Source organism: Leptospira borgpetersenii serovar Javanica, from assembly GCF_003046425.1.
Taxonomy (GTDB): Bacteria; Spirochaetota; Leptospiria; order Leptospirales; family Leptospiraceae; genus Leptospira; species Leptospira borgpetersenii.
Genome location: NZ_QAJG01000008.1, coordinates 1 through 57,671, shown reverse-complemented (window position 1 = coordinate 57,671; position 57,671 = coordinate 1). Strand labels below are relative to the sequence as shown.

The following is a 57,671-nucleotide window of genomic DNA, read 5'->3' as shown; positions in this document are numbered from 1 at the left end:
ACATCGTGAATTTATGATCCTTGATCTTCCAACGGCAGATGATCATTTCGCTAGAACCCGATATGACATTAGCCGAAATCGAATTTGTAAGCGCTTCGTCCGCTGCCAACTCGATATCAATGACGGCTTTATTTGAAAAAGAATTTTCTAAAAGGGAATTTTTCAAAGCCGATCGAAGTTCTCTGATACTAGTTAAATCGGTTGGAAGAAACATAACGTAAGAACCTTCATTATGTTTTACTAGCAATAATTTTTTGGAATCCTTCATCTCTGTTTCCGTTACGTCCCGACGATTAACAACTTAAAAGTGGGCAATTTGAACGAAATATCGGATTTTCAAGTCGACAACGGAATTCCCGCTTCTTTGGCGGTTTTTTCAATTCTCTGGAGGAGCTTTTCTTTCCCTAAAAGAGGAAATAAAATCGGTAGCTCCAACCCGACCGATTTTCCGGTAGTCGCCACCCGGATCGGCATATAGAGAGTTTTTCCTTTTTGCCCGGTAACTTCTCCGACTTTGGACATTAGGTCCTTATAATTCTCATCGGTCTTCGGATCGGAATTCTTCAGTATTCCGTAGAATTCCTTTACTACTTTCGGACCGTCCCCGTCTTTCATAAACCCGGTCGCTTCCTGCGATTGGATTTTGAGGTCCGTTACAAAGAATTCCGCAATGTAATCCGGGGCCTGAGCCAGGTTGTCCAGATATACTCTTATAGATTCGATTATAGAAGTAAGCGCGGGGCTATTTATATTTTTCACCTCCTCAGGAATATCCTTTCTATCTTTCAAGAACGGTAATAGACTTTCTAATACTTTGGAAATTTTCAAATCCCTGATCGTTCGATTCGATAACCAATTGAGTTTCGATTTCGGGTTCATTGCTTCCGCAATTTGAGTTAAGTCCGAAAAGTTCGTTACGACTTCGTCTTCTCCACCTTTCGGTTTTTTGAATACATCAAATGTGGAAGGGGATTTGGAACAGCGATGTACATCGAAAATTTTTTCGAGTTCGCCTTCAGGAAGAAATTCCCTTCCGTCGGAGGAAGTCCATCCGAGAAGAGCCATGTAATTTCGAAATGTTTCCGGAAGATATCCTAAATCTCTAAACGCGAGAATCGAAGTCGCACCTGCTCTTTTGGAAAGTTTTTTTCCGTCCATTCCTACAATTTCGGATGCATGTGCAAACTCGGGAATTTCATAACCTAAAGCTTCGTACAATAAGATTTGTCTAGGAGTGTTGGAAAGGTGGCCCACCCCACGAATCACATGAGTAATCTTCATGAGAGCGTCGTCAACTACGACCGCATAGTTGTAGGAAGGAAATCCGTCCGACTTAACGATGATAAAATCTCCGATTAACTTGGTTTCAAATTTTACTTTTCCTTGAATGACGTCGTCAACGATGAGAGTTTTAGAAGGGGTTTTGAATCGAATCGAATACGGAATTTTTTGTTTGAGTTTTTCCTCCACTTCCTCGTCGGACATGTTTGCGTGTAGTCCGTCGTAGACGTAAGGAACTCCCATTGCCTCAGCTTGTTTCTTTTTTGCCTCCAATTCTTCTTGTGTACAAAAACAACGATAGGCCTTTTTTTCTTTCAGAAGTTTTTCCGTATATTCTTTGTATATGTCGAGACGTTGGCTCTGAATATAAGGACCGTATTCTCCTCCTATCTCCGGACCCTCGTCCCAACGGACTCCCAACCATTTCAAAGATTCTAATATAATTTTGAAAGAATCTTCGGTGGATCTGTTTTGATCCGTGTCTTCGATTCTTAAGATGAATTTACCACCTTGGGATTTTGCGTATAAATAATTGAAAAGGGCGGTTCTCGCTCCGCCTACGTGTAAAAATCCGCTAGGAGACGGTGCAAACCGGGTACGAACTTCTCTATTTTGATTCATGGGAATTGGTTTTTCTCGTTAGAAATTTTTATGATAGGATAATTTTTGAAATTAGCCGTTGTGGTAAATGGTTTATTTACGGTCAGGTCGTAAAATGAAACGGATTTTTTGACTTCATTCTCTCTAAAAGTCATCAAGTCGATTTCGGAAGGAAAATCCAAACAGTAATATTCCGTAGAAACTTCCGTTTTTCGAAGTGGAAGAATTGGAATCATCCCGGTCAGTTTGATCGCCGGAGGATACTCGAGCGAATCGTAGTCGTAATTTCCGGAAGAAGTTACGGTTCCATTTGCGGAAATAAATTCGGTCTGCATAACCTTAAAAAGGATTCCTCTTGGGCTATGTTTCCATTTCAGCGTTCCAATTCCGGGAACAATTCTAATTTCTTCGGCTTCTCTCAGTTTTCCTTCGTCGCTGATTACAAATTCTTTTTTTACACCATTGAGAATTTCCTTTCTTGGTTCCAAAATGGGACTTTCGGACATTGAAGAAGTTTCAAGACGTTTGATTACAGAGACGGGGGAAAATTCGATTTTCCGATTATCGTTTGAATCTCGCGTCGTTGTCCCTCTCCATTCCGAGACTTCTAAGAGAATTTTTCCCGATTGTTCACTCTTTCGGGATAATTCCAGATATTTTAGATTTCCTTGAATCATCTCGTTCTTTCCGAGTTGAGATCTCAAAATGACGTAACGAGCTTGAAAACTGGACGGTTCGTAGTATAACGAAACAAATGGAGAGACCGTAAAGAAAATTTGTGACGCGTAATTTTCGAAAAGAGGTTTTGAATCCCTCCGTAAAATTTCCTGGATATTTCCGCATTGAAACAAAAAGAAAGAAACATGTATGATAAGAATATGGATGTTAAAAATCCCGAATCGAACCGGAATTGGCTGCAAAATCCTGAATACGGTTTTCATTGTATTGTAAATCTTGATTTTTTAAAAAATCTGCAAGGAAAAACTCAAAAGTAAAACTTTCTTTACAAAAATCAAGGGTCTGGTAATGCAAAAGCGAATTGTTCAAATATTCGCTTCGAAAATACTGTAATTAAATCCGGTCATTTTTTTGCAGTTGACAGGATAGTCTTCTAGAATTTCGTTGGCCAAAACCGTATGAAGAATTCCAATCCACCAAAATTAAAGGACTCGTTTCCCAAACGCCCTTTTGAAGATCAAGTTAATGACGATCAGAGAAAATATTCGCGTTATGTATGCGATTCTCGGGCGATTCCACACGAAATCGACGGTCTAAAACCCGTTCAGAGAAGAATTCTTTGGGCGATGTGGAACTCGGACGCAAGAAACCGTTATACGAAAACCGTAAAAGTTGCCGGCCTTGCAATGGGGTATCATCCTCACGGAGATAAATCAATCCAAGACGCACTTTCACAAATGGCCCAGGACTTTACCTTCGCCAATAATATTCCGCTCGTTTCGGGAGAAGGAACTTTCGGTGACGTTTTGGATCCGAGCGCGATTGCCTCCCCTCGTTATACGGAAGTGAAATTATCCGACTTTGTAAAAGATTTGGGATTCTTTGAAAGTTTGCCGGACATCGATTATGTTAAGAACTATGACGAGACGGAAGACGAACCGATTCATTTTGTAGGAAAAGTCCCGATCGTTCTTTTGAACAACATCCAAGGGATTGCGACCGGATTTCGTTGTTTTATTCCGGGTCATAGACTTGCGGACATCGTCAAGTCTCAGATCAATTATCTCAAAACCAAAAAACCTCTTTCTTTAAAACCTTGGTACAAAGACTTCAACGGTGAAGTGAAAATGGCCGAAACCGAAACAGGTAATATCACTATGTCCACGACGTTCGCATTCAAGTGGGAAAGTGATATTCTTTATCTCACCGATTCTCCGATGAATTGGAACCGAGAGAAGGTCATCTCTTTGCTCGATGATATTTTGGAGAGAAAAGATTCTTGGTTGAAGGAATACGTGGATTATTCCAGCCAGACTTTTAGAATCGAACTTCAATATAAGAAGGGGGAGAAGCCAAGCCAAAAGGAAATCATGGCGCTCTTCAATAAGGAAGACATTCAAACTCTTGCGATGAACGTCATTACGTATGACGGTAAACTAAAGAACTTTAAACCCGAAGAAATCATTAAACGTTTCTGCGACTTCCGCAAAACCCACCTTATTCGTAGATTCAAACGTTTATCCGGTCTGGAAGAAGAAAAGATCGAAAGAAACTCGGAATTGATCCGTTTTATTAAAGAGAAATGGAACGAGAAAGTAATCGGAATCAAATCCAAAAAAGACTTTGAAGACAAACTTAAAGCTTCTAAATTCAAGTATTTCGAGTGGTTGTCCACGATTCCGGTCTACAGAATGACCATTGAAGAAGTTAAAAAATGCGAAGAAGCGATCATAGAAGCAAAAACTACCCTGGCCCGTTATCAAGGTCTGGTCAAAGAGGATAAAAAACTGACCGAGTTTATGGTCACCGAGTTAGAAGAACTTCAAAATAAATGGGATAAAGTATGAGTGCCGATAAAACCAAAGTAAAAGAAAAATCATCCCAAGAAAGAAATTTTAAAAAGTTATCCAACGTGGAACATGTCCGGATGAGAACCGGTATGTGGTTGGGTCAAAATTCCGCTTCCACGTTCGAACAACATTTTTTTCGTAAAAATAACGAAGGAAAATACGAGATCGTTCACGAAGAGCTCGAAGATGTTCCGGCAAAACTGAAATGCCTGGACGAAGCTTGTATGAACGCAGTGGACGAATATCGTAAAAATCAAAAGGATAAAACGATTCCTGAAAAGGATAAAATGTCCAAATTAATCGTTCAACTTTCCTCCGACCGGAAATGTGTGACTATTACCGATAACGGACGAGGAATTCCCGCCGCAAACGCGGAAGGTGTTTACCTCCATTTGATGTACGGAGAAAATTTCGACGATCATGTAAAACAGGATCACGTTGCGGGTCAAAACGGCGTGGGGATCTCCCTTGTGAGAATGGTCTCCAACTACTTCAAAGTGAAAACCGTAAACAACGGAAGTTCTTTTAAGAAATTGTTCACCGTTCACGACGACGTGAAAAAACAAATTCGTTCCTACAAACTTTCCAAAGAGGATATCGAGCGCGTCTTTCTCTACTTCGACGAACACGGAAAGTTCACCGACTGCAACCTTCTTACCAAGGATCAAATCGACAAACTCAATCCTCTATTAAAGAAAACAAATATGCAGGAATCAATCGAAAAGGCTTCCAAAGAGGATCACGGAACTTCGGTAGAGTTCGAACTCAATCCTAAATACTTCAATAATCTAGATATTTCGTTTAACGTGGATCTGATGAAACAGTATCTGCAGGATATCGCGATGACCAATCCGGGTTTGGAAGTCCAGTTCGTTTTTAAAGGTAAAAAAGAGAAGTATAAATTCAAGAAGGGTCTGGACGAGATTTTTTCCCATTCGGATCTTGTTTATTACAAAATGGATTATACCGCACCTGGCTCCGCTTCTCAACTTCATTTGGAAACTTATCTGGTAATCGGGCAAAACAAAAATCTCACTTGGGTAAATTCCATCTTTGCACCGCAGGGGGGTTCTGCGATAGAATATCTGGAAAACAGAATCTGCGACGAGGTTCGTAAAAAAAGTCAGATCGTGGCTCTTGAGAAAAAACTCAAAACCAGCTCCACTCGTAACGACGTGAGAAACTGCTTTCACATGTATGTGAATGCAAGACTCCTAAATCCTCGCTTTAAATCTCAGGACAAGTCTTATCTCATCAACGACCTGAATGAGGATATCCGCAACGCCGTGGATAAACATCTTGAAAAGTTCATCAAAAAGACGGGGCTTCTGGAAGAGATAAAACTTCAGATGGAAAAACGAACTCAACTCAAGGCCTTTGAAGACGCTCAAAAAGGTCTTAAAAAAGCGAGCCGCATGAACATTCCAAAACTCATGCCTCCGACCGGAAAACCTGGAGATCCAGGAAGGGTATTGTTCGTTGCGGAAGGGGATTCCGCAATCGCAGGTCTTCGTCCTGCAAGAAACCCGAAGCTGCACGGCTTATTTCCTCTAAGAGGAAAGCCGCTCAACTGTAAAGGTTTAAGCATTGCAAAGGCAATCGCAAACGAAGAATTAAAAAATATCGTCGCGATCGTCGGCCTACCATTGGATCAGAAAGTAAAATCCGTAGACGAACTAAACTACGATAAGGTCAGCATCATCACCGATGCCGACTTCGACGGATATGCGATCCGATCCTTGATGCTTTCCTTCTTTTACGAATACTGGCCTGAACTTTTCGAGCTTGGTTTTATTCATATTTCCAGCGCTCCTCTTTACGAAGTGGACGTGAAATTCGGAGATAAGAAGAAAGAAACCGTGTTCTGCATCGACGATAAGGATTACGAAGATCTAATCAAGCGTGTGGAAAAAAACGGAGGAGAAATTACTCGCAAAAAACGAAATAAAGGACTCGGAGAAACGGGTAAAGAAGCGATGAAGTTTGCAGTCGATGAGTGTATGACTAAGATCACGATCGGAAATAAAAAAGACGCTTCTAAAATTCAGAATCTCTGGTTCCACAAGGACTTTGCGGAACAAAGAAGGGATGCCATCTCCGAATACGCGATGAGTGTGATCGAAGACTAACGTTCGCATTATCTTCGAATTTTATAGAAATTTTCAGAAGAGCAATTTTCTCCTCAACAAGAATTCATTATGCTCCTTTGTATATTAGAGTTGTTGGAAAATTCCATAGTTCAGTTTAGAACTTGTCCCAAAACATCGGGCGTAGGAACTCCTACGAGAATGTTCCAACGATAAAATTCGTTAAAAAATCCATAAATCACCGATCTGCGGGAATTCTCACGCTCTATTACGAGTTTATGAAATGATTGTGCTGATTTCTTTTCAAGTTTTGGGACAAGTTCTTAACAAAACTGCTTCAATCGATCGCTTTCATGAAATAGAAACAGATGGAGAATTAATTTTTCAACAACTCATTCCTATTCGGAAGATTTTATCTCTGCAAGGCCAATTCAATAATCCCTTCGATAAATAATAATGTCACGAAAGGCCGGTCTCAAAATCTAAAGCCGTAGGAATTCTTAGAACTTTAAACGACAGGAAAAGCAGTCGAATGACTTGACGACCTTTTCGCATTTCCCAGTAATACAAACATGATCCGAAAAATTATTGTCTTACTTTTAATTGTTTTGAATTTAAATTGCCTAACTTTCGCTTATATGAAATCGGCAAATAATAACGGCTCAGATAAAGCGTATTTTCCATACTCAGGGACCTTTGCCAACGTTGGGATTGTTTTACTTTGGCCATTTTTAATCTTTACGCCCGTACCTGGTAAGTTTCCAGAGCAAGGAAATTTGGGTATTTTTGAATATTGGCTTGTTCGTGTACTCGATTTACCACTTTGTCTGATTGCGGATACGGTTCTGTTACCGGGAACACTTCCATATTACATATATGTAAAGTCCGGGAGACCTTGGTCCAGTGGTTGGTATCATGACAAATTCGAAGGAAGTGTAAAATCTTTCCGAGATCAAAATCCGTCTTACAGTGCTTTGAAATCGATTCTTGCCAGCAACGATTTAGCAGCTCTTCAAAAATTTTTAAAATTATACGATGTTGTCGCCCTTGAAAAAAAGATCAATTTCCTGCAACAAAAAGATTTACTCCCTTATGAACATTCATGGACATACGATTTCTATTCTCATAAAATCGGAATCATAGACTACACTGCCGCTCTTTTTTCTACACAAACGACTTATCGAAAGATCGTTCCTAAGACTTTTAATCCACGAGATCGACTTGAAGTTGTATATACTCTTTATGAGGAATTTCGAAAAGATCCTATATTAGAAAAAAGATACTATGACACGGTTTGGAAAGCTTGCTTTTCTTCGGGAGTAATGATTGAAAATCCTAACGTATTGAAAAAAGTGATTTTGGAATTTTCGGAAAAAAAAAGAAATCTCTGATTTGTTCGAATCCATTGCTCAAGAATATTCAGAAAAAAAATACAAACACTTCCAAGATCCCTTTGATGATCCCTATTACTTTCTCAATAAAACGGAAACTCAAAAATTTTCGGAATTTTGGTACAGTCGAGTCGAACTTTTGACGGAAATCAATGACCTCCTTCGAAAAAATCTGGAACTGCAAAAAGAATGGAAACGCACGGCGTGGCTCTCCGCCATTTCTTCCGGAGTTATCGCCTATCGTCCTCCCTTACTGGAAAGAGCGTTTCGAGAGTTTCCAACGGAAACCGCAAAGTCGGCCCTAAATTTATTCGTGGCCGCACACAAAAGTAAAAATCGCCGATCCGTAGATATCATTACTCAAAATCTTAAGGATGCTAAAATATTTCCTTTAGATCGATTGCACGAGACAAACATAAAGAATATATTAAAATATCCTAATTTATTGGAAAAACTACTTCAGATCGGTTGGGATCCAAATCAAATTTTGGAACGTCCAGAACTGAAATTCAGTAAAGGAATAAGAGACCCGGAATTTTTCAAAGTCAAAGAGGAAACCTCTCTCCTCATCCTTTCAATACAAAACGATCTCATTCCGATGGAAACGATTCGGATTTTATTGAAATATGGCGCTAAACTTGATTTAGGAGTAAAACAATACGATCATTATAAACAAGAATACCGTTTGGTTCATCCGAAGGATGGAGATGGCATCGAAAAAAAACTAGAAAGAGCCAACAATTTCGATGATACACAAAAGGCTCTCAAACAGAAAACCCTAACAGAAGCACCTTTAAAAGAATTTCATACAAAATATCCTATTTATTCCGTTCTTAAATCTTATGCGGAAAACCAAAATGTTCAAGGCTTTCAAAAAATATTAGCCGGGATTGATCCTGTTCCCATGGAAAAAGAAATGTATAAACTCCAAAAAGAATATTTTGTGCCTATGGAAATTCCTAGAGTGAACAGGGACGGCTATGAAAAAACGAGTCTTTTAAGAATTATATCTTCTCTCGCAAAAGTACATTTGGAATACGAAGAGTGGCCACAGTGTCAGACGTCGGGAAAATACGCGGAAGCGGTCGAAATCCAAAAGACATATTACAGTGCAATCCGAAACGACGAAGATTTGAAACGATTCTTTTTAGAAAACTTAGAAAGAAGGGGGAGCTTTTGGGAAAAGCCGATTTTTTCCGAACAGATGCCGAAACTTTTATCGGGAGATGGAGTGGATTGGTCTCGATTCGAATTAGAGAATTTAGTACAACATTCAGACGCACTGGATTCTTTGATGAAACAGGATTCTAAAATGGAAACCGGTCTGAAACAGAAAATAATGGCCGTTTCTCTAGTTTGTGGAAAACCAAAGTCATCGGAAGTCGCTTTGAAATACTTTTCGGAAAAGGATTATCAAAATTTTTCGAGCGAGTACGTAAACTTTCTGCTTTACGATTCTAGAATTTTAGAATTATTTTTAAAGAAAGGAATGAATCCGAATTCTCTCGGTAAAAAAGAACACACTGTTCCTTCCGGCTGCCCATTGCTCCTGACAGCTCTGGCATCGCGCAATTCTTGGGATGGAAGGGAAAGATTGGTTCAATTGCTTCTGAAGTATGGAGCAAATCCAAATTTTCCCACGGAAATAATCTCCCGGAAAACTCAAAAAACCGTTTCAATCTATCCTCTAAATTTTATCTCAGGTTCCGATCGTATCACTAACAGGCTTCTCCAAATTCTAAAAACTTCCGGAGCCGATAAAAATCTACTTACACCCGATTCGAAAGAAATAGAAATTGAGACGTATGTATGTCAACAGCGATGATTTAAAATGAAATCATATCTACTTAACGCAAAGTTGATGATTCGTTTTTTTAAAGTCGATTTTTCCGGAAAAAAATCAGCGGGACTCTCACAGACAATGTTTCTCTATATTTATTTTGCGACTTTAAGGTGTTTTTTGTGAGCAGTTTTGTATGAATTCCCACATTCGAACAGCAATGGTTTTAATAACGACAACTTTGATTTCCTGGAAGCTTCCGCATTTCTTAATTTTTAGACAGACACTAGTTTTTTTACACCGAGCCCATATCGTTGTAAAAAGGAGCCTTTATATTCATGAACCCATGGAACATTCCAAAATTTGCATGGACCCTATTTTTGTTCGGATTCGGTTGTGCAACCAACTACAACAATTTTGATAAACGAATCTACATAGTTGAAGGATTAAAAAAACAGAATATTCAAGAGGAAAAAATTCCAGAAAAACGAAAACATACTAACGTTCTCAATTCATCAATTGTAACGATCAAAGAGGGAGTTGGAATTTTAGAACTAGTTATAGATAAAACTCGATTTACAGAGGTGGAATCTAAATTTGGAAATCAGTATGCCAGGAACCACTTCAATTTTGAAGACGTAGAAATACACTATGAATCTCTGGGACTTTCCTTTATTTTCGACGATTACAGAGAAAACATACGCCAAATAGGAATACAACCTCCCTTTTTGGCAATTACCTCCAAAGGAATCGTATTAGGAAAAAGTACATTACAAGAAGTGATAGATGTCTATGGAAAAGCGGCGGATATATCGGGAGAATATGCGAAATGGGGCGTTGAGAAAGAACTTTATTTATGCATAAGATACGGATTCAAACATTCTTTTCGTGGGATCAAATTTTGTGTGGAAAAGAATCCCTCTATTCCGGAATACGATCCAGCTAACAAAACGTTCTATCTAAAACAAAAGATTCAAAAAATCTATCTTTTTTAAGAATCAAAATAACGGCAGAAGCTCTAACTCGAAATACAAATTTTCCATCAGAAAAAATCGTGTAGAAAATCTTCTTTTCATGTTCGTTTGTACGCCCGATAAGACAACAAAGTAATCCGCTTCCTCTTAACCTTGAATATTTTAAACTGAAGCGATAAAAGAAGACACGCTTCATTCAAATCTGATTGACAGCACGAATCGCAGACGAAAGCGCACCTTCCACTGTTCCATTCAAATCCGCAGTATGTTCCCCCGCAAAGAATATTCGATCCACCGGTTTCAACAAAGAGATGATCGATCCATAACTTCCGGGCGGAAAAGTCGCGATACCGGTCGGAACATATTTGGATTGGGAAGTTTCGCTACTTTGAATCCGAAGGACCTGTAAATCTTTATTTTGTCCCAAACATTCCAGCGCAAGACGTATGTATTCGACTTTCATCGCATCGGTTGAAGAAGCTAAAACGTCGTATCGATCTCCGATAGAAATCATTCCGAGAACCTTATCTTCCGAGTTCGTTTTCGTTCCGGCGTCGTAGATAAAACCTGCGGCGGAATCCGAATACGCCGAAAAATTTCCTTTTGTCCAAGGAGCCTCCCGAAGCATTAAAAAAGTCTTATAAATTCTGGAATATCGAATTCGTAACGCGGATAGTTTCTTTTCCTTATCCAATTCAGGCTCCCACTGAATTGACGTTAGTTGATTTGCAGGCAAAGTCGAAATGCAAGCGCTCCCTTCTATCCGTTTTCCGGACGCCGTAGTCACGGTCACTTTACCTTCTCCCTGAGAAACGGAAACAACAGGATCCATAAAAGTTACTTCCGTATTTTCCAAAGACAACACAAGCGCCTTCGTTAAAGATTCCATTCCACCTTCCACTCTGGTATCGTATTTCGGAAAGTTAGCCAGATCGGATAAAACCTTTTGCGCCGATAAAGAACGAAGTGAATCTCCATAATATAAGGAATATTTAAAATTCAGAAGTTTTAAATCCTCGGAAGTCATCCCTTGATAAGTTAGAAAATTATAAAAGCTGATCCGATCCAATTCCTGTTGTTGCGAAGAATTGATCTTTGCATTCATCTGAACGAGTTTATTTAAAATTTCTTGGGACTTAAGCGATATATCCCAGGTTCCGAATTTACGATACGATCCGAAAAACAAATCGGACTGAACCTCAAAATCGGTCGTTTTTAGACCCAACTCCCGAATTAAACTCTTAGCCGTTTTGTGTTCGGCCTGAATCCATTCAGCACCTAAATCCAAAAAATTTCCGCTTACATCGGCAACCGTTCTGATTCTCCCCCCCAATCGATCCGTCGCCTCAATGAGTTGGACTTTGATTCCCGTTTTACCCAAGAGATAAGAAGTGTACAAACCGGCAATTCCACCCCCTAATACGATTACTGTTTTCCGAGGAGACATGCCTTGAGCGCGTAATTTTATCCCTGAAAAGCCGGAAATACCCGCCGCGGTCAAAAGTTTGATAAACTCAGATCTACTTAGTTTCATTGGATTGTCCGATTTAAATTTGGAAAGGTTGTGTTCCATTTTTTATTTTCGGTTAAAAATTGGTTTTGTAGAAAAGATTTTGAAAGTACTTTCTTGAAATCCCTTTTCACTCAAACTCTCAGAAAAATCCTTGCTTGGAAAAAGCTTCTATTTTTACTTATCCATAAGCTTTCAGGGAGGAAGTTGGGTGAAATTCCCACGCTGACCCGCAACTGTGAATTCGATTTCAAATTGAAATCGAAAAGCCAGATCTTCCCCGCAAACAAAGTCCTCGAGGTAGGGACAGTTTGGAACTCGCCTTTGCATATTTTATGCGCCGCGATGGGGCCCCGAAAGACGAACGTCGGAAGGGGTCCGAGCGGAAATATCCATTAAAAAATCCATTTTCGCTTAGAACCGATTCTAAATCGAATTCTTAATATTCCAAATTTAGAATCCGTATCCCTCTTCTACAAAAAAATTTAGAGGTAACAACATGAAATTTAGAGCAAGCTGGAAACTTTTAACAACGATCATCCTTATTTCAGGAATGATGAACTGTTCGGAATCGAAGAACGATAAGAATACGGATGACATATTGCTTCTTCTCGGAATTTCGATTCAAAATTATTGGGAAATAGAAGGAACCTGGAACTACTTCAACGGAACGAAAGACTACCCCGGCGGCGCTTTTACCGATAACGGAACCGTATTGCAAGGTCAGTATACCATTTCCCGAACCAAAATAACTCGAGAAGTAAAGGACTCCGGTTTCGGAGCAAGCAAACTAATCGGGGATGTTTTCGAAATAGATCGGTCCAAACAAGTAGTTTACGTCCAATTTACCCAGGATTCCTCTTTTTCAAAAGGAAAGTTTTCTTGGTATCGCTGGACTTCGAAAGATGGCTACGTCTATATCTGTCCCGATCTTTCCGGAGTAAACAATCAAAACACATTAGAACAAGCTAAAGCGGATAACTTGGATTCTTTTTCGAATACAAACAACATCAATTCCGGATGCGGCTTGAACAGCGGATTTGATCCCGCTCCTTGGAGTCGTTTAGAAATTAAAACGAACTAAAACTTTAAGAAAAATGCGAGCGATTCAAATCGCTCGCATAAATTAAATATAAGTCCATCTTTTAAATTATGAAAAAAAACATCTTTATTTACAGTTTTCTAATTCTGCTTTTTTCTTTTTATTCATGTAAGGAAAACTCATCCGAAGACCTTAATTCGCTCGTGAGCTTGTTGGTTTTGGCGCAGACACAACAAACCCACGATTCAAGACCTTGCAAAGACAGGTTTGCAATCGATCGAGCAGGCATATACAACGCAACGGAAATCGTAAGCGATCCCGCAAATACCGGCACCGGATTTCAAGATTCTATCTGTGCGGTTGACGGGGTCTTAGGACTTGGAAATTTTAACGGTTCTCTCGATGTATTTACCTTGGATAACAACGGCCCAGGAGCCTCTTTGATTTTGGGTTGGAACGGTAAAAAAGTTCAGAATACGATCGGTATGGATTTTATCGTTTTTGAAAATCCGTTTCAAGTTGGAGGAAGTCCGAACTCGGTTTTTTTAGAACCGATTATCGTCGAAGTCGGGAACGATCGAAACAATTGGTGCGGGTGGAATCCAACTTATACGCAAGGCGGAGTGTTTTCCAATAATCCGACACATTGGTTACGATTTGCGGGATTGAAATATGTGGATTATAACCAAATTACAAATCCGATGAACTCCGTTTCTTTGTTCAATTTGGAGGGAGGAGGAGATGGATTCGATTTAGGAGATGTTAATTTTGGAAATTCAGGATCAGGCTGCAGCATAGCCTTAAGAAATGAACTTCAAGCTAACGGATTCTTATATATAAAGCTAACTTCCGCAAAGGCGATTCTGGCTGTACTCCCGATTCCAGGCGCCAATGAAAATCCGGATATCGACGGTGTGATCGCCAAACAATTATCCCCATAGCATTAGGAGAATTGAATGCAACAACTCGATCAAACTCTAAAAAGAATCAAATCCAAACTATCAACGAAACATACTGTTTCCATACTCGGAGTGATCCTTTCCGGAATTTCCAGGTTTTTACCTCACCCACCTAACTTCACTTTGGTGGGTGCAATGACTGTTTATTCCGGAGCGAGAATTCAAGGATGGAAGTCGTTCGCTTATCCGATGTTTATGGTACTTGTTACCGATTTTATTCTTTCCGGAATTCACGGATTCGATTGGTTCTACGAAGGCCTTCCCTTTGTATATTGCTCTCTTTTGATGAACATTTTGTTAGGAAAAATTTTTCTAACAAACAATAATAAGCTTATCTCCGTATTCGGCGTATCGTTACTTGCGAGCGTGCAATTTTTTGTCCTTTCGAATTTTTCGGTCTGGGCCTTTTCTTCTCTCTATCCTAAAACCTCGGAAGGTTTATTGACTTGTTATATTGCCGCCATTCCCTATTTCGGCGGTACTCTGCTCGGAGATTTGATTTATACCTCGATTCTTTTCGGGATTTTAGACCGAGTCGAATTAAAAGTGAAAGCGAATTTTATAAAAAACGAAACAAAGGAGGAACTTTCCGTTTGAATCCAAATGAACTAATCGTAAAATTACAAAGTAAAATCGATCTAAAAACAAAACCTCCCGGTTCTTTAGGAACTTTAGAGTCTCTCGCTCTTCAAATCGGTTTAATTCAAAACACTGATTCACCCGAGTTAAAAAGTCCTCATATCCTGGTTTTTGCCGGAGATCATGGTCTTGCCAATTCTGGAGTCAGCGCTTATCCGAAAGAAGTCACTTATCAAATGGTATTCAATTTTTTGAATGGAGGTGCGGCAATCAACGCATTCTGCAAACAGAATTCTATCCGACTCAAAGTGGTGGATGCAGGCGTGGATTTCTCGTTTTCGGATGATTCCACTTTTCTTCATCCCGATTTTATCGATGCCAAAGTAGGATTTGGAACAAAGAACATCCTAATGGAATCGGCAATGACAAAAGAAGAATGTAATCAAGCTTTGGAAAAAGGAGCTTTTATTTCCACAAAAAAGGTATCAAGTAATTGTAATGTAATCGGATTCGGAGAAATGGGAATCGGAAATACTTCTTCCGCGAGTCTTATCACCGCAAGCGTTTTGAAAAAAGATTTAAGAGAAGTTACCGGAAAAGGAACAGGACTAAACGACCAAAAATTTCAGAAAAAGATCACGATTTTGGAAGAATGTCTTCACAAACATCAATCTTCGCTACGAACTCCCTTCGAAGTCTTACAAACCTTCGGAGGATTCGAAATCGCGATGATGATCGGGGCGATGATCGATTCTGCGAAAAAAGGAAGAATTATCCTAGTCGACGGTTTTATCGCTACGTCAGCGTTTTTAATCGCTCACAAAATGGAGCCTACAATCTTAAAAAACGCAGTCTTCTGTCACAAATCGGTAGAACCCGGTCACATACATTTATTAGAAGAATGGAATGCAAAACCTCTTCTTGATTTGGGACTCCGACTTGGGGAAGGAACCGGATGTGCGATCGCGTTTCCGATTCTATTATCCGCGATCACTTTCTTAAACGATATGGCTTCCTTTGAATCCGCAAAAGTAGACCAAAAACTTTGATTCTCTCTATAATCCGAGAGGAGTGGAATCGTTTCTGCGCCTCTTGGACGTTCAGTACAAGACTTCCCATTCCTCCTTTTTACGTTTATTCCGAATCTACCGCTTCTAGGTCTACACGTTATTTTCCTTTGGTAGGTTGGATCGTTTCGGTCGGGACATCCTTTTGTACGTATTTTCTTTCCTGGATTTTACCCGTTGAAATTTCTGTGGTTTTCGGAATGATTTTGGGTATTTTGAGCACGGGCGGTCTTCACGAAGACGGATTCGCAGATGTTTGTGACGCGTTCGGCGGAGGTTGGAATAAGGAAAAAATTTTAGAGATCATGAAAGACAGCAGAATCGGGACCTTCGGAGCCTTAGGATTATTTCTTGCATTGATCCTGAAATATCTTTTACTCGTAAAACTTTTTCAAGTTTCTCCCCGGATCTTCCTATTCACATCTTGGTTTGCACACGGAGCCAGTCGGTGGCTTGCTTTGGTGCTAATGATGTTGATTCCTTATGTGGGGAATAACAACCTATCCAAGTCCAAGCCGATGGTAAAAAATTTATCCCTTTTCGATTTCGTTCTTTCCACGTTCTTCGGATGTTTTCCTGCAGTTTACTTCGCATTCCGATACCAAAATCTGATTTCGAATATCCTTTTAGGTTTCGTTTTTGCATTCTTATTCGTTCTTTATTTTCGAAACTACTTTAAGAAATGGATCGAGGGTTTTACGGGAGATTGTCTCGGATTCACACAACAAGGAACCGAACTTCTCTTTTATTTGGGAATGACGGTTTCATGGAGCTTTATTTAATTCGACACACAACTCCGGATGTTCCGCAAGGAACTTGTTACGGTCGTACGAACGTTTCTTTAGCCGCGGACTTTGAGTACGAGTTTCGTTCCATTCTTGGAAAATTAGACGTGGCTTTTGATCGACTTTATTCCAGTCCGAGTTTTCGCTGCAAACATCTGGCAGAATTCCTAAGACAAAAAAAATCAACAGAATTAGAATATTCTAATTTATTGACGGAATTGGATTTTGGAGAATGGGAAGGAAAACTCTGGTCTGAAATTCCGGAGAAAGAATCAGACTTTTGGACAAAGGATTTTGTGAATGTTCGAACTCCTGGCGGGGAAAATTATTCGGAACTCTACGAACGGGTCGAAAAATTTTTGGAAGAGGTTCTCAATTCTTTTTCAAACGAAAAAATCGGAATCATAACCCATGCAGGCGTTATTCGAGCCGTTCTTTGCAAACTTTTAGAGATCCCCTTGGAACGGGGATTTTTTTTCGATTTGAAATACGGGTCTCTAAATAAGATTTTCGTAGAAAAAAAAGGGAAACAATTCCTTTCCCGATTGATCTTTTGGAATGTTTGATCCTTTCCTATTATAGCTTTTCGGAGAAAGTCCGATAAAAACCCTAACATGCGATTTTTTTCAAAAGGCGCTTTCGATTTATTTCTTGAGACTCATTCCAACGCTCAAGGTATTTCATATATTAAATTTACGAACCGAAAAATCGGACATCGCATATACTCACAAAAAATCTTAAATCTTATCGGGCTTATCCTTTTTTTTCTATTAACGGGAACGCACATCGCTTCCGAAAACCACGAACGGTCTAAACTGTTTATCGTAGACGCCTCCGGATCGATGAACGAATATCTGGGGATTTATCAAAAAATTCATTTAGCAAAAAAACACGTTAGTCGCTATATTTCTACTCTTCCTACAGAAACGGAAATAGGATTTATAGCGTACGGCAATCGAATTCCGGGTTGTTCTTCCTCCCGTTTATACGAACCCTTACAAAGGGAAAATCACGACACGTTCAAAAATCGTCTTTTCAGCTTAACACCTTCGGGTGCAACTCCTCTCGCGGAATCGATTCGAATTGCGGGAAACTTGATTTCGCAAAGAAAAAAAGAAACCGAAATCATCCTAATCACGGACGGAGTGGAAAGTTGTTACGGCGATCCCAAAAAAGAACTCCAAGCGTTAAAACAACAAGGCATCTATTTTAAATTTCATATCCTCGGCTTAGGTTTGAAGCCTGATGAAGAACGAAAGATGAAAATTCTCGCCGAAGAAGGGGACGGAAAATATTTCGGAATCGAAGACGATTCTTCTTTTTATACGGCTCTTGATTCCCTTAAAAATCAAACCGTTCCCATCATTGAAAAAAACCGTAAGGATTCACTCCGAGAACCTAACGGCGATTTAATGGTTTGGTTTGAAAAAATCCGTAAAAATCAAGAATCCGATTCTAAAATTACCTACACGATCGACTTCGGCTTTAAAACTAGGAACAATCCTAAAAATTGCGTTGTGTTTAATCTAAAACAGAAAGGAAATTCTTCCCGTCAAAGTTTAGGCCCGAAAAGAATCCTATCTCCCGAAAATCTAATCTTCAGTGAAAGTTCCTGCTTTGATGTTTCCGAAAGTAAAGGAACAATTACAATTGAAATTCCAAAACGAACTTCTTTAATCGGAGTTTTGGAACTTTGGGACATGGTCGGAATACCTTCCCCCCTTGGAATTTCGAACGAAGAGGAATTTCATTAGACGTTACAGGTTTAGATCGAATTCGGCAGGAAAGCTGACCTTATATTTGAGTTTGATCTCTTGTTTTTGACTCGGTCTCAAATCCAGTTTCCATTCAAGAATTCCGGAATCTTTTCTCACTTCCGCATAACCTGGAGTCGTAACAGAATCGATGGAAACCTTTACGTTTTCTACTCCGGAAACCGGAATCGATTCTTGAAAGGAAATCGTTCTGGATTCTTTTCCGAAATTTTCAAGCTCTACTCGAATTAGCTTTTCAACAACCTTCGTCCCTGAAAGAATTCCCTCTTTGGTTTGATTCGATTCCTTTCTGTAAATCGCTCGCACTTCGTTTTCAGAACCGAAAGATATTTCCGCCTTTTCTCCAGGGCTGATATAACCGAAGCCGGACTTTCCCACCATGCCCGCTTGACGAAACACAGCCGTTTCTCCGGGAATAATGGGAAACCCGGAAATATTTTTAAAACTTCCTTTAATGAGCGGATAATGTTTTAAAGCGGGAACATATAAAGCCGTAAATGTGGCGTCCGTCGTGAAAGATACCAAGGACAACTTTTTGGACTCTTTCCGAGAAAAAAGAGTAATCGGCTTTGAGTAACGGAATAGAAACCCGCTTCCCGATTCTTCGCTATTTCCGGTTGTGGGATCAGTTCCGGCTTCGGGAGATTCCATTTCCGATACAATATTAGATTCTTCCGTAATACTTTGGCTTTGAAAAGTGACAAGCCCGTCCTTATCCGTTTTCTTTTTTTGATCGTATACTCTTTGACTGGAAAGACGCGGTCTCCTTCCGCTTATGTCAGGGCTGGAAGTAGATAATAAAAGATTAATATTATTCCAATCCTCCCCGCTCTCCTGATTGATCTCCGCAAGATATTCAAACTCGATTTTTTCTCTTCCGTCCATACGAACCGAGTAGAAAGGCTTCCAAGAAACTCCTCCCGTCCGGTACGTTAGATTTAGTTTTACTTCTTTTTTTTCGGCTTCGGTAAAACTCACGAGAATTTTCGTAATTCTAGAGGATTTTTCAGATAAGGAAAGAATCACACTCAATTTGTCTTGCAGTTCGGAAAGTTTTTTTCGAAGATCCTTGATGGTACGACCGACTTCCTGATCGGAACTCAACACAACCTGAATCGCTTGTCGATTTCCGGAAAGAGTCTGAAACCACTTTTTGGCATCTACCTCGTTCTTTTTGTAGAACAGATTTTTGGAAATCATCTCGGTTAGTTTCGATCTTGTATCCACAAGAATCCTTCTCAAATTTCCGAGGTTGGAATTCCTACTTTCATAATCTTCTATTTCCCTTTCCAAAACGCGAATCTTCTTCTGTAACTCCAAAACATCTTTGTTGTGAATTACAACTCCCGTCTCAATCCAAGTACTAGAACCTACTACGGAAGCTCCCGCTGTTTCCACTGATGCAACCAAGGATTCGTCTTGGAGTGCAACCGGTAAGTTTCGAATCATAAGTTCGTTGATTCCCGGCTCCAAATTGATCTTACCGCTTCTTAAAACTCCTGCGGAAGATTCATATAAAGTTACATCTTGCACTTTCAATTCCACTTCTCTTGCATTCAAAGGAAAAATTATAAGAACGGAGAAACAGAAAAACAAAGAAGACGACCACAATCTAAAATCGAAAATTTCGAATCGGAGTGTTTTGTGAAACAGAATTCTGTATTTTAAGTTACTCATCTCAGTATCCTCCAGAGCCCGGAGTCCGGATTAGTCGATTTTCGGCCGGATGGCTCACGGAATATTCAAATTCTATAATTTTCTTTCCTCCGGGAGGTAGTTCCATCTTGTAAGTCAAAATCCCTTCTTCGTTTTTAGAAGGAGGATCTTTTCCGAATTCGAATTTAATTTCCACACTGTCGTCGACTGTATACGGAACACGGTCGATGAGCGTAAGAATCGTGTTTCTTTTTTTACGGTTTTTGATTTCGATACTTATCTTGTATTTGATTTTTGTTCGGGAGGAAATGACTCCCTCTTTTTGTTCAAAAGAAGTTTCCCTTCGGTTCACAAGAATATCCCGGTCTTGACCGAGTTCCATTCGAATCGTTTCCCCCGGTTTGCTCGTATTGAGGACCGTGTTCCCCAAGAGAGTATTTCCGGAAAAAACCTCCATCGGCCCCGCAAGCAAAGGTTCTCCTTCCGAGTTCGACGCTTCCACGGTAAGATAAGCCCCCGGGCCGGCAAGAGGCGAAGCAAAATAACCTGGAGTCAATGAGAGCGATTTCTTCTTTAAAAAAACCTTATTGAAAGACCTATCGGACGGGATTGTTTCCGAAATTCCGGAAACGTATTGATAATCGAATCCTTCCAGAGAGGAAGGGGGAATCAAACCGCCCGGAATTTTTTGGGAAGAAAGAATCAAACTTCCCTTACGAATCAATTCTTCTGTATATGTTTCGATTGAATTCAACTCCTTACGGGAGAAATCCGAAAGTTTCGAGAATTTTTTAAGAGCTTCTTGTCCGTAATAGTTTGCCTGGTCGTATCGGCCGCCATTGAAATTATCCTGTTGATTGGCTAAATCCGTCTTAAGCTGATTCAGATTATCTTCCGTGCGGAGAGAATTTGCTCGATTGGAATAATTTTCCTGAATGATCTGACGGGATTGTTCCATAGGAGCCGCAGCGGACTTATCAGAAATGTTGCCGTGAATGTTAATTCCAGACTTGGAAGTTGAACGTTTGCTCTTTTTTCTTGGAGCCTCCGCTTCCTTTAGTTTTTCCGGGGCGGCCTTACCGGAAGAAGGAGAAATATCTTGAGCGGCATAACTTTCAACATCCTCTTTGTAGACTTGTTTAGAGTCTTCTATCGAAGTTTGTGTTTGAATTCTCCACTCTCTTACGATCGGAAGATCTATATCCAAATCAGGATTGGAAGCCGTAAAAAAAAGTTTCACCTTTTCCCAATCTTCTCCCGTATCGTTTCGAACAAGGGCAAACCAACTCAAATAACCGCTTCTGGATTCTTCCGTAAGTTGAAGGGAATATCTCGGAAACCAACTCGCGCCCGAAATCAAGTATTTATATTCGATCGAAGTTTCCGTATCCTCCGATGTTTCGACCTCGAGATAAATTTCTTTTTTTTGTTTCGTTTCCAATCGACCGAAATGATCCAAACTAGCGTCTACGACCAAACGTTCTTCCCGGATCTGATCTAAGGCTTCCAATTTCTTCCGACGTAGCAAAGACAACTGATTGAGATATTCTTGATATTGTTTTTGAAATCCGGATAGGAATTCCGGATCTGCAATTTCCTCTTGAGGAGCTGGATCTCTTTTGATCACCGGAGAGATTTTTACGATCGTCTTTTCTTCTTCGAGTAACTCCTGGATTTCCGAACTCAAAAATTCTATCTGATCATTGAGTATATCCTGTCTTCTTAAAAGAGAAGCGATCTCCTTTGTTCTCGCTTTTCTCTCTACTCGAATCCTACCTCGGATACCGCGAATCTTAATTTTCTTGGAAGAATCCGGAAAACGAACCGAAATCGTTCTTTCCGAAACTCGGTCCGGGATTTCTCCAAGATAAATTTCCGAACTTCCAGCTTTGATTTTAGTTCGAAGATTTCTTGTAACGTACGCAAAACTGGAATATAAAACTACGGATTGAATTCGGGAAGGATCCGTTTTCTCGATCGCGGCTGAAATTCGTTCGCCGTCTGTGTTTTGATCCCTGACTTCCGGCTCGTCTTGGCTTTTCGCAGGAGAAGCCGCCAAGGTTAAAAAAATCAGGACCAGATTTAGAAATAATTTTTTTTCAATTCGCAACGGTAGAATAGATTGTCGCATATGATTTAAATTTCCGGAAAGCCAGGCTTCTTATCCACGAAAAAGAAACATTGATTCCGAATTGGGTCAACCCTTTTCCCAAACAGTTAAGAGCCGGTCTCAAAACCTTAGGAATGTAGGAGCTATTACAATTTTAAACGACGAGAGAAAACCGCCAATGCGACGGTTTCTGTGGAAACTTTCACGTTTTTTAAAAACTTGCCGGATCGTCTAGAGATATTTTTCTTCAGGTTTTGAGACCGGCTCTAAGACGAGTTTTAACAGAATAAGGTCATCAACCCCGACACTGCGGAATAATTTGAATGGGAGTATTTGTTGACTTTTACTGTCGATGATTTGCAGTTACTACGTCGAAGATCATCCGCTTTCAGAGACGGTTTACAAATCTAAATAGTTAAGACTAAATACATAAGAAAAACATAAACTAAAATTTAGATCGGAACCCGTATCATTTTAAAGGTATATCTTAATTTTCGGAGCAGAATCCGATGATTTTGCACTTTTAGAAAAGGTATTTTCGAAATATATTTTCATGAGATCCGCAAAACGAAGATATCCGATAAACTGATTCTCCTCGACGATCGCGATTTTATCCAGATCCCGATCGATCAAGATCTTTAAAAGAGTGGCTAGGGAGTCTTCCAGCTTTCCAAACGGAGCCGAAACATCCGTAACATCTCCAACAGTAATTAAATTGCTGATGACGTCTCTGGATTCAAGAGTATGTCTTGCTTTTCGAAGAGATAAAATTCCCAGATATCGATTTTCCCGATCGAGAACCACGTAGTCGCTCGCTTGAATTTTTAACGCCTCTTCCTCAAGTTCAGAAAGCAAAAAATGATCCCGAGTTACCGCAATTGTTCGCAACCGATTTGTACAAGTTTTGACTTGAATTTCTTCCAAAAAGTCTCGGTTCATATCCCAAAAATGTGCGGGAGATTGAAATCTTGTTTCTTTCTGTGCACGATATAAACTCAATTTGTGACTTAACACAAACGTTAAAATCGAAACTACCATCAAAGGGGGAAGCAACATGTAGCTCCCGATCATTTCACAGATCATAATCATTCCCGCAATTGGAGCACTTGCAACACCCGCGTAAAAGGCCCCCATTCCCACCAAAATAAACGACGTAACGGAAAGATCGGGATAAACGAAAATCTTTGCAAAAGTTCCGACTCCTCCGCCTAACATTCCTCCGATAAAAAGAGAAGGCCCGAACATTCCCGCAGAACCTCCGGTTCCGACGGTAAACGAAGTGGTAAGAATTTTCACTCCCGCTAAAATAAAAAACAACGCGATCAACCAAAGCCCTGAACTTTGAAACATCGACGAAAAGATTCCCGATACTCCGACGGGATCCTTTCCGTCCAATGCAACTTGAAGAATTCCCGCTCCGGTTCCGATCGTCTCCGGTAAAAAAAGCCCGACGGTTCCCACAAATATTCCGCCTAACGCAGGTTTCAAAACCGGAGAAATCTTGAGATGCGCGGAAAAGTTCTGTACCTTTCTAAAAATCCGAATGAATATATCCCCGCACAGAAAACAAAGAACTCCCAGACCTAAATAAAAAATCAGATCGGTATACCTCAAAAATTCAGTGCCGGTAACTCGATACACCGTATTAAAACCGTTCAGGCCGGAATACACTAAGTAAGCAGAAACCGAAGAAATAATACAGGGAATCAAAGAATCACTTTCGATATCCTCCCGATAGATCATTTCCACCGACGTCAACGCCCCCCCCAACGGAGCATGAAAGATCGCGCCTAAACCTCCCGCCGTCCCGGCAAGTAAAAGTGTTCGTCTCGCTCTTGCTCCGGCTTTCAAAAGAGTAGCAAGTAAGGATCCGAAACCCGCTCCGATTTGTGAGATCGGACCTTCTTTTCCGCCGCTCCCTCCACTTGCTAGTGTAAAAACAGTCGCGATGGACTTGACGAGTGAAACGACGGGATTCATTCTTCCTTCCTGATTGTGAAAGGAATCGATCATCGCATCCGAACCCGTCCCCCCCGATTCGGGTGAAAAACGGTTTACGATCCAACCGGTAAGTAATCCTCCGATGATTGGAAGAAAAAACAAAACCCAAGGTCTATATTCATCCGAAAAAGGAATCCCCCAATGTAATGTGTCGTTGGAATCGATGAGAAATTCTCCGGAAGCATGTGGAAGCGAAAGACCTGCCGCACGATCTAAAAATAAGTATTCGCATACGGCAAGAATTCTTGAAAATAAAAAGGCCCCCAACCCAGAAACGATTCCGGTAAGAATACAATAAAGGTATAAGGATCTTCTGCCGCTGATTCGAAAAATGGGTTGTTTTACTTTTTCCATCTTCATAACTGCGTCGGTCATTCTCAAAGAAATTTAAAGTTTTGATCTTATTTTTAGGACCAACTCTAAAATTTCTAGAACTTCAAAATCCTACTTTGTCTCAAAACGTTATTTCAAGATATTATAGGCTATTTTTAAACGGGTTCTAATATTTAAAAGTATAAGACAATTCGAACAAACGATTATGAGTCGTGGTATCTTCCACCGAGCCGGTCATCCTATACAATCTTGGAATCACAATCGCGGCGATTACGACACCGCCGTATTTGGATTCAAAAACGTTTCCGCTAGGACCTTCTTTACCCAAAAGATTGTCCATCATGCTCTTTTTATGATTGTTGTTCATCGCGAAATAATATGCAAGTCCTCCGATCAACAAATCAGTAAGAATATAAAAAGAGGCCCTTGTTAACGTATCCCCTGGAGTATAAATCGGAGATTTTCGAGAATTGTAAAAAACGGATAACGCAGGGGAGATCAAATTTAATCCTTGAGATACGAAATGGGATTTCTTCTCCAACCTTTCGATTCTTTCATCACGTATGGTTCCGGAAGTCGAGCCGATTCCGGTTGCGTCTTTCTTCTGTAACTCTTCTTTAAAATAATCTCGAAACGCCTTTTCCATTCCATATTTCGGAGCTTCGATTCTCATAATGCTCACGTTATCACGTTTTGCAAATTCCCCCAAATAGATATCGAACGAATATTTGGAATACCAAGGATTCGTATAATGATATTTGAATCCCTTTGTCTTCTTGCTGAATTTTACGGAACCTTCTGCAAGCTTGTTCAATGCGGCCGAGATTTTTATGTTGTTTTCTTCGATATTTCCCTCGAGTTCCATCACCTCGGACGCGAAAACAGAACGAAACGTTAGGAAAAACGGAATCAAAATAAGAAGGAGTCTGGGACAGCGGTTCACTGAAGTTCCCCTCCTTTGATATAAGCGATCAATAACATAATAGAGTTGTAACTAACGTGTGCCGAGATGGAATACCAGATATTTCCCGTTCTCAGATAAAAAAGCCCGAAAAACATTCCGACAAAACTGAGTAGAATCGGAACGCTGATGGAAGATTGTTCGCCGTAATGTACCAAACCAAAAACGACGGATGTAAAAAGAAGACCGGGTATTTCCAATCCTCTTCCTTGGAATTGTTTCAGGCAAAATCCCCGAAAAAAAACTTCCTCCACAATTCCCGTGACCAGACCAACGCTATAAAGAGACCAGAGTAACAAAGACCGGTTTCCTTTCATTTCCTTAAAAAGCGCCTCTTGAAATTCATTCGGAGTTTGTTTACCGAAAATCTTAGTTAGAAAAAAACCGAAGACGATCACAAATAGAAAAACTAAGGCCCCAAGTCCTGCACCGGTGAACATCGTCTTGAGATCAAAAGAATCGCTGAGATCTGTGAATTCCGCCTTAAAAAATCGAGCCAAAATAAAATAAGCGGGAAGAATAAAACAAAGTGCCCAGATCAATCGATCCACAATCAAAAGCCAGGGTTTCTCTCTTACCATCACCTCGATATAACGCCGATAAATTCGTTTGTTATCGGTTTGGATTTCTTTCTGAAATTTTTCAGTCGTCTGTTTATAAATTTCCGCTCTCGTATTACCGTCCAAATACGGAAAATCACTCGGAAGTTCTTCGGAAATCAAAACTGTAAGAACGATCGAAGTGGCAATTAAAGGAAGAAGAACATACGTTCCAAGAATCAGAACGAGAAATTGTTGAAACGCTATCAAAATCGGTTCGAACGGTTTCTTTTGCGGATTGTCGATATTTTCTAAGGATTCCATTGGATCGGGAGTCTTGGTTACAAACATTTCTGTTTCTTTTTTTGCGTCATTGTTTTTTTAGAATCAGCCGATTCTACACGTATAAGACCATGAAACGCTCTTTCCAGTATCCAATCGGGTTCGTTACCTTGTTTTTAACCGTTGTTTTTTTTAAAAGTCCGGTCGACTCCCGCCAAAAATCGGAACTTCTAAAAAATTTAGATTACAACAATCAATCGATAAAAAGGCTCCGAGAGGACGTCAAAAACAATCTAAAAGTATCCGTCTCCAATCTGGAAAAGTCGGAACTCACTTCCCTTGAATTTTATCGATACATCGTAAGGAAAGAAGACAATTTCTTTAAAATTATGGCTCGAACCGGAATGGACATCGATACGATTTCATCGGTCAATTGCCTTTCCTCTCCCTATGATATCTATCCCGGGATGGAACTTTTAATTCCCAACATGCGAGGAATTTACGATCTGGAGGAAAAGGAGAATTCTTCTTCGGTTCAAAAAAAACTTTCTAAGAAATACAACCTCGTGCAGAAGTTCATCTTTTTCGATGAGAATAAAGGACTTTGGTTTATTCCCGGAAAAGGACTTCCGAAAGAAGAAAAATCTTTCTTTTACGGAATGGCTTTTAATCGTCCTTTGGGCGAAGCAGGAATCGTATCCTCTCGTTTTGGAAAAAGAAAAGATCCATTTACCAGAAAAGAAACCTTTCACGGCGGATTGGACATCGCTGCCGAAGAAGGAACTCCGGTTTATGCTTCTGCAGATGGAGAAGTTTACTTTTCCGATAAAAAAGGAGGATATGGAAATTTGATCGTTCTAGGTCATAAACTCGGATACGAAACCTTATACGGACATCTAAGCTCCATTTCTGTACGTCCCGGCGAAAAAGTCAGCAAAGGTCAAAAAATCGGAGAAGTAGGCCAAACCGGAAGAGCAACGGGAAATCATTTGCATTTTGAAGTCAGAAGATTCAATCAAAGACAAAAACCTGTGTTTAGGGATCATGTTTAAAAAAATTTTTCACTTTTTTTCAGTACTGATATTTCTTTCTCTATTTTTCTTGGGTTTTTTATTTTTACGTTCGAATAAAAGTACCAACGAATATCTTTCCGATTCTCCCTTTGATCCCGGAAAAAATAATTTTCTCTTGGAATCGGAGTGGATCCATAAGGAAACTTTAAACCAACCTTACGGAATTGCAATTGATACCTCCGGTTTTGTTTATACCGGAACCGCAGATTACAAAATTGTACGAATCCGTACCAATGAAAAGGTAGAAACATTTGCGATCCTCGAGGGAAGGCCGTTGGGAATGGTTTTTGACTCAAATGGAAATCTCTTGGTTTGTGTGGAAGAAATCGGAATTGTAGAGATCAATAAAAGTGGTTCTCAAAGAATTCTGATTTCTAAACTTCCGGACGGTTCCCCGCTTCGATTTCCACACGGAATCGATGTGACTAAAAACGGGAAAATTTATTTCACCGTTTCCAGTCGATCTTACTCTTTCAAAGAATCATTTTTAGAGGAGCTCTCCTCCAAATCAGATGGAATGATTTTAACGGCGGATAAAGATATTAATTCATTAGAAATTTTGAATGAAAGTCTGTTTTATCCCACGGGGATCGCGTTATCATCCAACGAACAATTTTTACTCGTATCGGAACCGTTTCGTCACAGGATTTCTTCTATCCCATTGTCGGGCCAAAAAAAAGGTGTGGAAAAATTTTTTCTCACGAACATCCCGGGACTTCCGGCTTTGATTACCGGAAACTCCGGTTCTTTTTGGATTGGAGTTCCTTATTTTAGAAACGAGGTTTTGGATAAGATTCAGGAGTATCCCGGAATTAAAAATTTACTGACGGGCCTACCGAATTTTCTTTTTGCTAGAAATACACCCAGAGGTTTGATATTCGGGTTAAACGATTTCGGAGATATTACGGCCAATTATCAGGATTTTTCGGGTTCTTCCGTTACGGGAATTACGGCGGTTTTAAAACACGCGGGAAATATCTATCTCGTTTCTTCGACCACCGGTAAAATCGCTAAAATGAAACCGATAGTCGAAGAAATTCAATTTTTCTAATATTCTAATCCTTACATAGATCCCAATACTTCTCTGAATCTTTCGAGAGGGAATCTATTTACGAAATCTCCGAATTTCTCATCGGAGTCTCCTTCTTCTTTCCAGAGTACGAAAACTTTTTCCAATTGAGCTGGAATATCCGCAAGAGCGACTTTCTTAGCCACATATTCGCCGACCTTGGTTCCTTCGGAATCCGCCCCGAAAAATAATGAGTATTTTCCTCCAGCTTGCTGACCTACGATTCCCACTTCCGCAGAATAAGGTCTTGCACATCCGTTCGGACATCCGGTCATACGAACCACAGGAGCTCTATCGCCGAGCCCGAGTTTATCCAAAACGTTTTGGATTCCGTTCAGAACTTCGGGAAAAGAACGTTCCGATTCCGTCAACGCAAGCGCACAAGTCGGAAGCGCCGGACAAGCAAGTGCGCGATCATAAAGAGGGGAAGGGCTTTTCCAAGGTACATTCAATTCTTGTAATCTTTTTTCGATCTTTTCACGATCCGATTTTTGGATTCCGATGAGAATCAAATCCTGATCCGCCGTGATCTGAACGTGTAATTTGTAAATACCGATGATTTCTCTCAGGGCGGACTTCAAAGGTCTTCCGGGAAAATCCTTGATTCTTCCTGCAAGAGTATGAAACCCGAGAGAAAGGGTTCCGTCTTCTCTTTCATTCCAACCCAAATAAGAAGGAGTCTTCCAACTTGGAAGGGATTTATCCGTATCCAATTTTACATTGGAACGGGATTCCACTTCCGATCTAAACCAATCCACTCCCTTTTCTGCGAGAACATATTTCAAACGAGCGTGTTTCCGATTAGTTCTATCTCCGAAATCTCTATGAGCTGTTACGATCGCTTCCGCAACCGGGATCAATGCACTTTCGGGAATCCATCCAAGAAGGCTTGCGGCACGTGCGAAGGTTTCCGGTTTATTATGAGTCATTCCGAAACCTCCTCCGGCAAACACGAAATAACCGTCAATCTTTCCATTTACGGAAAGAGTCGCCGCAAACCCCATATCATTTGCATAGATGTCCACGGTGTTGTTTCCCGCAAGAGTAACGGCAATTTTAAACTTTCTAGGAAGATACGTTTTTCCGTAGATCGTCTCTTCCTCGTCTTTGTTGAGTTGTTTGTCGCCTAACCATACTTCGGCATAAGCGTTTGTTTTGTACTTAAAGTGATCGGATAAAATCTGAGAAACCCCGTCGAGAAGCTGAAGTTCTTTTTTTCCAAGAGGATTTACGGCTTGAGTCACGTTACGCACAACGTCTCCGCACGCTCCCATACTTGAGAGATTTACTTCGTGAATCGCTTTCATTACGTCGCGGAGATGAAAAATCCTTAATGTATGAAGCTGAACCGATTGTCTCGTTGTTAAACGAATCGCTCCACCTCCAAATTTATCCCCCAATTCATCCCAAACTAAGTATTGCTCGGGAGTAAGTCTCCCTCCGGGAATTCTCCCACGAATCATAAAGCTGGTAGGAGCTTCGAGATCGTTTCCGCTTTCGTCTTTTTTGCGGTCCCTATCTTTTTGCTGGTAAAGTCCGTGGAATTTAAGTAATTGTTTCTCGTCTTCCTCGTAGGAATCAATGTTTCGGTCTAAACCTTCCGCGATTTTTCCTCTCAGATTCCTTGAGTTCAATTTAATTTCTTCGACTGGTGATAGTTCTTTCGTTTCCGACATGGTTTGGATCTTTTTCCTTTTTCAGATTTATAGTTTCGTTATATTCTCTTTGAGTCGGTCGAAACCTTAAAATAACCATCTTTGAGGTTCTGTAATAACTCTTTAAGGACTTTTCTTCTGCTTTCCGGACTCGGTAAAATTGACTTCAATTCTTTTCTCAATTGCATGAGTTCTTTAAACTCTTCCTCGTGTTCATCCGGAATGAGCTCTTCCAAAACGACTTTGACGGCTCCGGAAATTCCGGCAAAATTTCCTTCCGTAGAAATCGCAACTCGAACCAGTCCGCGATCTAAAACCGCCGCGGAATAGAAGTCGCAGTTGGACGGATCGTCCGCACAATTGATCCAGATTTTCCAAGAATGAGCGTAGTCGGCAAGTCTAGCGTTTAAATCGGAATCGTTAGTCGCGGAAAAAACAAGGGTTTTCCCTTGAAGGTCCGAAAATTCCACGGATCTATATTCCACTTTGATTTCCGGATGTTTCTCTAAAACTTGAGCTACTTCCCTGCAAGCCTCCAAAGTTATCAAGGTGATTTTCGCACCTGAATCGATGAGATGAGGTAACTTTTCAAAAGCCACTTTCCCTCCGCCGATCAATAGAATATTCTTATTTTCTAAATTCAAGAAAGCGGGATATTTTCGACTCATTCTTTTTTTCCTTGAATTTCGGAGAAAACCTGATCAAACCGGGTTCCTCCTAAATCTTGAGAGAAAGTTGAAATCGATCTTTTGTTTTCCAGAAATCGGACTACTTTTCCGATATAAATGATTCCAGGACCTTTTGTCTTTTTTTCAAGACAAAAATGCGCCGCATCCTTAAGGGCACAAGTTTGAATATTACAATTTTCTAAAGAAGCATTTTCGACGAGAGCCACCGGCAAGTCGGGATCACTTCCGTGTTGTAAAAGTAGTTTTGCGATTTTAGGAAGGGAAGCTGTTCCCATAAAAAGCGCGATCGTTCCTTTAAACTTCGCGAACCAAGTCCAATCGGTCTCTTCGCTCAGAACGGTATGACCGTCCATGATCAAAACCTGACGGGACAAACCTCTGTGAGTCAACGGGAAACCGGCAAAAGACGAACCCGCATTCAAAGAACTGACTCCGGGAATGATCTCGTAAGTTATATTATGATTAATTAATGTAATTAATTCTTCCCCACCTCTTCCGAAGACGAAAGGATCTCCGCCTTTTAGACGAACCACATTTTTTCCTTGAAGAGCGTAGGAAAGAAGAAGCTGGTTAATCTCTTCCTGAGTCGCGGAATGTGCGCCGGAACGTTTCCCTACGTAGTGAATGACGGCGTCTTTGGGAAAAACTTCGAGAAACGAAGGATCTAAAAGTGCATCATATAAAATGACTTCGGCCTTAGCGAGAATTCGATACGCCCGCAAAGTCAAATCTTCCGGATTTCCCGGTCCGGCTCCGACAAGATAAACCTTGCCTGGTTTAAGATCTTTATCGGTATCGGCGTTTAACACGAATTAGGCTCCGACTCCGGTAATCATTCCCGCACCGACGGTGGAATTGGTTCCCTCGTCCACGAGGATAAAACTTCCAGTGGAGCGGTTGGTTCTATATTCGTCAAAGCTCACAGGTTTTGCGGTCCGGATTTTGATTTTACCAATTTCGTTTAATGTAAGGCCTTTCGATGCATCCTGTTTTTCATGGGTATCGGGGGCAATTTTGAATTCGATTTCTTTTACGATTGCCTTTACAGCATTGGTCGTCTGGCGAAGTAAATATTTATTTCCGGATAATAAAACTTTTGAATCCATCCAACAGATATTAGCTTCCAAATCCTGAGAGACGACAGGAAGGTTGGCGGATTGGACGATCATGTCCCCTCGGGAAATATCGATTTCGTCTTTTAAACGGATTGTAACGGACATAGGAGGAAACGCCTCTTCCACTTCCAGGTTGTAAGTATCGATGGCCTCGATCGTACTTGTAAACCCGCTAGGAAGAACTGTGATCGAATCACCCTTTCTGAAAATTCCGCTACGAACCTGACCCGCGTAACCTCTATAGTCATGATGTTCGTCGGAAAGAGGACGAATCACGTATTGAACTGGAAAACGAGCGTCTTCTATGTTCTCATCACTTTCAATATAAACTTCTTCGAGATGACTGAGCAAAGTGCGTCCTTCATACCAGGAAAGATTTTCGGACTTATCGACCACGTTGTCTCCATTGAGAGCGCTGATCGGAATAAATTCAATATCCTTAATGTCCAATCGAGACGCGAAGTTCAGATATTCCGCTTTGATTTCTTCGTAACGAGCTTGGGAGAATTCTACCAAGTCCATCTTGTTGACACAAACAACGAGGTGAGGAATCCGAAGCATCGAAGCGATGTAAGAATGGCGATAGGTTTGTTCGATTACGCCCTTCCGTGCGTCGATCAAGATGATCGCCAAATTGGAGTTAGACGCACCCGTCACCATGTTCCGTGTGTATTGAACGTGACCCGGAGCATCGGCAATGATGAACTTTCGTTTCGGAGTTGAAAAATACTTATAAGCGACGTCAATCGTAATTCCCTGTTCTCTTTCGGCCTTGAGGCCGTCGGTAAGAAGAGCCAAGTTGATTTGTCCGTTGTTTCCACGCGCGGTTTTTTCGATCGCTTCGAGTTGGTCCTCAAAGATCGATTTGCTATCATAAAGAAGTCTTCCGATCAACGTGGATTTTCCGTCATCCACGCTTCCCGCAGTGATAAAACGTAATAAATCCATCAGAAGTATCCTCCTCTTTTTCTGTCTTCCATAGCCGCTTCGGAACGTTTATCGTCGAGTCTAGAACCTCTTTCGGTAGTCCGAGTTGTTTGGATTTCGAGGATGATGTCGTCGATATTATCCGCTTGCGAATCCACAGCTGCGGTACAAGTCATATCCCCCACTGTGCGAAAACGAACGATCTTGTCTTCCACACGATCGTTTGCATCTATCGTGATAAACTTCGACACAGGGAAGAGAAGATTCTCGCGATAGATCACTTGTCGTTTATGAGAAAAATATAAGGAAGGAAGGGCAATGTTTTCCTTTCGGATGTATTCCCAAACGTCCAACTCGGTCCAGTTGGAAATCGGGAAAACGCGGACATTCTCGCCCGGACTGATCTTGCCGTTGTAGATATTCCAAAGTTCGGGTCTTTGCAGTTTCGGATCCCATTGACCGAATTCGTCTCGAACCGAAAAGACCCTTTCTTTCGCTCTGGCTTTTTCTTCGTCCCTGCGGGCACCACCGATACAAGCGTCGAACTTGAATTCCGAGATCGTATCCAAAAGTGTCACGGTTTGAATTCCATTTCTACTCGGGAACTTTCCTTTTTCTTCTACGGCCTTTCCACGATCGATGGAATCCTGAACGTAACGGATGATCAGCTTCTCGCCGATTTTGGAAGCGAGTTTGTCTCTAAAGTCGAGAGCCTCTTGAAAGTTATGACCGGTATCGATGTGAACGAGTGGAAACGGAAACTTACCCGGACGAAACGCCTTCAACGCGAGATGCACTAATGTAATGGAATCCTTTCCGCCCGAAAAAAGAAGAGCGGGTCTTTCAAACTGAGAAGCAGTTTCCCGAAGAATATAAATCGATTCCGCTTCCAGCTGTTCGAGATGTGTAAGTCTGGATCTATTCATAGTTGAATTCATATTGCTCTTTTGGGACCGGATTTTTGACGGACCAACTTGCCGTCGACGACGTGAAGTCCACATTCTTGATTGGACGCTTCCCACCACCACCTTCCGGCGCGAATGTCTTCTCCCGGTTGAACAGCTCTCGTGCAAGGAGCGCATCCGATCGAAGGAAAACCTTTCTTGTGTAATACGTTAGTCGGAACCCGATACGTATCGATAAAGTCTTGAATGCGCTCCAAAGGCCAATCAAGAAGCGGATGATACTTTAAAATATTACGCGAAGAATCGAATTCCACTTTTGTCAAAGAATGTCTAGAATCCGATTGTTCCGACCGAATTCCGGTGATCCAAAGTTTTGTTCCGACAAGTGCACGGTTTAACGGCTCTACTTTCCGGATGTAACAGCATTCTTTTCTGTTATCCACAGAATCGTAAAAACTGTCGGGACCTTTCGTATTGATTAGATTTTGAACCGCGGCCGTGTCTGGAAAATACGTTTCGATCCTTTTGTTATAACTCGCGTTCGTAAGTTTGTGAAGGTCGTATGTTTCGTTGAAAAGGCGGCCCGTGTCCAAAGTAAAAATTCTGATTTTCAGATTTCGGGAGAATATGACGTGAGTGATGACTTGGTCCTCAAGACCTAAGCTCGTGGAAAAAGCCGCAGTCTCTCCGTACTCGTTATTGATCCATTCTAAGGAATCTTCCAGGCTCAAAGGAGCAAGTTTTTGTTCCAACTCTTGTGGACTCATGTTCGTGATAACCTAAGTCTTGGATAGGAGGTTTACGCATCCAGCTTGATTTATGGTTGATCCAAGAAATAGCCCAGATTTAAGAAAAAATGGGACTATTTATTTACCAAAGTTCTATATATTGGATTTTTTGTAAACTATATTTGATATAAAGCCCTGCTAAACACCATTTTCTCAATCTTACTGGAAATTTATCTTATAAGAATGTATGCTTTTATTTTAAAAGTACCATCAAATTTAAGATACCTTCTTTTTAATACATTTTTCGAACGTAAAACAATTTCGAACATGGCATTTGTAAATCGACGAAATTAAGAAGGCAGTAAACTTCTTCCGCTCTAATGCGAGGGAGATCTCGATCCGCTTGAATAGCATTGTCGCTTTAAATTCTTTATGTTCAAACTCCGATTTTTATAAAATCATTTACATTCTCTTCTACAATCCCCGAACTGCTTTGTTGATTGGTAACCGGTTCCATTTTTAGTATTGTTTCAAATTTTTTCACCGAGCCTTTCAATCGAAACATTTTCTGTAGATTTATCAGAAATTACAAAATCAGTCCAACGGCTTTGAGAATACTCATAAGACGAATTCAGTTACAATCATTCGGAAAGACCTTGATTACTTTTTGATTTTAATGATGCACTCCTTATTACTGAAAGTTCTCGTCAGAAATTCAGAGATCATTTTTTATAATACCCAGAATTACATAAAAAGTGCCTAATATTTTGCACTGAAATAGGGTCTTGGAATAAAAATTTACGGTACTCGATTTTATAGAAATCAGTTCAAACTAAAAACACTTCTTCAAGATCAATATTAGAGTTGTTGAAAAATTTCATAACTCAGATTAACAAAACTGCTTTAATCGACCGTTTTCATGAGATATGAAATGGATGGAAAATTAATTTTTCAACAACTCCATTAAAGCACACTTTAAAAATACTTTATAATGTTATTAATAGACACAAAGAGATTATGATATACTTTAGTAATAGTCAAATGAGGACTAAAAACCTATTTAAAAGAAAATTCATTACAAAAATCTTTCGCATTCTCAAACTCGAAATTAAATTTTCTAATCCATTTTTATCGAAAGTATTGGAAAGTTTTATCCTTTTAATTTGAATTGGTTGTTAAATGGAAATCGCATCGATCTTAAAAGGATTTTTTAGAAAAAATTCCAAAATCTATACCCTATTATTCGGTTTTTACGGAAGCCTATTTCTAATCCTATTCTTAAACGAAGAATTCGGATTTTCTCTTCTCACTTCGAAGAATTTCAAATTAAAAGCGGTTAGTACATTTATATTATATGGAATTCTAATATTTTTGTTTTATTACCATCTTCCTAAAAAGAGAAAAATTCGATTCCATAAAAAAAGAATAATCAGTTTTCTTTTCGTGTTTTGGATTAGTTTGATTGTTCTAAATCTTTCTGACTTTCCCTATGAAAAATTTCTATTCTATCTTCCAAAAGAATGGATTTTTTGGACCTGGAAGATTATTAAACAATTCACGCATACTCTTCCCTTGTTAGTTTTTCCTCTATTATACGACTTTTATAGATATAAAACGAATCCCGTTCCATTTAAAAAAAAAAGAAACCCCTCTTATTATCCGATTTTAATTCTCGCTGTGATAATCTCGGCAATCGGTTCTTTTATTCCAGGTTTTAAAGAATTTTATCCGAGGGCCCCAATTACAAACGAACGGTTATTGTATCATGCGACTTGGCTTACGACTCTTATTTTTGAAACCGTATACCTTTACACTTTTTATTTTACAGAATTCTTTTTTAGAAAATTTCTAATTCGATATTTGAGCGTCGTAGGCCGTTACCACGCAGTAGGAATGGCGGCTTTAATTTACGGCATGGTTCATTTCCAAAAACCGAGAGGAGAAATTTTAAGTTCTTTTTTCGGAGGATTATTAATGGGAGCTTTGAGTATTAGGACTCATTCGATTCGAGGCGGACTTTACGCACATATCGCACTCGCAGCCGGTATGGAGTTTTTTACCGGGATTTATATCTGGGATAAATTATTTTGATTTTTTAGAGTTTCCTGAATTTATCAGAACTCATCTTAAATAACAGTTACTAACTTAAAGTATCACCTTTATGTACGTAAAAAATCTATTCTAAAACTCTTGTATTCAATCCACATATTCTAAATTGGGAAAATATCTCATTTTGTATATCAAAAACCGCAAAGGGCCCAAAGAACTTTAGTCTACCTCAAAATTTCGCTTTAGAATAGTTTAAATGAATCATAAGAAACTATTACTATTAACAGAAAATAAGATGAAGTCTTTTCAGAATTTTTCATCTTTCCACTTTCAAATCACTCAAAAACTTTTCGAATCGAATTCCGATCTTTTTTTCAACTCTTGAAAGTAAAGATTTACAAAAATTATCTCTTCAAAAATTATCACCTACCATGCAATTGAGTACAGCTTTTTCAGATTTTATTTTAAGTTTTGTCTCTATCTTTGTCGCGATTCAAATTAAAAATATAACTTCTTATTCAAAAGCCGCTGGTTTGTTCGGATTTATTTCGATTGGAATCTCCGCCGGATTAGGAACGATTCATTTTTTGGGAATCGAGATCTTAGATCCAATCTATCATTTTTCGGTAGGACTTGCTTCTTTTGTCGGAGTATCTTTAATTGGTACCGGCTTCTTCCATATCGGAATCAAGAAACTGGAAAAGAACTTTATTTATCCGATTGCGGGAATTCTTATTTTTCTTTATATAATTTTCGGTTATATTTTTCTTTTCCCACTTTTATCCACAACTTTGGGAGGAATTGCAATGATTATGGTGGTTCTCGTTTGTATTCGCAAAAATTCGGGAGAGACGAAAATTCCAGCCCTTTATGGGATTTTGGGAGCGATTCTTTTCATCCTCGCAGGGCTTGTGATAGGAACAACAGGTTCCAGAGGACCTATTTTAAACGTAGATATCTTTCATATCGTTCTCGCCGTCGCCGTCTACTCCTTGAGTGTCTCCCTCAAAAGATTAAGCTAAGAATCGTTGCTAAAACATTAGAATACTATGCTACTCATCTCTACATAATAGAGTGTCTAAAATTCTTCATCAAACGCGGGATTTATGCTCAAATTAACGGTACTCTATTTTATAGGGATCAGTAATAAGAAATTTATTTTGCTTGAGTAGCTCAAGATAACTCGCAGTCTTTCCAAATTTTTAGAAAGTGCATATTTCAAAGCGATCTACAGCACTGGTACGATGAAATTTCAAGATAAGAACCCGTCTCAAAACCTTAGGAATGTAAGAACTATTACAATTTTAAACGACGGGAGAAAACCGCCAATGCGACGGTTTCTGTGGGAACTCTCACGTTTTTAAAAAACTTGCCGGATCGTTTAAAAATATTTTTCTTTAGGTTTTGAGACGGGCTCTAAAATGAATCTGATCGATTCCATATTATCTTTTACTAATTCCAAATCGAATTAAGAGTCTGTTTCAAAACCTCGGGATATAGGAATTTCTTAGATGTTAGTGGTTAGAACTTTACACCTTACCCACAAGTATTTGGATCTCCATATAAATCTGTCGGAATTACGACAAATCCACTGTAAAACTTACACCTGCAAATGATTTACAGAAAGCGTTGCATGAGTTTTCCCTAATTTTGGGAGGAGAAAAGAAAGGCTTGGGAGATTTTCCATTATCACAAAATTATACTTTTTGCAAGTAAAAAATCTCATCCTTGTCGGAACACTTGGAAAAATGTGCGTTTGTGATCCTTCTGATTCTAAACAAAATAATGGTTTTTATTTTAAGAATATCCTAAATTTACTTCATACAGAAACGAAGTGGTTCGGTCTTCATACAACGCAGTACCGGATCTGGTACTGCGTCAGTTAACAAACTAGAAAAGGGAAAGAAAAAGAGATGGCTTGGAAAACGGAGCACCGTGAACAGCCTCGGGATCGGAGATCGTAATCGCATTCAATCCAGTTTTAAGATATTGTGCGAGTCCTTGAGTTTCCGACTGATTGAAAAATACACCTTTTTCCAACCATACAACCTTGAGATTAAAACCGTTCCATATATTGGGAGAAACGGATAACCTCGAAACAGCATTTGTCGTTTGTCCGGAAGGATCCAAACCTACGATATTGGCTGCGGCCTTGTACGGCTCCAAATTGGTCATAATCTCCAACTGAGCTGGAGTTGGAGCACCTGTTACCGGAACCCCGTTCACCGCAAATTTTGTATTGATGTAAAAATCATCCGGCGTTTCTACAAAAAGACCCGTTATGACCTGGGGAGGAAAGGGTTGCGTTTCCACCACTCTCTCCGTCTTAAAATTCCAAACAAAACCTTTAGCGGAATTCGGATCACTCATAGGAGCATCCCCACCGAACCAAGGTAAAGCCGAAGGAATATCGCTTGCGATCAGGATCGTATTTTCGATACCGAACGTATCTAAAAGACTGGAGTCTTCATTCCGATACTTGCTCTGAATCATCTGAATAACGAGACCGCCGATACTATGGCCCACAATAGTGGTGATCTTTCTTTTTTCCGTACCAACCATTTGGCTAAGCAAAGCACGGAGTGCATCTCCGTAGTTCCCAACACTCAATTGGCTCACATTAGCCGGAACAGATGCAGTCCCACGAGTCATAGTGCTTGCGCCATGCCCCGGAAGATCCATAATATAAACGTGAGTCGCTTTTCCCTGATTGATCAATTCTTTGGCCAATGGTTCAAAGAAGGCACTATTGTCTCCGAAACCGTGAACCAACAAAACCGCTTTTGGATTGATAATGATCGGCCCCCCGCTTGGTTTGCGGTAATGAACGACATTGATTTTATAGTAGGTGGTTTCAAGCGAATTGTAACCTCGACCTACCAAATTGTACGTAAGAATTTCTTTTTCATAAGCGGCGCTAATGGAATTTACGCCGGACAAAAAAACTAGAAAACTTACGACCAGAACAATCCTTCTGAATCGACTTTGAACTTTCTGAATACCCAATCCAATCTTCATGGAATAGTTTCTCCTTACACTTTTTTGAAGAAAAAAACTCTACTCTAACGATTTCCTTTTTTGTTCGAGCCACATGGAAAAATCACTTTCGGATCTATTTGTAAAGCGAATTTATATCGTTTGGACATAAAATTGACTCTTTATTATAAATAGACCACGATCTCATGTCAAAGGTAACCTTCGGTTTCCTAAAGATGTATTTGAAACAAAATAAATGGATTTTGAAATTATTTTAGAATCTAAAAAACGAGCCTTTCTCTTTTCTCGGAATGTGTAATTTAATACAAAAGTCCCTATCTCAAAAAACGAAAGAAAACTAAAGTTATGAAAAAGTATAAAGAGAAATGGAGGTAAGCGGGGAGTGAACCAAGGTTCCAAAAGAAAAAGGCTGTTTTCGCGCACATTTTGTTAATATGTTTTAATTTGTTTGTAAGTTTTGACTTCTTTTTGCCACTTTTTCCATTAATCGATGTTTGGCGGTCATCGGCTTTTCCGAATTTAAAGCCTGTTCCAAAAATCAATTACAATCATTGATGAGCTTGTTTCAAAAGTTAGAATATGGGACCTTCTTCAAAAAAAAAATGATATTCGGAATTAGATGTAATTCTTCAGAACTTCTACCTCTTTGCGAATTGCTCATTCATTTTTGGTATCGTTTTCATGTGTCCGAGTAGAAGTTATCTCAAAAATACTTTATCTTTGCTTAAAACGCCGATTCGAATTATTCTAAGATATTTTTGAGATAGCTTCTAGTAATTTCTGTAGAACTTTTACTTTGTTAATCAGTTTCCAATTCAGAGTTAGGTGGATCAGTTCGGATTTTAAAACTATTCCATCACGATGGTAATATCAACCCGACGGTTTTTTTGCCTGCCCTGGACCGTAGAATTATCGGCGATTGGTTTCGATTTTCCATATCCTTCATAAGACATCCTTTTTTCTTCCAAACCCTGTTTGTCTCTAAGTTCCCTTAAAACGGAAAGAGCACGTTCTCTGGAAAGTTTTCGGTTGTATTCATCCCCGCCTGAGTTATCAGTATGACCACTAATCCTGATCTCTCTGTCTCCGTATTTCTTCAATACGGATGCGATTCTTCTTAATTCCAGTTTCGCTTCCTCTTTGAGCTGGGAACTATTGTAATCAAACAACACCGAGTTTAATGAAATCGCGATTCCCTCTTCCGTTCTTCGAATTTCAACCGGAGAACCCGAAACTTTCATTGTTTCCTGTTTAGTTTTATTCTCCTCTTCTTCAGGCCAAGAAAGAGTTTCTCTTGGAGGATTAGAGTTTTTTTTCTGTTCAGAACCTGATTCGATCCCGGTAGGAAGTTCTCCTTTCAAAATTTTACGGACTTCTTCAGCGAACTTATCCTTATCACTATCAGTAAGCTTTATGTTTTTATTATATACTCCGTGAATGTCGAACGACATTTCCTGAACCGTTCCATTTGCGTAAATGAAGGTATAAGTCAATTGAACTCTTTTATATTGAGGAAGGCCGAGTTCACGATTGAAAAAAACCATACCTCTTGCAAATCCGTAAATTTTAAGAGGAATCCCCTCTTGTCCCATTTGAGAATCATAGTGTAACGTATAGTTGTATTCGATACGATCGCCTTTATCAGAAAGATTCTGAAATTCCCATTCGTCGACCCCGTGATACTTATATTTTGCAAAAACCGTAATCATTACTCTTCCACCTGGAAATTGAAAACTTTCCGTAGCAGGTTGAGTCCATTCGTCTCCAACAGAAACCGGCTTTTCAGAAAAACTTGGAAGAGAACGTAGGTTCGGCATGCTATATTCTTGTGGGACCTTGTATTGCCCTAAATCCGTAATTTGAAATCTGCTTTTAAACGCCTTATCTTTGCGAAATGCGGAATCAACTTCCGGAAAACGACTATAAGTATCGAAAAATCCCTCTAACAGACATACTTTCATTTCGCAAGAGAGAGTCTGCAAAAGAATTCGATTCTTATCTTCCCTTTTGATCGTTCTTCCTTGGCTTATCAGTCGAACGTTATGATACTCGTTTAACTCAACGTTCTCTCCCGGAATCAACTTCCAACGAAAAAGAAATTTTTCCGATCCTTCGGAAAAAAGAGGATTAAAGTTTCTAAACATTAAAATAACGCAAAATACAATTTTAAGAAATCCCCGACCCGTAGTTTCAGATTTCAAGTTCTGATCCGAAAATGTCCTCATAGTTATAGTTTCGTAAAATTTCACTAAAACATAAGGAAACTATAAAAAACTTCCCGAAAAAATACGATCCGGACGAAATTTAAAATTAGGATTTTTACTTGTTTGCGTTTAAGGAGAATGAAATGGAAGCTAGACTCGTTTACGTCACAGTCGGCAACGAAAAGGAAGCTATCAAAATCGGAAAGACAGTCGTAAAGGAAAGATTAGCCGCGTGTGCGAATATTCTTCCGAAGATAAAGTCAATCTATCATTGGGAAAAAAAGTTGGTTGAAGACAATGAAGCCGTTCTTATCCTAAAGACAAAAAGTGAACTCATAACGGAACTTACTCTAAGGATCAAATCCTTGCATAGTTACTCCGTACCTTGTGTGGTTAGTCTTCCTTTACTGGAAGGGAATCGGGAATATTTTTCATGGATTTTCAGCGAGGTTATTGCGGAATAAAATATATTCAAAAAATATTACATTATGCAAATATACGTTAAACAAAAATTTACGGCTCTTACATTTAACTCCGCCTTTTTCGGTTTTTATGCACATGCGGGTTTTGCAAAGGGGCTTTCCGAAATCGGATTCTATCCTTCCAAAATTACGGGTTGTAGTTCGGGGGCCTTGATCGGTTCTCTTGTTGCGGCCGGAGTTCCCATTGATACTGTGATCGATCTAATTTTAAATTTAAGGAAGAAGGATTTTTGGGAAGGGAATTTAATCACAAATTTCGTAAAGCCGATTCGCAAAGGATTGAAAAATTATTCCGGAATTCTTTCCGGCAAAAAGATCAAAGAGTTGTTAAAACCGCATTTGGGTCATAAAAAGATAGAAGATCTTCCTATCCCAATGGGAATATCCGTTTCAAATATAACAAAACAAATCAGAGAACTCAAAACAAAAGGGGATTTGATCGACCGGATTCTCGCTTCTATGACATTTCCTTTCCTTTTTGAAATTCAAAAGTTGGGAAAGGAAGAATTTATAGACGGAGGAGTCGCCGATCAGGAACCGATCAAGGAATTGATTTTAGATAAGTCCATCCGTAAGATCGTAGTTCACAGCGTTCGCACCCAAAAAGGCCAATCCGAAAGAGCGATGATTCGCGCTTTTCATTCCTCGATTCAGATCATCGAAAATGAAACAAGAGAACTAAAAGAATTACTGGCAAAACATTACAAAAAAGAAATATTAAGAGTCGAAACGGTAACTCCTTATATAGACGCAAACCAACTTAGACATGGAAAGGATGCGATGGAAGAAGGAAGAAAAAGCGCGCACCACTGGAAGAAAAAGATTCTCACTCCCGCTTAATTCCATTGAAACCAACCGTCGCAGAAATCACAGAGAACTACGTAAAACTTCATAAGACTCTTTCCAAATTAATAAAAGCATCGATTTTCAATTATAAAAGTTTTGACTTCTATTCGAACCCGGATTCGCATTGGTTCACAAGAGCCATTCTCAAAGGAAACCCATCTCTTTCCGATTTGAGTTCAGAAATCGAGGATCTGAGGGACAAGGGATTCCATCCTGATATTTTAGATTTTTTGAATACTAGAACTCACGAAATCTCGATTCGTGAACTCGGGTATAATTCCCGTAACGAACAGGTCGGAATGTTTTTAAAAGGGGATCCTATTTCGCTTAACAAAAAATCGAATATGGAACTCGATATTCGAAAAATAAGAACCAAAAAGGATCTAAAAGTTTGGTTGGGAATTTTAAACGATTCTTTCAGATCCGACGACCGGGAAAATCTGTATCTTAAATTATTGAATCAAAACTCATTTCGATTATACGGAGGTTTTATAAACGGGCAAATGACCACGACCGGAATGACTTTTTACGACGGAAAATCCTTTGGTTTATATTCGATTACGACCGATCGCGACCATAGAGGTTTCGGTCACGCATCCGCTCTCATAGAACACATGCTAGGCGAAATTCGAAAAAAATTTCCGGGATTTATTATTTTACACGCGACCGAGATGGGAAAGGGCATCTACGAAAAGTTCGGTTTTGAAAAGTCAACTCTTCTTAGGCATTGGAGCATATATTAAATATTTCTAAATCTCATTTCACAAAAAACGTATCTAAAAACTCCGACAGAAATATCATCGCAAATTCTTCACAAAACGAATGAGTCCCCATATTCTTAGATGAGTGTAAATTCGGTATAAGAAAATTAGTTATTATAATCTAAGAACTTGTCCCAAAACCTCGGATGTCGGAACTCCTACAAAAGTGTTCCAACGATAAAATCCGTTGGAAAATCCATAAATCACCGATCTGCGGGAATTTCCACACTCTATTACGAACTTATGAAATGATTGCGCCGATTCCTTTTAAGGTTTTGGAACAGACTCTTAATTCGACTATAGTTACGCTTAATTGTCTGACAGGTTCAAGTGAAACGTATAATCGTAAAAATTCAGAAATCTTCCGATTATTTCATTTTAACGCCACAAAAAAATACCGCTTCGATCGAACCCGGAAACTCATAGTTTTCAAAAGGGGACCAACCGGATTTACTTTTGATTTCTTCTTTTAGAAATTTCTTAGGTTTTTTTAAATTTAAAACGGTGAAATTCGCCGAATAACCAGGTTCTATCTCACCGAAGCCTTTGCCGAATCTTCCGGGAAGATATTCGTTCACAAAGTCCCCCGGATTTTTTGCGCAAATCCTTGCAATCGTTTTTAATTCCACTCCCGCCTTCAAGATCAACCATGTTACAAAAAGTGAATACGTATCCAGCTGAGAGATTCCGCTCGTGCCCTTGTGTTTTTCTTCGATACTGTGAGGAGCGTGATCCGTCGCGAGATAATCGATCCAGCCTTGTTTGACTCCCTCAAGCATTCTTTCCCGATCTTCCCTGTCCCGCAAAGGAGGATTCATCTGAAACCAATGACGATTCTGGGAAGTCAACATAGACCTATCGAAAAATAAATGAGTGGGCGTTACTTCACAGGTAATTTTGAGTCCTTTTTGTTTTGCGAGTTTGATTTTGCTCAAACCTTTTCCGGTAGAATAATGGCAAAGTTTTCCTCTGAGATCGTATTTTTCGATCAGATATAAAGCAAAGTCGGTTGCCGTCGTTTCCGCTTCGGGAGGCCTTCTGTCCTCGTGAAATTTTTCATTCTGATATTTTTCAAGAATTTCGGGATCTTCACAATGAAAACTTACATTCTCCCCCGCATAGGCGCGGATCGTATCTTCCAGAGTTTGATTATCATGGAAGAAAAGCTCCCCTATACTCGGACCCATAAAAACTTTATAAGGAACGGATTGTTTTAAAGGTTTCGTGTTCGGTCCGATTCCCGCATATAATGTTATGTGTATATTGGATCGATCGGCTAACTTGCGCTTTTTTGAATATGTTGGTTCGTCTACGGGAGGGATCGGATTGTTCGGCATATCTGCAACGTGAATAACTCCGCCATTAACTGCCGCCGCACTCGCGGAAATAAAATCCTCCTTGTAGATATGTTTACCACTTTCATCTTCCCTTGCGTGAATATGAATGTCCCCAAAACCCGGAAATATCACCGTCTCGGAGGGATCAAATCGGATTTCATCCTCTTTTGGTCGTGTATTCCAAAATGTTTTTGCTTCTGTGTACTCCCGAATCCCAAGAATGAGCCCCGTTTTAGAATCCCATTCCACGGTTCCCAAAAAATCTTTCTCGTGAGTGATAATTCTACCGGATATTTTATTAATCATACAGGATCTCCCGGCATAAAACCCGAAGAAAGTCCGTCCACAAAGAAATAAAATTTCATCTTATTTCTTAAAACAAAACAGAATTACCCTAATTTCACTTAACGCAGATCACATTATACTTCATCGTTCCCGGGCCGCTCATCTCCGAACCGTCTTTGAAATTAATCGAAAAGTAATAACCCGTTTCTCCGTCTTGACTCGAAGACCAGAAAATTCCCGCACTTCGTAACTTTTGCTCCGCTCTCTTGCTGAAAGTTTTAAGCTGATCCTTTCCGGGAAGACGTTTCCCTTTTTCTTCACAGATTTCCCTTGCTTCAGCCCAAGTTGCAGATCGATGAAACGCATCGTCCCAACCGCGTTTTCCATAAATGGGAGTTTTGGTATGATAATTTTCGCAAATGAAATAACTGAAAATTCCTAACAACAAAATACTGATGGTAAGAATCACGCGTACTACCAACTTTCCACTTTCTCGAGGTATTCTTACCTTAGGAGCGGAATTTTTCTCCATCGCAAGTTCCCGACTTTTGCGATGGAATTCTTGATTTCTTTGAAAATTCTTTCCTTGTTGTTGGCGCTGTTGGTGAGAATATTTTCTATTTCCTTCTCTCTGTTCGTTTCCACCTCGGTTGGAATCCGTATTGTCTCGATTCCCTCCCGGACCTTTTTGATTCGAATTATGCTTCTTTCTGGGAGGCCTTCTTTTGTTTGCCATTTGGACCTATGTCTTTGAATTTAAGAATTTCTTCTTGATTCGTACCAGAGAAACGATGCGTTGTAAATTAAAATTTCAATCCTTCCAAGAACACCGCTTTGCCGTCGAAAATTGAGGTGAATCTTCCCTGCAAACTACGAAGATGGTAAACCATGGAACGCATTCGTATTGGATTGATCGGAGCCGGAACCGTAGGATCAGGCGTTATCGAAATTCTTAAAAAAGAAAGTACCTCATATCGTGAAAAATTCGGAATAGAGCTGGTTCTTTTCTCCGTTTGTACTCGAACCCCTGAAAAAATTAAAAAAGAACTCCAGAATTTTCCAAATTGTAAACTGGAATCCGATTATCAAAAAATTATTACCGATCCTGAAATCGATATGATTTTAGAACTTGTAGGTGGAACGGAGATCGCCTACTCAATTGTAAAAGAAGCTTTAAAGAATGGAAAAACGGTGATTACTGCAAACAAAGCTTTACTTTCTCAAAAAGGGGATGAATTGTTTTCTCTCGCTCAAGAGCTGGGTCTAGAAATCGGAATGGAAGCATCCGTAGCAGGAGCCATTCCAGTGATTCGCTCGATCAAAACCGCGCTTAGTTCCGATTCGTTTCTTTCTTTATATGGTATTCTTAATGGAACGACGAATTTTATCCTTTCTAAGATGGAGTTAGAACATTTGGATTACTCGGAGGCTCTTCGGATCGCTCAAGACCTAGGTTTCGCAGAGAAAGATCCCACGTTCGACGTGGAAGGAATTGATACTGCTCACAAAATTAGTATTTTGGGAAGTTTAGCATTCTCCGAAAAAATTCCTTTACAGAGCATACAAATCGAAGGTATAACAAAGATTAGCAAATTAGATATCCAATTTGCGAGTGAACTCGGTTATAGAATTAAACTTCTCGGGCTGGTGCGAAAGCTGTCTCATCGAATCGAAGCCAGAGTTCAACCTGTGATGATTCCGGTCAAACATCCGTTTGCAAATATTATGAACGAGATGAATGCGGTTTATTATCAAACCGTATACGCAGGACCGGGAATGTTTGTGGGAAAAGGAGCCGGATCTTTGCCGACCGCTTCTTCAGTCGTTTCCGATGTGCTTTATTATGGGGCGAGAAGAAACAAAGGCCTTTCTCGGGAAAAGAATCTTTTTCCACAAGCAACGATCTCGGAAGCTAACGGCTCCCTAGTACGTTATTATCTCAGGTTTACTACCGTGGATTTACCCGGAGTTCTTTCTGAAATTTCTAAGGTACTGGGAGATCATGGAATTTCGATTTCTTCGGTGAGACAAAATGAAGCTGAAAAAGAACCCGTTGAAGTTGTTGTGATTACACATCCTGCAACGGAAGAGAATATAAAAAAATCATTGAAGATCATAGACGAGCTACCTTTAATCCGGCATACTTCGGTCGCAATTCGACTAGAAGACAAACTCTGAGCATTCCTTGAATAGAACGGGAGGATTTTAAGTTATCTTTGTATTCAGAGAAAAATAAGAAAGGCTTATATTCTTCTTGATCGGAGTAAGAAAATCCTCTTTCAGTTTTCTAACCTAAATGTGAATCTGTAGGATTTTCCGAATAGTCCGTATAGTAGAATTTGAAAAAAATGTTCTCATAAATGCATACATTTGGAATATGAAGGTGTAATTCGGGAAAAAGAAAGAAAATTTATCCGGAAAAAATTTAAAGGAATTTTCATGGCGAAAGTAGAATTCGATTCATTGTACATTGAAACGATAAGGACAAGCCTCCCCGATAAGGAAGTCCAACTTGTTGTATTCAACGGAAAGGTAACCAACTCCAATTCTTTCGAGATTTCCCGCAAAATTCATTTTATTTTCGAAGAGGAGATTTATAACATCATCTTAGATCTTTCCAATCTCGAATACATCAACAGCGTGGGGGTTGCTACGATTCTTACCTTGATCAAAACTGTGGATCAACATTCCGGCAAAATTGTAATCGGTGGCCTCAATCATTTTTTGGAAAACGTAATCCGTTTAATGGAACTTCCGAAAAAAGTACAGATTTATCATTCCATTGAGGAAGCCAAAAAAGCCTTTTCTTCTTAAGAATTAGAATTACTTTTCTTCACGCAAAGCTTTCTAAAATCAATCATACCCAGTCGGCTCTCCGTAACCACAGGTTCTAAATTTAAAATGAGCTGGGCGTACTGAAGAAAAGCGGGCCACACCAATTATGCCGAGGCGAAAGGCAAATAAATGTTCCACAAAGTCGACCCTCACAACTTTTCTGCAATAGGATAGTTCAATCGGGGCAAATTGTAGATTTTCTCTTCCAAAAGATCCAGAAACGCTTTTAATCCCCAACCTTGATAGGCAGAAACTAAAACCGTATCCGAGTGAACGTCGATACCCAACTCCTCCTTCAAATCTGCGATCGCTTCTAACCCAGGGCCATGATTTATGGAAGGATGGGAAAAAGTTTTATAACCGTTAGAATCGCTTTCAGTCTTCCAAGTTTTGAACTTTTCGAAATTATCAATTTTGTTAAACACTTGAATCATCGGTATATGAGAAAGTTCTAATTCTTCTAGAATTTTTTCAACAGCCTCCATCTGAAGTTTATAATCCGGATTAGAAACATCCACAACGTGCACCAAAAGATCGGAGTCTCCCAATTCTTCCAAAGTCGCCTTAAACGCATTGGAAAGCTCGGGTGGAAGGTCGTGAATAAATCCGACCGTATCGGAAATAATAATTTCTCTTTCTTCTGGAAAACGAATTCTTCTCGTGGTAGGATCAAGTGTAGCAAAAAGTTTGTTTTCGGAAAGAACCTCACTGTTTGTCAAGGCGTTTAAGAACGTGGATTTTCCCGCATTCGTATAACCGACAATGCCGACTGCGGGTAACTCATTTCTTTTTCTTTGCCTTCGATTAATTTCTCTTCGTTTTTTGAGAGACTTGAGTTCAACTTCGAGTCTCGTGATTCGTTCCTCGACTCTTCGTTTTCCAATTTCAAGTTTTGTTTCCCCGGGTCCCCTTCCTCCGATTCCACCGGTCAATCTAGACATGTTATCGTCTAATTCCGTGAGCCGTCCTTTGAGATATTTAAGTTGAGCTAATTCCACTTGAAGTTTACCGTCTCTGCTCTTCGCATTTCTTGCAAAAATATCGAGAATGAGCTGCGTTCTATCGATTACTTTGATGTCCGCGATATCCGAGATCTTTTTTGCTTGAGAAGGTGTAAGTTCAAGATCGAATACGAGAAGTTCCACGTGCTTCTGAATCGCTTTCAAAATAATCTCTTCGAGTTTTCCCTTTCCCAAAACCGTCGAAGGATCGAGGCGGTTCTTTCTCTGTATGAATGTATCCACGACATGAACTTCCGCTGTTCTACAAAGTTCCTTCAATTCTTCCATAGACAAAGAAGGATGTCTACCCACACTTCTTTCAGGATAAACTCCCACCAAAAAAGCGCGATTTTCCTTTTGAGCGTCTTTTAGATTTTTTTTCGAACGGGAAAGTCTGGATTCTATTTCTAAAATTTCCTCAAGAATTCCTTCGGTCAATTGTCCGGGATATTTTTTGGGAAGAACACTCCAGAGGTCGTCTGATTCCGGATTCAGATGCGCGGAATAATAACCGTTCGGATTTCCGGAAGTATCCATGACCACAGCGGTTATATAGTCTAAACGCAACAAGGCCAAATCGGTTAAATCCTCTTGGTTTAAAGATTCTCCCTTTAAATGAGTATGAACCAATCTAAGACCTCGAAGCCTCGCTTCGGAAGTGCGAAGTCTATCCAAAAAAGGAATCTCGATCGAATTATCGGAACCGACCAGCACATGGGTAACGTAGCCGGATCGATCAATTAGAATCCCGATTTGTTTGCCGATTTCTAAGGATAATTCGCAGAGTGTGCGCGCAAAATCTTGACTAACGATCACATCTTCCCGGATTCTTTTTTCGGAAATTTTTTTTAGTCTTTGGATTTGATTGGATTTGAGGCCGTTAAGGTTACCGCTGAGCTTACTAATACAGACATTCTCCTTTAGCTGAAAGTTAACAGGTTTTCCAATTTCCGTCAAGCATTCCTTTCGGTTTCCGGAAATCATGCTTGTCACGGAAAAAGATAAGAAAAACCTGAAGAATCAGTCAAATTTATGAGTAGTTCCTTTACAGAAAACTTTACGTATCAAAGGTATCCAATGTCTTTATATTCAAAACTTAAGAACTTATATCTTTGCATTATTCTTTGTTCTTCTCCAAGTTTAGTCGATTTGAAAGCGGAATCGAATGCTCCTCCTTATCACAACGCTGATCTTCCAAGGCAGATTGACGCCTCAGATAACTTCGCTGAAAATTCCGACCCGCAAGAATCAGCCACAAACGAAAACGCTTCCGACGGTTTAAGCGTAGACGATCCCAGGAACCTTACCGAAGAATCGGACGGAGTTTCCTCCTATGAAAAAATTAAAAGAAAGGACCTTACACCGCAAGAACGACAAGAAATCGAATACGATCTACTGATTAAAAAAGGTATCCTCTCCGTTTTTCGAGCCGAAACCGAAAAGCGTTATAAAACTCTGGATCGGATCGCTCTTACTCATCCGATTCCAAGGGTTAGAGCCGCGGCGGTTTTAGCAATCGGCAGAATAGGCAAAGGAAGAGTAAAAACTCTACATCGTGTTATCGAAAGAGACGGAGAAACAGTCAGACAAGCCGCCTATAAAGCATTAGCCGATATTGGATCCCCTTCTTCTCTGAATTACTTTTTCAGCGGAATCAAATCCAACGATCCGGACATTCAGTTTTCCTCTTGGAGAGGAATGGGTAAAACCAAGGATCCTTCCGCAAGAGACGCACTACTACGTCAGGGGATTCGTTCTTCCAGACGTGAAATTGTGAAGTCCTCCATACTAGGGCTCGCCGCATTTCAGATAAACGAGGATCTCAAACTTTTCAAAACATATCTGAATTCCGACGATCTCGAACTTCAAAAAACCGCAATCGAAGCCCTGGGAATCCATAAAACCCGAGCTTCATTAAGAATCTTAGAACAAACCATGGAAACAAAACCCGAATTCGCAAAAGACATCATAGAGGCGATCGGCAACAATACGAGTCTTTATGGAACATATTCGTTTATTAGAATATTGGAAAATTCAACTTCCGAAGAATTGACTCAAAGGATTTTGGCGCAATTGTATCTCAGGAAGGCTTTTTATCAATTCGGGACCGTAAAGGTGGAAAACGGCTTCTCCCAGGAAAATCCGTATCCCACATCCCGCAAACTACGCGATCTTTCCGCCGGAGAAGTCGGAAAAATTCTGAAAAAGAACGATCGCAGATTCATCCAAAAAATCGGAGATAAATTCGTGGAAGATTATTATTATCTTCTTCTTTTAGAATCCAAAAATCCGGAAAGTTATTACGAAACGTTTCAGTCCTGGGTATTCGGAGCATATCTGAAAATCAGAACGATTACAGCCCCGCATAAAGAGCCGAAAGGAAGAAAAGTCAGAAAATCTCCAAAAAAAAAGCCAAGCTACAAATTCACTCCCGCTTCTGAAATGGAAGAAACCGATCCGGCTCCCCCAAACCAGAACGAAGGGTCCTCTACGGAAGAAAGCCTTCCTTTAGAGAACTGATTCAAAAGATACATTTGATTTTAAAGAAGTGGAAAGGAAAACCACCTTTCCTTCCTTCAAAGGGGCTTTCGGAACCATCCAACCGATGCCCGCAAAGTAAGGCAATATCAAAGAAGAGAAAAACATTATTCCCGGAAAATCAAAACCGGTCGTTGCAATGATTTTATTTCCTCGATAATCGTCTTTATGAATCTTCCGGATCATCCAAAGTCCCGAAGTCTGAGTTTCCATAGTGATGTCGGTTACAATCGTATGAAAAAGTTTTTTACCCTTGGAATAAATTTCCCAACCTTGGGCCGCGTTCACGGCTCTTATAACTTCAAATCCTTTTTTCTCGAACCAAATTTTTAGATTGTCCGCATAACGATCATTGTCATCCACGATTAAGACATTCTTCTTCATGGTAATACCCCATTGTTGGTCGCAAATTGATTGTCGGATAATTTTCGATAGATTCCGTTTTGCTCATATAAGGAATTGTGATCTCCTTCTTCCACGATCTTTCCATTGTCCATCACGACGATCCTCGAAATGTCTTTGATGGTAGAAAGTCTATGGGCGATTACAAATGTAGTACGGTTCGCGTACAATCTCCGAAGTGCATCGCTGACCAATCTTTCCGATTCAACGTCGAGGGCAGAAGTGGCCTCGTCTAAGATCATGATCTCGGGATCTCGAAGGAGGGCTCTTGCGATTACAAGCCTTTGCCTTTGTCCGCCAGAAAGATTCAATCCACGAACTCCTAAAATACTATCATACCCATTATCCATCTTTTTGATGAAGTCGTGTGCATGCGCAAGCCTAGCCGCACGAATCACATCCTTACGAGTTGCGCCCGGTTTTCCGTAAGCGATGTTATCCGCCACGGAACCGTGAAAGAGAAAGATATCCTGAGTTACGATCCCGATTTTTTTACGAAGATCTCCGAGGCTGACATCTCGAATATCGATTCCGTCGAACTCGATCGATCCCGATGAAGGATCAAAAAACCTCGGTATCAGGTCCATCAAAGTGGACTTTCCACAACCGCTAGCACCTATGAGAGCAACTGTTTCTCCCCTTTTCACTTTGAGATTGATATCTTTTAAAACTGCTGTGCCAGTTCCAGGATAAGCGAAAAATAAATTTTTAAACTCTATGTTATATGCGAGAGGAGTTGCGACAACCTTACTTTCTCTACCATGATCTTCGGTTTCGAGATCGATGATTTCGAAAATTCTTTTTCCGGAAGCGATGGATTGAGTGATCTTCCCAACCATTTGAGAAAGCTGAGTTAAGGGTCTAAGTAAAAATAGAAGAGTCAATAAAAAGGCCATGAACTCGCCCTGAGTAAATCTCCCATTATAAATAAGGCTCGCACCGGCCGCGAAAAAACCTAGAACCACGATCGAAGAAGTCAACTCTACAAGAGAAGGGGCAATCTGAAGATAAAACTGACCTTTAAAGTTTCTGCGATAAACGTTTTGATTGATCTTTTCGAATTTTTCCTGCTCGTATTTTTCAGAATTAAAAACTCGAATCACTTTGATCCCGGAAATCATCTCTTGAATGTTCGCGTTCAGATCAGCCATCTTTTCCTGAAATCTAGCGGTGGATTTGGTGATTTTCCTAGTAAACAAAGTCACGGGAAGAATGATGACCGGAACGGTAAGACAAGCGATCAACAACAATTCCGTATTCAAATATAATAAAACTATTAAGTGCGTAATCACGTAAAAAAAGTTGATCGTTGCATCCCTGAAATTGCTAGAAATCACGGCTGCAACGATTTCGACGTCGTTGATGATCCTACTCATCATCAAACCGGTTTTTTCCTTAAAGAAATAGGTCAAAGGAAGAAGCTGATTTTTTTCAAAAAGCTCCTGCCGAATGTCGCGTACGGCCTTATAACCCGCGGTCGCGATGCAGAATACGGACAACAGATACGTTATCAACTTAAGAAGATATAAAGGCATCACTATGATACAAATTGACCAAACGACCTCTTTCGGTTCGAGTCCCTTAGTTCTACCATTAACCCATTCTTTTACATCGATCAAAAGAAGTTTGGTTCTTTCGAGTCCGTCCAGGGATTCCTTTCCGAATACTTTTTGTTTCAGAAGAATCCTCTGCTCGGGTAAAGTCATTTGTAATTGAAAACGAGTTTGTTTGTCGTTTCCAAGAGAATCAAATAAAGGAATGAGCGCGGTGAGAGAGACCGCGTTTAAAACGGCTGTCAATAACGCGAAAACGATCCCCAACGTGAATCGATATTTATAATGTACGGAATAGGACAAAAGCCTGAAAAAAAACTTCATAACCCTTGAACGATCGAGGAAAAATTTCTGATCAGATCCAGCCCAGCGCTAGTCATGATGGATTCTGGATGAAACTGAACACCATAAAGATGCTTTTTAGTTTTGTGACGAACTCCCATGATCACCCCATCCGGAGTTTTGGAAGTTACTTCGAGTTCCGACGGGACACTTTCCGGTTGAATTACGAGAGAATGATAGCGAGTTGCAACAAAAGGAGAAGGAATCCCTTTGTAGATGTCTTTCCCATCGTGTTCGATCAAAGAAATTTTTCCATGCATGATGGAAGGGGCGGATACGATTTTACCACCGTGAACAAGGCCAATCGCTTGATGCCCAAGACAAACTCCGAAAATGGGCAGTTTACCACCGAGTTCGCGGATCACATCCAAACAAATTTTGGAATCCTCAGGGCGACCCGGACCAGGAGAAAGAACGATCGCTTTCGGAGCAAGTTCGTTAATATCGCTTAACGTAATTTTGTCATTTCGATAAACTTCGACTTCGTTTCCGATCTGACAAAAATATTGATAAAGATTGTACGTGAAAGAATCGTAATTATCAATTAGGAGAAGCATTATTTCCATTCCCCTTTGAGCCCGTTTCTCGCAAACTCTACCGCCTTTAAAAGAGCCGCCATTTTGTTTTTTGTTTCTTCCAGTTCCAACTCGGCAACCGAATCATATACAACTCCACCACCCGCCTGTAAGAATGCAGTGTCTCCGTAAAACACGATCGTTCGGATGATAATTGCAAGATCGCTTTCTCCGGAAAATGAAATATAACCCAAAGCTCCGGAATAAATCGCTCTTCGAGTCGCTTCCAGTTCGTCTATGATTTCCATCGCACGGATTTTCGGAGCGCCTGAAACAGTTCCTGCAGGAAGAGTCGCACGGATCAAATCATAGACGGACTTACTTTCATCGAGTTCCCCTGCACATTGACTTACAATGTGCATAACGTGAGAATATTTCTCAATCACTTTAAAATCATTCACACGAACGCTTCCGGGTTTACAAACCTTTCCGAGATCGTTGCGTCCGAGATCGACAAGCATAACATGTTCCGATATTTCCTTCGGATCGGAGAGAAGATTTTCTTCCAAAAATTTATCTTCGTTCGAATTTTTACCGCGAGGACGGGTTCCTGCAATCGGACGAAGAAACGTCTGATTGTTCGCATATTTCACCATAATCTCCGGAGAACTTCCTACAATCGTAATTTCACCGAGTCGGAGATAATACATATAAGGACTCGGATTTACTGTTCTTAGGCCGCGATAGATTTGAAACGGAGAAACATCTGGTTTGAACTTCAACTTTCTGGAAGGCACGACTTGAAAGATATCCCCGGCTTGGATGTATTTCTTGGCCTTTTCCACATTTTTTTTATATTCTTCATCCGGAATATTCGGATTCAATTGCATAACCCCGCTTACAACCTTCGGGTTTTTGATCTCTTCCGGAACAATTCCGTTTCGGATTTCATTTTCGATAGAATCGATCTTATTGATCGTGGAATCATAACATTCTTTCAAAGAAGAATGTTCTCCGATTCTTGCGTTAACTACGATTCTTAAAAGATGATCGATATGATCGACCACAAGAAGTTCGTCGTAAATCGCAAAATAACAATCGGGGGCGTTTTCATCTTCCGGTTTCGTATCAGGAATGTTTTCATAATAGCGAACCGCCGCAAAAGACACGAATCCTACCGCCCCACCAGCAAACGAAGGAAGACGATAATCTTGGACGTAAACGTCGTCTCCGAGAAGATTCTCCAAGAGAACCAAAGGATCGTAAGTGATGATTTCCGTAGAAGGTTCGTTTTCGACGGTGATATAAAAAAGACAATTCTTTCCTTGAAGGATACGAGAAGGAGTTTTGCCGAGAAAAGAATTTCTTCCCAGCTTTTCACGACCTTCCACTGATTCCAAAAGAAAGGAATTCTCTGAAGACGCACATCCCCACTTCGCAAACAGGGAAACCGGAGTTTCCATATCTAGAAAAACCTGTTTAAAAACAGGAATTAAATTCCCGCGTTCCGCAAGCGCGGAGAACTCCTCGAATGTGAGAGAAAACTCTTTCAGGAGTTCGGTCCCTCGATTCCCTTTCCATCAGCAAGAAAACGAGAAACGATCATTCTTTGAATTTGAGAAGTGCCTTCGTAGATTTGAAAAATTTTCGCATCTCTCATTAACTTTTCAACCGGATATTCCGTGTTAAATCCGTATCCGCCGAGAACTTGGACGGCGTCCGTGCAAACTTTCATGCACATATCCGCACAGAACATTTTTGCGATCGATGCTTGGTATGTATTCCTGAATCCGTTATCAATTATCCAAGCCGCTTGATAACAAAGAAGTCTTCCGGCTTCGATGTCACGGGCCATTTCCGCGATCATAAAAGAGATTCCTTGGTTATCCATAATCGGACGACCGAAAGTACTACGAGTATTTGCATAGTTAATGGAATGTTCCATCGCAGCACGTGCAACCCCGACAGCTCCAATCGCAACTCCAGGACGAGTGCGATCAAAAGCCCCCATTGCAATTTTAAAACCCTCTCCCTCTCTCCCAACCATCTGCCACGAGGGAACTTTCACGTCTTCGAATGTGATCGCACGCGTGTCGGAGCATTTCTGCCCCATGTTGATTTCTTTTTTCCCTACGATGATTCCGGGAGATTTTGCATCTACGATAAATCCGGTAATTCCTTTATGACCTGCGGAAGGATCGGTTTTTGCAAGAACGAAAAGCCAATCTGCATATCCGGCATTCGTGATCCACATTTTGGAGCCGTTGATGATATATTCGTCCCCGACTTTTTTTGCGGAGGTACGAATTGCCGCGACGTCTGATCCCGCACCCGGTTCGGTCACCGCATAAGCCGCGAGTTTAAATTCCTCCGTCATCGGTTGAATGAATTCTTTTTTGATTCTATCATTTGCCCCGAGAATAACAGGAGCCAACGCAAGGTTGTTTGCAAGAATTGCGGTCGCCACACCGGAACATCCCCAAAAAAGTTCTTCTCCGATGACTACACCGTCCAGTTCGGACATATCGGCCCCATTGAATCTGGATTCTATATGAAGATTCATGAGCCCGATTTCCCAGGCTTTTTTTAAGATTGCAAGGGGGTATTCTCCCGTACGATCGTGATGTTCCGCTTTTGGACGAACTTCTTCTTTAGCAAATTTTCTGGCGAGATCACGCAATTCTTTCTGTTCACTAGAAAGGGCAAATTCCATTTTTATAGTACACCTTGGTCGAAATTGAACTCATCCGATGGTTCCTGGCATTCCCCCGCTTGGGATCGTCGATGCCGGGATTTTATTTTCCGGTACGGCCTTCAAAATCGGTATCGAAACCCAGAATAAAGCTCTGTATGCAAGATCCGAAGGGAATCCTCTACCGTCAAGAAGGTACGAACGAATTCCCATCTTTACCTTTGCTCTTGAATCCAATCCAGACCGAACCGAACCGAGAATGTATTCAAATTTTTTGCTTTTTAAACCTAACTTTCAAATCATTCCCTTTTATAAAAAATCCAACCGTTTTAATTTTAACGTGAATTCGATATAAGAAAGTTTGGGCGAATCATTCGCGAGCTGAAACGTTTTTATAAAAAGCGTTTCGCCTGAATTTTTCAAACTAAAGT

At 40.2% G+C, this 57,671-nt stretch carries 46 protein-coding genes and 2 pseudogenes (1 of these 48 running past the window's edge); 21 read left to right on the top strand and 27 right to left on the bottom strand.

Going from position 1 to position 57,671, the window contains the following annotated elements:
* From CLV95_RS08150 to CLV95_RS20065, 4 genes and pseudogenes are all read right to left on the bottom strand, one after another.
* Positions 1-268, bottom strand: the start of a protein-coding gene (locus CLV95_RS08150) for an ATP-binding protein (RefSeq protein ID WP_002723443.1). 320 nt of this gene lie to the left of the window's left edge; only the first 268 of its 588 coding nucleotides appear in the window; its start codon is at positions 266-268; its stop codon lies off the left edge, out of view.
* Positions 269-336: 68 nt separating this feature from the next.
* On the bottom strand, positions 337-1,902 hold the full coding sequence (gene gltX, locus CLV95_RS08145) for a glutamate--tRNA ligase (RefSeq protein ID WP_002723357.1): 1,566 nt from the start codon (positions 1,900-1,902) through the stop codon (positions 337-339).
* Positions 1,899-2,822, bottom strand: a complete 924-nt coding sequence (locus CLV95_RS08140) for an LIC_13346 family putative lipoprotein (protein WP_016749293.1) — start codon at positions 2,820-2,822, stop codon at positions 1,899-1,901. The genes gltX and CLV95_RS08140 overlap by 4 nt, the downstream gene beginning before the upstream one ends.
* Positions 2,767-2,953: pseudogene (locus CLV95_RS20065) on the bottom strand (hypothetical protein). The gene CLV95_RS08140 and the pseudogene CLV95_RS20065 overlap by 56 nt, the downstream one beginning before the upstream one ends.
* A gap of 64 nt (positions 2,954-3,017) precedes the next feature.
* Between CLV95_RS20065 and CLV95_RS08135 the strand changes: the two are divergent.
* The 4 genes and pseudogenes from CLV95_RS08135 to CLV95_RS08120 all read left to right on the top strand — a co-directional run bounded on the left by CLV95_RS08135 (position 3,018) and on the right by CLV95_RS08120 (position 10,662).
* Positions 3,018-4,406 carry a DNA gyrase subunit A gene (locus tag CLV95_RS08135; RefSeq protein ID WP_002723332.1) on the top strand — a complete coding sequence of 463 codons (1,389 nt, stop codon included), beginning with the start codon at positions 3,018-3,020 and terminating at the stop codon, positions 4,404-4,406.
* Positions 4,403-6,538 (top strand): toprim domain-containing protein, encoded by a 2,136-nt coding sequence (locus CLV95_RS08130; protein ID WP_002723411.1) that lies wholly within the window; start codon positions 4,403-4,405, stop codon positions 6,536-6,538. Before CLV95_RS08135 ends, CLV95_RS08130 begins: the two co-directional genes overlap by 4 nt.
* Before the next feature lie 530 nt (positions 6,539-7,068).
* A pseudogene (locus CLV95_RS08125) lies at positions 7,069-9,712 on the top strand (YceK/YidQ family lipoprotein).
* Between the two features lie 293 nt (positions 9,713-10,005).
* The gene (locus CLV95_RS08120; RefSeq protein WP_002735086.1) at positions 10,006-10,662 is read left to right on the top strand and encodes a hypothetical protein; all 657 of its coding nucleotides are present in this window, start codon (positions 10,006-10,008) and stop codon (positions 10,660-10,662) included.
* A gap of 175 nt (positions 10,663-10,837) precedes the next feature.
* Here the strand turns inward: CLV95_RS08120 and CLV95_RS08110 are convergent, their stop codons facing one another.
* Positions 10,838-12,175, bottom strand: coding sequence for a flavin monoamine oxidase family protein (locus CLV95_RS08110; protein WP_026054021.1), 1,338 nt, complete (start codon positions 12,173-12,175; stop codon positions 10,838-10,840).
* Positions 12,176-12,650: 475 nt separating this feature from the next.
* On the opposite strand from CLV95_RS08110, the gene CLV95_RS08100 reads away from it, so the two are divergent.
* The 7 genes from CLV95_RS08100 to CLV95_RS08070 all read left to right on the top strand — a co-directional run bounded on the left by CLV95_RS08100 (position 12,651) and on the right by CLV95_RS08070 (position 18,337).
* Positions 12,651-13,235: an LIC13354 family exoprotein gene (locus CLV95_RS08100; RefSeq protein WP_002735004.1), complete on the top strand. Its 585-nt coding sequence runs from the start codon at positions 12,651-12,653 to the stop codon at positions 13,233-13,235.
* Between the two features lie 68 nt (positions 13,236-13,303).
* Positions 13,304-14,134 carry an LIC_13355 family lipoprotein gene (locus tag CLV95_RS08095; protein ID WP_002735048.1) on the top strand — a complete coding sequence of 277 codons (831 nt, stop codon included), beginning with the start codon at positions 13,304-13,306 and terminating at the stop codon, positions 14,132-14,134.
* A gap of 15 nt (positions 14,135-14,149) precedes the next feature.
* Positions 14,150-14,749 carry a DUF6580 family putative transport protein gene (locus CLV95_RS08090; RefSeq protein ID WP_002734893.1) on the top strand — a complete coding sequence of 200 codons (600 nt, stop codon included), beginning with the start codon at positions 14,150-14,152 and terminating at the stop codon, positions 14,747-14,749.
* The gene (cobT, locus tag CLV95_RS08085; RefSeq protein WP_002734876.1) at positions 14,746-15,780 is read left to right on the top strand and encodes a nicotinate-nucleotide--dimethylbenzimidazole phosphoribosyltransferase; all 1,035 of its coding nucleotides are present in this window, start codon (positions 14,746-14,748) and stop codon (positions 15,778-15,780) included. The genes CLV95_RS08090 and cobT overlap by 4 nt, the downstream gene beginning before the upstream one ends.
* The gene (locus CLV95_RS08080) at positions 15,777-16,580 is read left to right on the top strand and encodes an adenosylcobinamide-GDP ribazoletransferase (RefSeq protein WP_002736439.1); all 804 of its coding nucleotides are present in this window, start codon (positions 15,777-15,779) and stop codon (positions 16,578-16,580) included. Before cobT ends, CLV95_RS08080 begins: the two co-directional genes overlap by 4 nt.
* Positions 16,565-17,149 carry an alpha-ribazole phosphatase gene (cobC, locus tag CLV95_RS08075; protein ID WP_002734902.1) on the top strand — a complete coding sequence of 195 codons (585 nt, stop codon included), beginning with the start codon at positions 16,565-16,567 and terminating at the stop codon, positions 17,147-17,149. The genes CLV95_RS08080 and cobC overlap by 16 nt, the downstream gene beginning before the upstream one ends.
* Positions 17,150-17,197: 48 nt before the next feature.
* Entirely contained in the window at positions 17,198-18,337 is a 1,140-nt protein-coding gene (locus CLV95_RS08070) for a vWA domain-containing protein (protein WP_002734978.1), read from the top strand.
* 3 nt (positions 18,338-18,340) lie between these two features.
* Here CLV95_RS08070 and CLV95_RS08065 read toward each other — a convergent pair whose 3' ends face one another.
* The 5 genes from CLV95_RS08065 to CLV95_RS08045 form a co-directional block, all read right to left on the bottom strand.
* Positions 18,341-20,035, bottom strand: coding sequence for a mucoidy inhibitor MuiA family protein (locus CLV95_RS08065; protein WP_002734999.1), 1,695 nt, complete (start codon positions 20,033-20,035; stop codon positions 18,341-18,343).
* A gap of 1 nt (position 20,036) precedes the next feature.
* Positions 20,037-22,145: a DUF4139 domain-containing protein gene (locus CLV95_RS08060; RefSeq protein WP_002734890.1), complete on the bottom strand. Its 2,109-nt coding sequence runs from the start codon at positions 22,143-22,145 to the stop codon at positions 20,037-20,039.
* Between the two features lie 453 nt (positions 22,146-22,598).
* Positions 22,599-24,485 carry a chloride channel protein gene (locus CLV95_RS08055; protein ID WP_002734951.1) on the bottom strand — a complete coding sequence of 629 codons (1,887 nt, stop codon included), beginning with the start codon at positions 24,483-24,485 and terminating at the stop codon, positions 22,599-22,601.
* Positions 24,486-24,624: 139 nt separating this feature from the next.
* On the bottom strand, positions 24,625-25,401 hold the full coding sequence (locus CLV95_RS08050; RefSeq protein ID WP_002735077.1) for a hypothetical protein: 777 nt from the start codon (positions 25,399-25,401) through the stop codon (positions 24,625-24,627).
* Positions 25,398-26,309, bottom strand: a complete 912-nt coding sequence (locus tag CLV95_RS08045; RefSeq protein ID WP_002723353.1) for a CPBP family intramembrane glutamic endopeptidase — start codon at positions 26,307-26,309, stop codon at positions 25,398-25,400. Before CLV95_RS08045 ends, CLV95_RS08050 begins: the two co-directional genes overlap by 4 nt.
* A gap of 62 nt (positions 26,310-26,371) precedes the next feature.
* Here CLV95_RS08045 and CLV95_RS08040 point away from each other — a divergent pair, with 62 nt between their 5' ends.
* Positions 26,372-27,292, top strand: coding sequence for a M23 family metallopeptidase (locus tag CLV95_RS08040; RefSeq protein WP_002723398.1), 921 nt, complete (start codon positions 26,372-26,374; stop codon positions 27,290-27,292).
* Positions 27,285-28,364, top strand: a complete 1,080-nt coding sequence (locus CLV95_RS08035; protein ID WP_002735068.1) for an SMP-30/gluconolactonase/LRE family protein — start codon at positions 27,285-27,287, stop codon at positions 28,362-28,364. Before CLV95_RS08040 ends, CLV95_RS08035 begins: the two co-directional genes overlap by 8 nt.
* 11 nt (positions 28,365-28,375) lie before the next feature.
* On the opposite strand, the gene CLV95_RS08030 is transcribed toward CLV95_RS08035, so the two are convergent.
* Genes CLV95_RS08030 through CLV95_RS08005 form a run of 6 tightly spaced genes read right to left on the bottom strand, consistent with a single transcriptional unit; the run spans position 28,376 to position 34,440 of the window.
* Positions 28,376-30,058, bottom strand: a complete 1,683-nt coding sequence (locus CLV95_RS08030) for an NADPH-dependent assimilatory sulfite reductase hemoprotein subunit (RefSeq protein WP_002735071.1) — start codon at positions 30,056-30,058, stop codon at positions 28,376-28,378.
* Positions 30,059-30,096: 38 nt separating this feature from the next.
* Complete coding sequence (locus tag CLV95_RS08025) at positions 30,097-30,705, bottom strand: precorrin-2 dehydrogenase/sirohydrochlorin ferrochelatase family protein (protein WP_002723489.1); 609 nt, start codon at positions 30,703-30,705, stop codon at positions 30,097-30,099.
* Complete coding sequence (gene cobA, locus CLV95_RS08020) at positions 30,702-31,535, bottom strand: uroporphyrinogen-III C-methyltransferase (protein ID WP_002723419.1); 834 nt, start codon at positions 31,533-31,535, stop codon at positions 30,702-30,704. Before cobA ends, CLV95_RS08025 begins: the two co-directional genes overlap by 4 nt.
* A 3-nt stretch (positions 31,536-31,538) precedes the next feature.
* Positions 31,539-32,789: a sulfate adenylyltransferase subunit 1 gene (locus CLV95_RS08015; RefSeq protein ID WP_002734844.1), complete on the bottom strand. Its 1,251-nt coding sequence runs from the start codon at positions 32,787-32,789 to the stop codon at positions 31,539-31,541.
* Complete coding sequence (cysD, locus tag CLV95_RS08010) at positions 32,789-33,694, bottom strand: sulfate adenylyltransferase subunit CysD (protein WP_002723424.1); 906 nt, start codon at positions 33,692-33,694, stop codon at positions 32,789-32,791. The genes CLV95_RS08015 and cysD overlap by 1 nt, the downstream gene beginning before the upstream one ends.
* A gap of 8 nt (positions 33,695-33,702) precedes the next feature.
* Entirely contained in the window at positions 33,703-34,440 is a 738-nt protein-coding gene (locus CLV95_RS08005) for a phosphoadenylyl-sulfate reductase (RefSeq protein WP_002735099.1), read from the bottom strand.
* Positions 34,441-35,580: 1,140 nt separating this feature from the next.
* Between CLV95_RS08005 and CLV95_RS08000 the strand changes: the two genes are divergently transcribed.
* Both CLV95_RS08000 and CLV95_RS07995 read left to right on the top strand, forming a co-directional pair.
* Positions 35,581-36,492, top strand: coding sequence for a CPBP family glutamic-type intramembrane protease (locus CLV95_RS08000; protein WP_002723382.1), 912 nt, complete (start codon positions 35,581-35,583; stop codon positions 36,490-36,492).
* 389 nt (positions 36,493-36,881) lie between these two features.
* A complete protein-coding gene (locus CLV95_RS07995) occupies positions 36,882-37,472 on the top strand; it encodes a DUF6962 family protein (RefSeq protein WP_002735095.1) in 591 nt (196 codons plus the stop codon).
* Positions 37,473-38,340: 868 nt separating this feature from the next.
* Here CLV95_RS07995 and CLV95_RS07990 read toward each other — a convergent pair.
* Complete coding sequence (locus tag CLV95_RS07990; RefSeq protein ID WP_002734983.1) at positions 38,341-39,468, bottom strand: alpha/beta hydrolase; 1,128 nt, start codon at positions 39,466-39,468, stop codon at positions 38,341-38,343.
* Between the two features lie 827 nt (positions 39,469-40,295).
* Positions 40,296-41,672: an OmpA family protein gene (locus CLV95_RS07975; protein ID WP_002723345.1), complete on the bottom strand. Its 1,377-nt coding sequence runs from the start codon at positions 41,670-41,672 to the stop codon at positions 40,296-40,298.
* A gap of 122 nt (positions 41,673-41,794) precedes the next feature.
* Here CLV95_RS07975 and cutA point away from each other — a divergent pair, with 122 nt between their 5' ends.
* Genes cutA through CLV95_RS07960 form a run of 3 tightly spaced genes read left to right on the top strand, consistent with a single transcriptional unit; the run spans position 41,795 to position 43,722 of the window.
* Positions 41,795-42,115 carry a divalent-cation tolerance protein CutA gene (cutA, locus tag CLV95_RS07970; RefSeq protein ID WP_002723381.1) on the top strand — a complete coding sequence of 107 codons (321 nt, stop codon included), beginning with the start codon at positions 41,795-41,797 and terminating at the stop codon, positions 42,113-42,115.
* 24 nt (positions 42,116-42,139) lie between these two features.
* Positions 42,140-42,973 (top strand): patatin-like phospholipase family protein, encoded by an 834-nt coding sequence (locus tag CLV95_RS07965; protein ID WP_002734923.1) that lies wholly within the window; start codon positions 42,140-42,142, stop codon positions 42,971-42,973.
* A 5-nt stretch (positions 42,974-42,978) separates the two neighbouring features.
* Positions 42,979-43,722: a GNAT family N-acetyltransferase gene (locus CLV95_RS07960; RefSeq protein WP_002723318.1), complete on the top strand. Its 744-nt coding sequence runs from the start codon at positions 42,979-42,981 to the stop codon at positions 43,720-43,722.
* A gap of 386 nt (positions 43,723-44,108) precedes the next feature.
* Here the strand turns inward: CLV95_RS07960 and CLV95_RS07955 are convergent, their stop codons facing one another.
* Positions 44,109-45,383, bottom strand: coding sequence for an amidohydrolase family protein (locus CLV95_RS07955; protein WP_002723343.1), 1,275 nt, complete (start codon positions 45,381-45,383; stop codon positions 44,109-44,111).
* 94 nt (positions 45,384-45,477) lie between these two features.
* Positions 45,478-46,098 (bottom strand): LIC_10572 family protein, encoded by a 621-nt coding sequence (locus CLV95_RS07950; protein WP_002723373.1) that lies wholly within the window; start codon positions 46,096-46,098, stop codon positions 45,478-45,480.
* 152 nt (positions 46,099-46,250) lie between these two features.
* On the opposite strand from CLV95_RS07950, the gene CLV95_RS07945 reads away from it, so the two are divergent.
* Complete coding sequence (locus tag CLV95_RS07945) at positions 46,251-47,540, top strand: homoserine dehydrogenase (protein WP_002723479.1); 1,290 nt, start codon at positions 46,251-46,253, stop codon at positions 47,538-47,540.
* Positions 47,541-47,801: 261 nt separating this feature from the next.
* Positions 47,802-48,176, top strand: a complete 375-nt coding sequence (locus CLV95_RS07935) for an STAS domain-containing protein (RefSeq protein ID WP_011669278.1) — start codon at positions 47,802-47,804, stop codon at positions 48,174-48,176.
* A gap of 170 nt (positions 48,177-48,346) precedes the next feature.
* Here the strand turns inward: CLV95_RS07935 and hflX are convergent, their stop codons facing one another.
* Positions 48,347-50,182, bottom strand: a complete 1,836-nt coding sequence (gene hflX / locus CLV95_RS07930) for a GTPase HflX (protein ID WP_002734939.1) — start codon at positions 50,180-50,182, stop codon at positions 48,347-48,349.
* A gap of 93 nt (positions 50,183-50,275) precedes the next feature.
* On the opposite strand from hflX, the gene CLV95_RS07925 reads away from it, so the two are divergent.
* Positions 50,276-51,718: a HEAT repeat domain-containing protein gene (locus CLV95_RS07925; RefSeq protein ID WP_002735066.1), complete on the top strand. Its 1,443-nt coding sequence runs from the start codon at positions 50,276-50,278 to the stop codon at positions 51,716-51,718.
* Here the strand turns inward: CLV95_RS07925 and CLV95_RS07920 are convergent.
* The 6 genes from CLV95_RS07920 to CLV95_RS18795 all read right to left on the bottom strand — a co-directional run bounded on the left by CLV95_RS07920 (position 51,707) and on the right by CLV95_RS18795 (position 57,453).
* Positions 51,707-52,120: a response regulator gene (locus tag CLV95_RS07920; protein ID WP_002734841.1), complete on the bottom strand. Its 414-nt coding sequence runs from the start codon at positions 52,118-52,120 to the stop codon at positions 51,707-51,709. The genes CLV95_RS07925 and CLV95_RS07920 overlap by 12 nt on opposite strands.
* Positions 52,117-54,015, bottom strand: coding sequence for an ABC transporter ATP-binding protein (locus tag CLV95_RS07915; RefSeq protein ID WP_002723347.1), 1,899 nt, complete (start codon positions 54,013-54,015; stop codon positions 52,117-52,119). The genes CLV95_RS07920 and CLV95_RS07915 overlap by 4 nt, the downstream gene beginning before the upstream one ends.
* A complete protein-coding gene (locus CLV95_RS07910) occupies positions 54,012-54,590 on the bottom strand; it encodes an anthranilate synthase component II (RefSeq protein ID WP_002723385.1) in 579 nt (192 codons plus the stop codon). Before CLV95_RS07910 ends, CLV95_RS07915 begins: the two co-directional genes overlap by 4 nt.
* Entirely contained in the window at positions 54,590-56,011 is a 1,422-nt protein-coding gene (locus CLV95_RS07905; protein WP_002734967.1) for an anthranilate synthase component I family protein, read from the bottom strand. The genes CLV95_RS07910 and CLV95_RS07905 overlap by 1 nt, the downstream gene beginning before the upstream one ends.
* An 86-nt stretch (positions 56,012-56,097) precedes the next feature.
* The gene (locus tag CLV95_RS07900) at positions 56,098-57,261 is read right to left on the bottom strand and encodes an acyl-CoA dehydrogenase family protein (protein WP_002723370.1); all 1,164 of its coding nucleotides are present in this window, start codon (positions 57,259-57,261) and stop codon (positions 56,098-56,100) included.
* A gap of 30 nt (positions 57,262-57,291) precedes the next feature.
* On the bottom strand, positions 57,292-57,453 hold the full coding sequence (locus CLV95_RS18795; RefSeq protein ID WP_002723368.1) for a hypothetical protein: 162 nt from the start codon (positions 57,451-57,453) through the stop codon (positions 57,292-57,294).
* Positions 57,454-57,671 lie beyond the last annotated feature (218 nt).

Excerpts from the sequence above, each read along its gene's own strand:
- CLV95_RS18795 (WP_002723368.1), bottom strand. The coding sequence starts at position 57,453 with ATGGGAATTCGTTCGTACCTTCTTGACGGTAGAGGATTCCCTTCGGAT.
- CLV95_RS07965 (WP_002734923.1), top strand. The coding sequence starts at position 42,140 with ATGCAAATATACGTTAAACAAAAATTTACGGCTCTTACATTTAACTCC.
- CLV95_RS08095 (WP_002735048.1), top strand. The coding sequence starts at position 13,304 with ATGAAAAAAAACATCTTTATTTACAGTTTTCTAATTCTGCTTTTTTCT.
- CLV95_RS08090 (WP_002734893.1), top strand. The coding sequence starts at position 14,150 with ATGCAACAACTCGATCAAACTCTAAAAAGAATCAAATCCAAACTATCA.
- CLV95_RS08000 (WP_002723382.1), top strand. The coding sequence starts at position 35,581 with ATGGAAATCGCATCGATCTTAAAAGGATTTTTTAGAAAAAATTCCAAA.
- CLV95_RS07945 (WP_002723479.1), top strand. The coding sequence starts at position 46,251 with ATGGAACGCATTCGTATTGGATTGATCGGAGCCGGAACCGTAGGATCA.
- CLV95_RS07950 (WP_002723373.1), bottom strand. The coding sequence starts at position 46,098 with ATGGCAAACAAAAGAAGGCCTCCCAGAAAGAAGCATAATTCGAATCAA.
- CLV95_RS07920 (WP_002734841.1), bottom strand. The coding sequence starts at position 52,120 with ATGAAGAAGAATGTCTTAATCGTGGATGACAATGATCGTTATGCGGAC.
- CLV95_RS08065 (WP_002734999.1), bottom strand. The coding sequence starts at position 20,035 with ATGAGTAACTTAAAATACAGAATTCTGTTTCACAAAACACTCCGATTC.
- CLV95_RS07935 (WP_011669278.1), top strand. The coding sequence starts at position 47,802 with ATGGCGAAAGTAGAATTCGATTCATTGTACATTGAAACGATAAGGACA.
- CLV95_RS08040 (WP_002723398.1), top strand. The coding sequence starts at position 26,372 with ATGAAACGCTCTTTCCAGTATCCAATCGGGTTCGTTACCTTGTTTTTA.
- CLV95_RS07975 (WP_002723345.1), bottom strand. The coding sequence starts at position 41,672 with ATGAGGACATTTTCGGATCAGAACTTGAAATCTGAAACTACGGGTCGG.
- CLV95_RS08130 (WP_002723411.1), top strand. The coding sequence starts at position 4,403 with ATGAGTGCCGATAAAACCAAAGTAAAAGAAAAATCATCCCAAGAAAGA.
- CLV95_RS07955 (WP_002723343.1), bottom strand. The coding sequence starts at position 45,383 with ATGATTAATAAAATATCCGGTAGAATTATCACTCACGAGAAAGATTTT.
- CLV95_RS08015 (WP_002734844.1), bottom strand. The coding sequence starts at position 32,789 with ATGGATTTATTACGTTTTATCACTGCGGGAAGCGTGGATGACGGAAAA.
- CLV95_RS08060 (WP_002734890.1), bottom strand. The coding sequence starts at position 22,145 with ATGCGACAATCTATTCTACCGTTGCGAATTGAAAAAAAATTATTTCTA.
- CLV95_RS07905 (WP_002734967.1), bottom strand. The coding sequence starts at position 56,011 with ATGGAAACTCCGGTTTCCCTGTTTGCGAAGTGGGGATGTGCGTCTTCA.
- CLV95_RS08100 (WP_002735004.1), top strand. The coding sequence starts at position 12,651 with ATGAAATTTAGAGCAAGCTGGAAACTTTTAACAACGATCATCCTTATT.
- CLV95_RS08110 (WP_026054021.1), bottom strand. The coding sequence starts at position 12,175 with ATGAAACTAAGTAGATCTGAGTTTATCAAACTTTTGACCGCGGCGGGT.
- cysD (WP_002723424.1), bottom strand. The coding sequence starts at position 33,694 with ATGAATAGATCCAGACTTACACATCTCGAACAGCTGGAAGCGGAATCG.
- cutA (WP_002723381.1), top strand. The coding sequence starts at position 41,795 with ATGGAAGCTAGACTCGTTTACGTCACAGTCGGCAACGAAAAGGAAGCT.
- gltX (WP_002723357.1), bottom strand. The coding sequence starts at position 1,902 with ATGAATCAAAATAGAGAAGTTCGTACCCGGTTTGCACCGTCTCCTAGC.
- CLV95_RS07990 (WP_002734983.1), bottom strand. The coding sequence starts at position 39,468 with ATGAAGATTGGATTGGGTATTCAGAAAGTTCAAAGTCGATTCAGAAGG.
- CLV95_RS07995 (WP_002735095.1), top strand. The coding sequence starts at position 36,882 with ATGCAATTGAGTACAGCTTTTTCAGATTTTATTTTAAGTTTTGTCTCT.
- CLV95_RS07910 (WP_002723385.1), bottom strand. The coding sequence starts at position 54,590 with ATGCTTCTCCTAATTGATAATTACGATTCTTTCACGTACAATCTTTAT.
- CLV95_RS08045 (WP_002723353.1), bottom strand. The coding sequence starts at position 26,309 with ATGTTTGTAACCAAGACTCCCGATCCAATGGAATCCTTAGAAAATATC.
- CLV95_RS08070 (WP_002734978.1), top strand. The coding sequence starts at position 17,198 with ATGCGATTTTTTTCAAAAGGCGCTTTCGATTTATTTCTTGAGACTCAT.
- CLV95_RS08135 (WP_002723332.1), top strand. The coding sequence starts at position 3,018 with ATGAAGAATTCCAATCCACCAAAATTAAAGGACTCGTTTCCCAAACGC.
- CLV95_RS07915 (WP_002723347.1), bottom strand. The coding sequence starts at position 54,015 with ATGAAGTTTTTTTTCAGGCTTTTGTCCTATTCCGTACATTATAAATAT.
- CLV95_RS08140 (WP_016749293.1), bottom strand. The coding sequence starts at position 2,822 with ATGAAAACCGTATTCAGGATTTTGCAGCCAATTCCGGTTCGATTCGGG.
- CLV95_RS08120 (WP_002735086.1), top strand. The coding sequence starts at position 10,006 with ATGAACCCATGGAACATTCCAAAATTTGCATGGACCCTATTTTTGTTC.
- CLV95_RS08025 (WP_002723489.1), bottom strand. The coding sequence starts at position 30,705 with ATGAGTCGAAAATATCCCGCTTTCTTGAATTTAGAAAATAAGAATATT.
- cobC (WP_002734902.1), top strand. The coding sequence starts at position 16,565 with ATGGAGCTTTATTTAATTCGACACACAACTCCGGATGTTCCGCAAGGA.
- CLV95_RS08005 (WP_002735099.1), bottom strand. The coding sequence starts at position 34,440 with ATGAGTCCACAAGAGTTGGAACAAAAACTTGCTCCTTTGAGCCTGGAA.
- CLV95_RS07900 (WP_002723370.1), bottom strand. The coding sequence starts at position 57,261 with ATGGAATTTGCCCTTTCTAGTGAACAGAAAGAATTGCGTGATCTCGCC.
- CLV95_RS08035 (WP_002735068.1), top strand. The coding sequence starts at position 27,285 with ATGTTTAAAAAAATTTTTCACTTTTTTTCAGTACTGATATTTCTTTCT.
- CLV95_RS08055 (WP_002734951.1), bottom strand. The coding sequence starts at position 24,485 with ATGAAGATGGAAAAAGTAAAACAACCCATTTTTCGAATCAGCGGCAGA.
- CLV95_RS08030 (WP_002735071.1), bottom strand. The coding sequence starts at position 30,058 with ATGTCGGAAACGAAAGAACTATCACCAGTCGAAGAAATTAAATTGAAC.
- hflX (WP_002734939.1), bottom strand. The coding sequence starts at position 50,182 with ATGATTTCCGGAAACCGAAAGGAATGCTTGACGGAAATTGGAAAACCT.
- CLV95_RS07925 (WP_002735066.1), top strand. The coding sequence starts at position 50,276 with ATGTCTTTATATTCAAAACTTAAGAACTTATATCTTTGCATTATTCTT.